The sequence below is a fragment of the Bifidobacterium moukalabense DSM 27321 genome (assembly GCF_000522505.1).
Classification (GTDB): Bacteria; Actinomycetota; Actinomycetes; order Actinomycetales; family Bifidobacteriaceae; genus Bifidobacterium; species Bifidobacterium moukalabense.
The window spans coordinates 115,344-173,014 of the sequence record NZ_AZMV01000001.1 but is presented as its reverse complement, the minus strand read 5'-3'; the positions used below and the strand labels follow the sequence as shown (position 1 = coordinate 173,014).

Sequence of the window (57,671 nt, the reverse complement as noted above, 5' to 3'; positions counted from 1 at the left end):
ATGTGGACCTGATCGTCATGAACACGTGTGCGGTGCGGGAGAACGCCGCCGAACGCATGTACGGCACCATCGGCCTGTGGGCCGAGATGAAGCGCGAACGCCCGAACCTGCAGATTGCCGTCGGTGGGTGCATGGCCCAGCTCGATCGTGAGAAGATCGCCAGGAAGGCCCCGTGGGTCGACGCCGTGTTCGGCACGAAGAACATCGGCTCCCTGCCCCAGCTGCTCGATCAGGCGCGTATCCAAGGGCATGCGCAGGTCAAGGTCGAGGAGGAGCTGAATTACTTCCCGAGCCAGCTGCCTACCGACCGTGCCTCAAAGGTGTCGAGCTGGGTGGCCATCTCCGTGGGCTGCAACAACACGTGCACCTTCTGCATCGTGCCGACTACGCGCGGCAAGGAGCATGATCGCCGTCCGGGCGACATCCTCGCCGAAATCCGCCAGTGCGTCGACGAAGGCGCCAAGGAGGTCACGCTGCTCGGGCAGAACGTGAACTCCTTCGGCTACGGCATCGGCGATCGCTTCGCCTTTTCCAAGCTGTTGCGCGCCTGCGGCGAAATCGAGGGCCTGGAACGTGTGCGCTTCACCTCACCGCACCCGGCGGCCTTTACCGACGATGTGATCGCCGCCATGGCCGAAACGCCCAATGTCATGCATCAGCTGCATTTCCCGTTGCAGTCCGGTTCCGACAGGATCCTGCGCGCGATGCGCCGCTCCTACCGTTCCGCGAAGTTCCTGGATATCCTGCGCAGGATTCGTGAGGCCATGCCGGACGCGCAGATCTCCACCGACATCATCGTCGGATTTCCCGGCGAGACGGAGGAGGATTTCCAGGAGACCCTGCGTGTGGTCGAAGAGGCGCGGTTCTCGTCCGCGTTCACGTTCATCTACTCACCGCGTCCCGGTACGCCGGCCGCCGAGATGGAACAGGTTCCGCATGATGTGGTTCAGGATCGTTTCGAGCGTCTTGTCGCGCTGCAGGAGCGTATCACCGAAGAGGACCTCAAGACCTTCGAAGGCCGTGATGTCGAGGTGATGGTCACCGGCGTGCCCGGCAGGAAGGATGCCGCCACCCATCGTGTGACCGGCCGTGAGAAGACCGGCGTGCTCGTGCATGTCGGCATTCCGGAAGGCGAGTCGATGCCGCAGGTGGGCGATGTCGTGACCGCCACCGTCACCCATGCGGGTCGGCACAATCTCATTGCCGACCCCGACCCGAAGGCAGGTCAGACCTATGCCGTCCGTCACTGAGGGGAGAGCACGGCGTGTGGTCTCCATCGTGGGGCCCACCGCATCCGGCAAGACGGGACTCGGCATCGCCATCGCCAAGGCGTTGGCGGCCAAGGGCGAAAAGGCCGAAATCGTCAACGCCGACGCCTACCAGATGTACAAGGGCATGGATATCGGCACCGCCAAGGCCAGCGCGGAGGAGCAGGCCCAGGTCAGGCATCATCTCATCGACATCATCGAGCCGGATGATGCCATGTCGGTGGCGCGGTTCCAAGAGTTGGCGCGCAGGAAAATCGCCGAATTGCAGGATAGGGGAGTGCGTCCGATTCTGGTTGGCGGCTCCGGCCTGTACGCACGCGCCGCAATCGACGACATCTCGTTCCCCGGCACCGACCCGAACGTGCGTGAAAGACTGGAGGAACGTGAGCAAACGGAGGGCGCCGGCGTGCTCTTCGATGAGCTTAGGGCCAAGGACCCGGAAGCGGCGGCCCACATGGATCCGCACAATCCGCGCCGCACCATCCGTGCGCTGGAAGTGATCGAAGTGACCGGGCGTCCATATTCGGCAAGCCTGCCACATTACCGATATGTGATTCCCACCGTGCAGATCGGCCTTGACCTGCCGCGCGAGGAATTGGACCGTCGCATCGATATCCGCACCAAGCGGATGCTGGAGGACGGGTTCATCGAGGAGGTGGAGCGGATCCGCCCGCGACTTGGCATCACCGCCGCCAAGGCGCTTGGCTACCAGCAGGTCGTCGACTATCTGGATGGTCTTCGCGATCTGAACGACACGTTCATGGACATCGCGCAGAAAACGAAGCGTCTTGCCCGTAAGCAGATGGGCTGGTTCGGCCGTGATCCACGCATCCATTGGCTTCAGGCGTTGAACCCCGCCGTACTCGACAATGCGATGGCCATCATCGAGCATGCGGACGCCGGCGACTACGACGCCATCGACGCACAGGCCGACGCCTACACCCAGCATCATCTCGGCGATATCGGCTGAGCGGGGCGGTCAGTGCGCCGGGCCCTGATCCCATCCGGCGATCAGAAACACGCGCGTCGGATTCGCCGGCCGTACTATCGCCTCGAACATGCGCGCGAATGCGATGATCTTGCCTTGGTAGGCCTGATGCTTGGCCTCGCGATACGCTTCGCGCGTCACCGGACCCCAATCGAGATCCCATCCGGCGTCATGCGCCAAGCGTGAGGCGAACATGCGCAGCACCATCGCGTTGCCGCCCTTGAACGGATGCAGATAGCCGAGCTCGTCATAGATCTTGGCAAGTCTTCGAATGAACTCGTCACGGTCCAGGCAGGTCAGATTATGCTGTTCCGCCAGCTCGGTGGAGATGTTCATCGCACCCGTCTCGATCAGCGAGGCGGGGAAGAATGCCTCCGGATCCTTGGCGCGGGCCCTGTCGTCACTGCGCTCACGTGTGGTGTTCGAGGTGCGTAGTTTGCCGGCATCGTCGAACACGCCTGTGAACAGACCGTTGTGGATGGCGATCAGTTCGCTCAGATCCCCGGTCGTCTTCCAACCGCGTTCCGCCAGTAGCACGTTCCTTGCGAACAGGCTTGAGGCATGGTCCGCGGCGGTATCGTCCAGGGAGCCATCCGCCAAACGGTAACGGCTGATGTGCGAGCTTGCCTCATCATCGGCGATTTCGATCAGGCGCGCCACATCGATGGAGCCGTGTTCATAGTCGGCCGCGGCCCGCATCGTTGCGGAACCCGGCGTCATTGCTTCCAGTGCGCAGTTCTTCAGAGCAAATGCGACTGCGCTCGCACGTTCTGCGGGAGTCATATTCCCGATGATAGCGCGAACTGCGTGAAGCTTACGCCAGGCATGGCAAAAGCCCTCCATGGAATCATGGAGGGCTTGGGCGGCTCACGCCGTCATGTCGCGTTGAAAGGGTCGCCTAGCGTTGTCCGGCTTCTCCCTTCCGCGTGAGAACGATGAACGCGGTGCAGCCTCCCAGCAGCAGCACGGCCATCGCGGCGACGACGTAGACTATGCCGGAACCTGTGCTCGACAGGTTTTCGGATGCCGTCTTCTTGGCGGCGGATTTCGCCGCATCGGACGTTCTCTTGCCGGACTGCGCGGAGGGGTCGGCCGAAGTGCCGTTGCCGCTTCCGTCGTTGCCGTCGTTGCCGTCGTTGCCGTCGTTGCCGGTGTCTGCGGTATCGGACGGATCGTCGGCGATCGGGCAGGTCGACGGATCCTGATTGGCGATGTCGGCGGAGGTGTCCTTGACGTCGTCCCCTGCTTCGTCCTGCTTCATATCCCCGTCGGTAGCGTCCTTCGTGGCCTCGGTATCGGTGGAGGGGCCGTCTGAGGGGACCACTTGGATGTCGGCGATGGCGAAGTCGATGCCGGTGCTTTCGTCGTTCCACTTGTTGGACGCGAACACCAGCTCCTTGATGGAGGTCAGGTCGTCATCGGTCATGGAGTTGCCCTTGTCGGCGTCGTCGGGCCAGGTCTGGGTCAACGAGCCATTGCCGACCAGCGGAATTTCGATCTGTTTCCAGCCTTCGAAATCGAGCTTGATGTCGTAATGGAAGTACTTGCCCTCCATGGTGCCGATCTGCAGTCCGATGGCGTTGTTGGAGCCGTCGCCGCGGACCTGCAACTTCAGCGTGCCTTCGCCGGACCAGTTCTTGCCTCCCAGATACTGCGCCACGTCATACCAGCCGCCGTTGGCGAAATCATACGTGAATCGCAGTGCCTTGGAGCCGTCGGTCGGGCCGTCGGTCAAAGACAGCACCTCGGTGTGGTTGCGGTTGCCCCATGCGCTCCTGAGCTCCTGGTCATCCGCATACCCGGAGAAATCGTCGATGCTCTGCAGCTCGGCGTCACTCGGCGTGGACGGCGTCTCCTGCGGTGCATAGGCGTCGCGCTCGCCGTCCAGCCTGATGGAGTCGATCACCAGATCGCCGCTCGTCGGTCGGTCTCCGCCATTGCTGTTGATGTACAGCGCGAACGAGCCGACCTTGGACAGCAGTTCCTGCGAGAGCTTGGTGCCGGCATGGGAGGTGTCCCAGGAGGCCGGTGCGAAATCGCCGCCGTTGCCGTCGGCGTCACCGAAGTTCAGCGTCACCTCGTGGGTGTCGGTGGTGTCGATCTTCGGATACGCCTCGAAGGTGACTCCGCCGGCGTTGATCTGCACGACGAACTTGTGGTCGGAGCCGTCGGCCTTGAGCTTCATCGTCAGCTTGGAGAAGCCGGACCAATCCTGCTTCGGGGTGTAGGAGCGCTGGAAGCCGTTGTAGTCGCTGTCGTTGGCGAATACGTAGTGGAAATTGCCGGCCTTGGAACCCTCCAGACCGTCGGTCAGCGTGAGATTGGACTTCTCGGTGTGGTTGGGGGAGTATACGGACTGCAATTCCGCGTCGGAATCGTAGGTGTCGAAGGTCTCCACGTCTCCCACGACCGCTTCCGGCTTGGCGCCGAGTCTGACGGTTACGGAACCGTCGTCTTCCGCGGCGGCGAGCGTCTTGCCGTCCTTGGTCTTGACCTGTGCGGTCAGCGTGAGCTTGGACTGGTCGAGCTTGATGCCGGCCTCGTCGAGATCCAGCGTGCCGGTGAAATAGCCGTTGCAGGAATAGGTGAGTTTCACGCTCTGGCCCCGATCGGTGGTCACGACTGCGGATGCGGTGTCGAGCTGCGAATACCGCACGCCTTCGGTCTTGACGCGAATGGTGAGCTTCGTATCGGTTACGCGGTTGCCATTGACCGGAGTGACGATGCGTGCGCTGCCGGTTTGGGCTGCGGCTGTCGGAGCGTTCGAATAATCGACATTGTCGGCGGAAGCCATGAGGTTCGCGTTGCTGTTGGCGAAGTCCTGGAAGTCCTTCTCTCCGTCGGTGCCCTTCCATGGGGTGTACGACTGGAATCCGCTGCCGGATCCGCCGAAGTTGGCCCATGTCATCATGTAGGCGGTGTTCGGCACTTCCTTGGCCAAGGCGTCGGCGAGCTCGGCGAAGAACTTGGTGTCCTTGTTGTCGGTGCCGGATTCGGTGAACTTGCGGTCTCCGGAACGCCCGAATTCGGTGAATGCCACGATCTTGCCGCGGTTCGTTGCCTCGTTGCCGATCATCTTGAGGTCTTTGACCACGGTATTGATCCAGGCGTTCGAATCGTCCGCGGAGTTATCGGTGTCGTATTCGTCGTAGCCGAGCACGTCCACCCACTGGTCTCCCGGATAGGTTTCGAGATAGCCGTCGGCCTTGCCGTTGAAGGTGCCGCCGGGGGAGTACGCGTACAGCAGGTTGTGCACGCCCTTGACGTCGCGCAGATAGTCGACGATATAGCGGTACAGTTCCTTGTATTCGCTGGCGGAGGCGTGCGTGGCACCCCACCAGAACCAGCTGCCGTTGTTCTCGTGCAACGGGCGGAAGATGATCGGAATCAAGGTGCCGTCGCTGCGCTTGGCCTGCTGCGCGGTGGCTGCGATGGCGTCAAGCTCCTCGTTGAAGGTGCCGGAGTACTTGCCTCCCGGCAACAGCTCGGACGCAACGGCGGTGGTGTCGTTGAAGTCGCCGCCGGTGCCTGGGTTGTACCAGTGTGCGGATAGCGTCACGATGGCACCCTTGGCGTCGGCATCGACGATGTTCTGCGCCAGTACCTCGGCATTGGCTTGCTTGTCGGAACCGGAGCCCGGCTTCTCGGCGCCGCGTAGCGCGAGTCCGGCGTCCCAGCCGAATACGGCTGGATATTTGCCGGTCATCTCATATACATCGCCTTCTGAAGCGGTTGAGCTGATGTGTTCGTCGGTTGCATGCTGCTGGCCGAAGCGCAGGTCGCCCGCCTTGCTGTCGCGAAGCTTGGCGAACAGGGCGCGCGTCTCTGCGGTGGCGTTGACGTCGCTGATGTTCACGGTGTCGCTTGAAGATGTCGGATTGTCTTCTGCGGCAAGGGCTGGGAGGGAGCTCATACCAAGGATGGTAGAGGCCGCCACCACGGTCGCCAGCAGTCTTTTCGTTACTGTTCCCATGGGTTGTTCATCGTCTCCTTTGATCTTGTGGGCACGTACTCTGCATCGAGATAAACGTGCTGTTATCCACGCTAGCGACTGAACCGCTTAAGTGACAGCAGGAGTGTTTCAGTTGGTTTCAGTTGTTTTTTAGGAAAACCCACTTAAAAACACTTAACAATGTTATGTTCACTGAAATGTGATGTTCGGTTGAGTTAGAGATTGTGTTCGAATCGGAAGCAACGACATGATATGGGTGTGCCACTGGGTAAAATCATGACCGTTATGGCACGAACAGCATCTTCCAACGGACAGACAGGCGGTAAGGGATCCGCGCGCAAGGCACGCTCGGGTGATACCAAGGTCATGGATCCCGAGCAATCTCCCGCAGCGGGCATCCTTACCAAATACCGGCGCGACATCGCATGCTTCGTCATGGTGATTCTCGCCGTGCTCTTCTGTGCCTCCGAATGGTTCCGCGTGCAAGGTGTGTTCGGGCGTGCCCTGCATGCGCTGGCATCCGGCGCATTCGGCCTGATGAGCGTGGTATTGCCCGTATTCCTGGCCCTTGTGGTGTTCAGCCTCATGCGCAAATCCGAACGGCGTTCCGAAAATGCGCGCATGGCGCTTGGCTGGTTCATGATTCTCTGGTCGATATGTTCGATTCTCGATGCGGCCATGGCCTCGGATTCGCAAGCGTTCGACATGGCGCTGCTGCAGCGGTCCGGCGGCCTGCTCGGCTACGTATTGGGATGCCCCCTGGCATGGGGGCTTTCCAAAGTGTTCGCCATCATCATCTTCGTGGTGGTCATCCTCTTCTCGCTGTTGCTGATCACCCACACCCGTGTGACCGATATTCCCGATGGCCTGCGCATGATGGTCGACAGACTCGGCATCGGCTCGGGCAAGACGCATGCGAACGATGAGACCGAACAGTTCCCGAATGAGGTCCGTGTGGGTGACGCCACGCTCGCATTCGCGGAAGGCGTGCCCGCTCATGACGGCACCGATGCCGACGATGCCGATCAGGCGGCGCATGGCCTGTTCTCCAGAATGTCGCAGTGGTTCTCCTCACGTAGGCGAGGCAAGGGCGAACAGGGCGGGCTCGACCACTATGCCGGTGACGAAGCCTTCCTCAACGCCGCCTCCAGCCATGGCGAGGCCGCCGAAACCATGGTGCAGGATCCGTACCAGCCGGTCGGCGGTGCACGCACCATCTCCTCGATGGCGGGTCCTGCGGCTTCCTCCGCCGATGACGCCTCCGGCAATACCACGGCCATGACGCCATCGATGGCGGGCCGTTCCTTCCCATCCGAGCCGGTCGGCATGGCGGGTGGCGCCATGCCGACCGTAGCCGTGTCTGCGGACGGGGTCAAGCCGGTCGGCGCCGCTGCCGACGACCCGTGGGCCAGCATCGCCGAAGACGGCACGGCCAATGGCGATGCCGTGATGGTCGATGCCGCGACCGGCGAAATCGTGGACGACGTGGCCGGCTCGTATGGCGACGATGAAACGGAAACCGACGTTCCGGACGCCCCATACCATCTGCCTGATCTTGCCATGCTCAAAAAGGGCGTGCCGCATGCCGTGCACACGCCGGAGAACGACCGTGTGATCCGCGCCCTGACCGGCACCTTCCAACAGTTCAACGTGGACGCCAAGGTCATCGGCTTCCTGCGAGGCCCCTCCGTAACCATGTACGAGGTGGAGCTCGGCCCCGGCGTCAAAGTCGAGAAGGTCACCAACCTGCAGAAGAACATCGCCTATGCGGTGGCCAGCTCCGATGTGCGTATCCTGTCCGTGATCGAAGGCAAGTCGGCCATCGGCATCGAGATTCCGAACACCGACCGTGAAACCGTGGTGCTTGGCGACGTGCTACGCTCCGACAAGGCCATGAACGATCCGAACCCGATGCTCACCGGTGTCGGCAAGGACGTGGAGGGCCATTTCGTGACCGCCGATCTGACCAAGATGCCGCATCTGTTGGTGGCGGGCGCCACCGGTTCGGGTAAGTCGAGTTTCATCAACTCCATGCTCACTTCCGTGATCATGCGTTCCACGCCCGATCAGGTGCGTATGATCATGGTCGACCCCAAACGCGTGGAATTGTCAGCATATGCGGGAATCCCGCACCTGCTCACGCCGATCATCACCGATCCGAAGAAGGCCGCGCAGGCGCTCGAATGGGTGGTCAAGGAGATGGATGCCCGATACAGCGACCTCGAGTTCTTCGGGTTCCGCCATATCAAGGACTTCAATGCCGCCGTTCGCGCCGGCAAGGTACATGCGCCTGCCGGTTCCAAGCGCAAGGTGGCTCCATATCCGTATATTCTTGTGGTCGTCGACGAGATGGCCGACCTCATGATGGTCGCCAAGAACGACGTGGAAAGTTCCATCCAGCGCATCACCCAGCTGGCTCGAGCCGCGGGCGTGCACCTGGTGCTTGCCACCCAGCGCCCGTCCGTCGACGTGGTCACCGGTTTGATTAAGGCGAACATCCCGTCCCGGTTGGCCTTTGCGACCTCATCCGCCACCGATTCGCGAGTCATTCTCGATTCCACCGGTGCCGAGACGTTGATCGGCCAAGGTGACGCGCTGTTCCTGCCGATGGGTCAGGCCAAGCCGTTGCGCGTGCAGGGCGCATGGGTCGACGAATCCGAAATCCGCAGGGCCGTGGAATTCGTGCGCACCCAGCGCAAGCCCCACTATCGCGAGGACATCGAGGAGATGGCCAAGGAGGCCGAGAAGAAGGCCATCGAACCGGATGAGGACATCGGCGGCGACATGGACGTGCTCCTGCAGGCTGCGGAACTTGTGGTCACCACGCAATTCGGCTCCACCTCCATGCTGCAGCGCAAGTTGCGCGTCGGCTTCGCCAAGGCCGGCAGGCTTATGGACCTGCTCGAGTCACGTGGAGTGGTCGGTCCCTCCGAAGGTTCCAAGGCCCGGGAGGTGCTGGTGCAGCCGCAGGATCTGCCGTCCGTGCTCGCTTTCATCAGGGGAGAGACCTCATCCCTCACGGCGGGTGCGTCCCAGAAGGGCGAAGTCGACGGCATGTAGATGGTCGCAAGGTAGAAGTCTCGGGGTAACGTGAACGGTATGGAAAAGCAAGAAGAACATAAGTCATCACTGCTCGACGGTTGGAACGCGCCACCGAACCTCGTCACCTTCTCCAGAATCATCCTTGTGATCGTGTTTTTGGTGCTCTACGTCAAGGCCGGGGCCTGGGGCGCCGATAATATCGCCATGCGTTGGGCGGCGGCCGTCATCTTCATCATCGCCGCCGGCACCGATAAGCTCGATGGATGGATGGCGCGCAAGTACAATCAGGTCACCGAACTGGGCAAGCTCATGGACCCGATCGCCGACAAGCTGCTCACCTGCGGCACGTTGATCGTGGCGGCGGCGTTCAACGAATTCGGCAATCCGATTCTCGGTTGGGTGGTCACCGCCTTGTTCCTCATTCGCGAAATCGGCATCACCGTCATGCGTTTCTTCGTGATCGACACCGGCGGCAAGGTGATCGCGGCCTCACAAGCCGGCAAATACAAGACGTTGACGCAGTGCATCGGCCTGGCCATGCTCATGATGCCGATGTGGAAGCTGGCCGGCGACAGTCTCCAGCCGACCCCACTATGGATGACCGTCTACTACACCATCACCTACGCACTGATCTACCTGGCGCTTATTCTGTGTCTGTATTCCGGCGGCGAATACCTGGTGAACACCTTCGGTGGACGCAAGAGGGAATCCGAGTAACGGCCATGACCGCAAACGAACCGATGACGGCTGCGAGCCAGCACGCACGATGCGATGAGCTGGCCGCGGCCGTTCTTGCATATTGCGAGGATCATCATTTCGTGATCGCCGCAGCCGAATCGCTGACCGGAGGATTGCTGGCGGATGCCTTCGTACGCATCCCCGGCGCGTCGAAGGTGTTTCTCGGTTCCGTGGTGACTTACGACATTCGTGCCAAGTCGTCGATACTTGGCGTCGACGCCGGCCTGCTTGCCCGCGAGGGGGCGGTGCACCCCGAGGTCGCACGTCGGATGGCCGAGGCGGCTGCGGGTTTGTATGCGCAGCCGGAAGATGGCGATCGTGTCGTGGGATTGTCCACTACTGGCGTGGCCGGTCCCGGTCCGGATGGGGACAAGCCCGCAGGGCTCGTGTATATCGGTTTTTCCGTGCCCGACGGATTCGGTGGCGTTCGCTCTCGGCGTACAAATGTGTTTGAGTTGCGATTGCAAGGAACTCGTGAACAGGTAAGAATGGCTGTCGTGCAACGTGTTTTGCAAAAACTGAGCTCACTCTCAGCTATTTCACAGGAATAATTCCCGATGATGGGTGTTATCCACAGTGGACGTTTGAAAGCAACGAAAGGGGCAGGTGAAATGGAAGCGATGACACTCACCAAGGAACAGGCGGAACTCAAGAAGATGATCTCCGTTGCACAGCCTGGCACCGCTCGCATGAGGGAGCTCACCCCGGCCCAGCGTCGTGCGGTGATGTTCGCGCAGCAGCAGGTGATTCGCGCTCGTGCGGCCAAGAGGGCCAAGGATGAACGTCAGGCGGCATTGACCCGCATGTGGCAGGAAGAGGATACCGACCGAGTGCGCGTGCACGCCGTACCGCATGTGATGGAGGTCTCCGCGGAGGCCAAGGAGGTCTCCCTGCGTGAGGCGATTGGGCATGTGCTGCGCGATCTGCGCACCCGTGACCATAAGACGTTGCGTGAGGTCAGCGAAAAGGCCGGCGTCTCGCTCGGATATCTGTCCGAAGTCGAGCGCGGGCAGAAGGAGGCCAGCTCGGAGCTGCTCACCTCCATTGCGCAATCGCTTGGCTTGAACAGCTCGCAGATGCTGCGCATGGTCGCTGACTATCTCACTCCGTCGAGGCGTAAGGGTCCTTTGCCTTTCCCTCCGGCATGGAGGGAATCTACGCATATTCAGGTGTTCGGTGATGCCGGACACCTTTTTTTGTATGTGGTCCGGACTGTGTACACTGGGGCGCGTGCAGGAACGCGAATTTTGGCAGTTGCTTGAAGAGGTGCTCGGACGAAGCTATGGTCGGGCACTGGCCCATGACCAGAGTCTGACCGAGTTGCGCGGTATGACGGTGGTCGAGGCTCTGGACGCGGGGGGAGGAGCCTCGCGTGATCTGGAATGTGCTGTGCGATCAGATGAACATTCCGGATTCTGAACGGTGGGGCAGGGGTCACAATGCGCCTCCCATGCCCGTTCGTTGAGCGACGGCATGCGAAAACGCCAATTCGAACAGATGTTCGTATGGTGGGGTATAGTTATCCACAGATGTTCGACGGGACCTGGCCGGAGCACAAAGCGCAGATGCGGTGAAAACCATGCCGCGGCAATGTTCTTGGGCTGTCGTCGTGTCGGGGCATATGTCCTTCGACCACCATGGTCGTTCGGGCTTGCGCAGAGGAATCGTCGGGCTTTACGGTGAACGGAAAGATTCGCCATTGTTCTTGGAAGAAGGAGTGTAGCCATGGCACAGACGAATGCGGCGGCGAAAGGTGCCGCACAGAACCAAGCCGCCAACGGCATCGATCCCCGTCGCCAGGCCGCGCTGGAAACGGCGTTGGCGCAGGTCGAGAAAAGCTTCGGCAAGGGTTCGGCCATGCGTCTGGGGGATCGCCCGGAGCAGGACGTCGAAGTCATTCCGACCGGTTCGCTGGCTCTTGATATGGCATTGGGCATCGGAGGCCTGCCGAAGGGGCGCATAGTCGAAATCTACGGTCCGGAATCCTCCGGCAAGACCACGCTTGCGCTGCATGTCGTGGCCAATGCGCAGAAAAAGGGCGGTGTGGCCGCGTTCATCGACGCCGAACACGCGCTCGACCCGGTGTATGCCCGCAAACTGGGCGTTGACACCGACTCGCTGATCGTATCCCAACCCGATAACGGCGAGCAGGCGTTGGAGATCGCCGATATGCTGATTCGTTCCGGGGCGCTTGACGTCATCGTCATCGATTCCGTGGCCGCATTGGTGCCGAAGGCCGAAATCGAAGGCGAAATGGGTGACAGCCATGTTGGTCTGCAGGCAAGACTCATGAGCCAGGCCCTGCGCAAGATGACCGGCGCGTTGGCCCAGGCAGGCACCACGGCCATCTTCATCAACCAGCTGCGCGAGAAGATCGGTGTGTTCTTCGGCAATCCGGAGACCACCACCGGTGGCAAGGCGCTGAAGTTCTACGCCTCGGTGCGTATGGACATCCGACGCATACAGACCATCAAGAACGGTGACGAGGCCGTGGGCAACCGCACCAGGGTCAAAGTCGTAAAGAACAAGATGGCTCCGCCATTCAAATCCGCCGAATTCGACGTGCTCTACGGAGAGGGCATCTCCAAGGAGGGCTCCGTGCTCGACATGGCCTTGCAGGTCAACGTCGTCAAGAAATCCGGATCCTGGTTCACCTACGACGGTGACCAGCTTGGTCAGGGACGTGAGAACGTACGTCAATTCCTTAAGGACAATCCTGAGGTCACCGAAGAGATCGAAAACCGGGTGAAGGCCGCGTTCGGACTGATTGAACCGACCGATCAGTTCGCCGAGGACGGCGATGGGGGCGAGATCCCGGCGGGCGAAAACACCAAGGGTGAATCGGCGAAGACGGCAAAAGGTTCCAAGACAGCATCGGCCAAGGCTTGATGCATGATTAGCGCCGAACTATTCCTGAAGGGGCGGGGTCTTCAGCCGGCCCAGGCCACGCATGAGGATTCCTCCTCGGGTCGAGAGCCGAAGGCTGTCGGACACGGTCGCTTTCGGAATCGATGCGACGCGCCGACGACATCCATGCGCGTGTCGCGTCGGCATGTCGCGGGCGAGCGGTCCGACACGCGTCAGGATCCCTCTGATCTTGGCGCGTGTCGCGAGGCCGCGTTGCGTTTGCTGGATGCGGCTCCTCGATCGTCAGGGGCTCTGCGGGAGCGTCTTCTGGGCAAGGGCTATATGCCCGATGTGATTGATGACGTCATCGAGCGTCTGACCCAAGTGCAGCTTCTCGATGATGACGCCTACGCGCGGTCCGCGGTGCGCTATTGCGCCGCCCGGCTTATGGGGCGCAGGGGAGCGGTGGCGGAGCTTACCCGTAAAGGCGTGGACCGTACATTGGCGCAACGGGTGTGTGCTGAAGCTGATTCCCAGGGCGTATTCGATGACGCCGCGTGGGAGTTGGGTCGGCGTACCGCGCGCAAGACCGTCGGCATGGATCCCGCGGTACGAAGGCGCCGGTTCTGGAGCGCCGGGGGAAGGAAGGGGCATAACCCTGCAATTCTGAGGGAAATCGCGCAGGAACTGTTCGCGGAAGAAAGGGATTGAGACCTCTTATACCCCGGGTTCTGTCGTGCCATAAGGCACGGATGGCCATCCATCTCGACCTGACGTTGCCGTCAGGCTCCAGCAGCCTACCCGAAGGCATCGGGCGAGCAGCCCTCAAACGCCTTCTGCTTGGCCTTGCTCCCGATGAGGCTTGCCATGCGACCGACTGTTACCAGCGGCCCGGTGGTCTCTTACGCCACCGTTTCACCCTTACCGGTCCGAAAACCGGCGGTCTGTTCTCTGTTGCGCTATCTCTCAGGTCACCCTGGGCGGACGTTATCCGCCATCGTGCTCTGTGGAGCCCGGAAGTTCCTCAATCATCTACATGATCGCGGCCATCAAGAGGTCTCAAACGCACCATAATAGCAACAGGCATGACGAAAAGGAAATCAGAAAAATATCGCTTTTCTTATAGTGGTATTCCGTGAAATCCGCATGATTGCGGCTACAATAAAACTACCCGAGCGGCGGAGAAGCCGTTTGGTCCACATATAGCGGGTGACACCGCTTGAGTCTAGGGAGGTCCACATGGAAATCGTCGTTACCGGACGTCATACGCAGATCAAGCAAAGGTTCCGTGACGTTGTCGAAAGCAAGATGAATCGTGTGACCGCTATCGCTCCGGATGCGCAGCGCGTGCAGATCGTACTGTCGCACGAAGGCAACCCACGTCAGGCCGATACCGCCAAGCGCGTGGAAATCACCGTCATCGCAGGCCGTACCGTAGTGCGTGCCGAGGCTTCCAGCGCCGACGAGTTCAGCGCACTGGACATGGCCCTCGACAAGCTGACCCTGCGTCTGCGTCGCACCCGCGATCGCCGTAAGGATCACCGTCGTGGCTACACCAACCCGGTCCCGGTCGACATGGGTGTGGTTGAGCCGGAGCCGGCTGTGGAGCCGGCTGAGGAGCCGAACAACAGCCCGGCCGATGCCGTGGCCACGGATCTTGGTCCTGGCGAATCCGTTGAGGTCCAGGTTGGCGATACTCCTATCGTCATCCGCCGCAAGCTGCATGTCGCCGAGCCGATGACCATCGACGAGGCTCTGTACGAGATGGAACTGATCGGGCACGACTTCTTCCTGTTCGTGAACAAGGAGACCGGTCGCCCGTCCGTCGTCTACCACCGTCACGGCTGGAGCTACGGCGTCTTCGAGATCGACACCCCGGAGAATGTCAAGAAGTGATGTTCAACATTCGGTGAAGGCGATCGCCGAATCCGAGTATTGATAGGGATCCGCACCTCATCGTGCGGATCCTTTTTTCATGCCGAAACGTCATGTGCAGAAATGCCGTAAAATGGATGATGTTTTTCCAAAAAACGGTGCGATACGACTAATCTCACCTAAGGAAGCACGCATACACCAAGGGAGTGATTGTGGTAGATATCGTTGACAAAGCCCTGCGCATGGGCGAAGGCCGACAGATCAAGAAGCTCGAGAACGTTGCCAAGGCGACCAACGCGCTGGAAGACGAGATCGCGGCCCTCAATGACGAGGAACTCAAGGACCAGACCGCCAAGTTCAAGGAACGCATCGACAACGGCGAATCCCTCGACAAGATCATGCCGGAAGCCTTCGCCACCGTGCGTGAGGCCTCCAAGCGCACGCTCGGACTGCGCCATTTCGATGTGCAGCTGATGGGCGGCGCCGCCCTGCATTGGGGCAACATCGCCGAAATGAAGACCGGCGAAGGCAAGACCCTTGTCGCCACGCTGCCGGCATATCTGAACGCCTTGGAAGGCAAGGGCGTCCATGTCGTCACCGTCAATGATTATCTGGCCAGCTACCAGGCCGAACTGATGGGTCGCGTCTATCGATTCCTCGGCATGAGCACCGGCTGCATCATCACCGATCAGAAGCCGCCGGAACGTCGCAAGCAGTACAACGCCGACATCACCTACGGCACCAACAACGAATTCGGTTTCGACTACCTGCGTGACAACATGTCCTGGGAGAAGTCCGATCTGGTGCAGCGCGGCCATCACTTCGCCATCGTCGACGAGGTCGACTCCATCCTCATCGACGAGGCCCGTACCCCGCTGATCATCTCCGGCCCGGCCGAAGGCGACGTGACCCGTTGGTACCGCCAGTTCGCGCGTCTGGTCCCCAAGCTCACCCGCGACGAGGACTACGAGGTCGACGAGAAGAAGAAGGTCGTCGGCATCCTCGATCCAGGCATCACCAAGGTCGAGGACTATCTCGGCATCGACAACCTGTATGAGCCGAACAACACCGCCCTGATCGGCTACCTGAACAATGCCATCAAGGCCAAGGAGCTCTTCCTGCGTGACCGTGACTACGTCGTCACCGGCGGCGAGGTGCTCATCGTCGACGAACACACCGGTCGTATCCTGCCGGGCCGTCGCTACAACGAGGGACTGCACCAGGCCATCGAGGCCAAGGAAGGCGTGGAGGTCAAGGCGGAGAACCAGACCTTCGCCACCATCACCCTGCAGAACTACTTCCGTATGTACGACAAGCTGTCGGGCATGACCGGCACCGCGGAGACCGAAGCCGCCGAATTCATGGGCACCTATAAGCTTGGCGTGCTTCCGATCCCGACCAACAAGCCGATGATCCGCGAGGATCAGGACGATCTGATTTTCCGCACCAAGAAGGAAAAGCTCGCCGCCATCGTGCGCGATGTCGCCAAGCGCCATAAGCAGGGACAGCCGGTCCTGCTGGGCACCGCATCCGTGGAATCCTCCGAAATCGTCTCTTCGCTGCTTGACGTGGCCAAGATCCCGCATCAGGTTCTGAACGCGAAGCAGCACGACAAGGAAGCCGCCGTCGTGGCCGTCGCCGGCCGCAAGGGCGCCGTCACCGTGGCCACCAACATGGCCGGCCGTGGTACCGACATCATGCTCGGCGGCAACGTTGAGTTCCTCGCCGACGCCAAACTCAAGTCCGAAGGCTACTCGCCGGACGACACCCCGGAAGAGTACGAGAAGCGCTGGCCGGGCACCTTGGCCGAAATCAAGGAGCAGGTCAAGGACGAACATGAAGAGGTCGTCGACCTCGGCGGTCTGTATGTGCTGGGCACCGAACGCCACGAATCCCGCCGAATCGACAACCAGCTGCGTGGCCGTTCCGGCCGTCAGGGCGATCCGGGCGAATCCCGCTTCTACCTGTCGCTCGAAGACGATCTGATGCGCCTGTTCAACACCCAGCTGGTGGCCCGCGTCATGGCCAAGGGCATGCCGGAAGGCGAGCCGATCGAAGCCAAGAGCGTCTCCAAGGGCGTGCGCACCGCGCAGAAGGCCGTGGAATCACGTAACTTCGAAATCCGCAAGAACGTGCTCAAGTACGACGACGTGATGAACAAGCAGCGTACCGTGATCTACGCCGAACGTCAGGCGGTGCTCAAGGGCGAGGATATCCACGACGATATCCTGCGCTTCATCGACGATACCGTGACGAGCTACATCAAGGGCGCCAACAAGGGTTCCGACAAGCCGAAGGATTGGGATTGGGAAGGCCTGTTCAAGGCGCTCGCCTCCGTGTACCCGATTGCGGTGGAACAGGAAACCGCCAAGGATGCCGTCTCCAAACTCAAGGGTGACAAGGCCGCCAAGGCGCTCAGTGATCTCATCGTCGCCGATGCCAAGGACCAGTATCTCGACATCGAGGAGAGGGTCGGCGAAGAAGGCCTGCGCCAGCTTGAACGTCGTGTGGTGCTTGCCGTGCTCGACCGCAAGTGGCGCGAGCACCTCTACGAAATGGACTATCTCAAGGACGGCATCGGCCTGCGCGGCATGGGCCAGCGTGACCCCCTGGTCGAATACCAGCGCGAAGGCTACCAGATGTACAACTCCATGATCGAGGCCATCAAGGAGGAGTCCATCCAGCTGCTGTTCCACGTGGACATCGAACGCGTGGCCACCACTGAGGACACCGAAACCGAATCCGACGAGGACGAGGCCGTAAACGCGGCGGAAGCCGTGATGGGTCTTGAAGGCGAGGCTGAGCCTACCGGTCAGTCCGCTCCCGCCGAACCGGAGACCGATGACGAATCCGAAAAGGCCATCATCGACGAGCTCGCCGAAGAGAAGAAGGCCGAACCGGGCATCGTCGGCATGCAGCCGATCAGCCATGCCGAGGGCAAGGTCCCGGCCAACAAGCGCCCGAAGAGCGAGGAGCTGCACTCCCCGTGGGCCGATGGCCGTACCTTCCCCGGAACCGGCAAGAACGCCCAGTGCCCGTGCGGTTCCGGTCGCAAATACAAGATGTGCCACGGCCAGAACGAGAAGTGACTGATGGCGGGCGCATCCTGAACGGATGTGCGAGGCCTTGAGCCGGGGAATCCCACTGGTCTAATGGAGCTCCCGCTGGTGCGGGCCGTCGGATATGCAGCCGACGGCCCGCACCAGCGGGAGTTTTTTGCACCGCTTTGTTCGTGATATGGACGAGGGGCGGTACGGAAATCCGGAATCGATAGAATTGGCGGCGTTACGTACACCACATACGGCGTGCCGAAACGCCAGGGAGGGCATCATGGCCGAAATCACATGGAAGTCGATCCTCACCAAGCTGGTCGGAGGGGACCATCTGAGCGCGGAGGAGTCCGAGTGGTTCGTTGATGACCTGATGAACGGCAACGCCGATCCGGCCGCCGTGGGTGCCGTTTTGGCCACCCAGCAGCAACTGGGCCTGACCACGGACGAGGTGCGCGGCGCGGCCAAGGCCATGGTCAATCATGCCATTGCGCTGGATATCGATGGTGAGACCACCGACATCGTCGGTACCGGCGGTGACGGTGCCGCCACCGTGAATCTGTCCTCCATGGGTGCAGTGGTGGCTGCGGCCGCCGGCGTGAAGGTCGTCAAGCATGGCAATCGTGCAGCCTCCTCGAAATGCGGTACGGCCGACTGCTTCGAAGCGTTGGGTCTGCCGCTTGACCTGACTCCCGAACAGGTCGCCGAAGTCGGCAACGAATGCGGCATCGCGTTCGCGTTCGCTCGTACCTTCCACCCGGCCATGCGCTTTGTGGGGCCTGTGCGTGCCGCTTTGGGCGTGCCTTGCGTATTCAACGTGCTCGGCCCGCTGACCAATCCGGCGTCTCCGAAGCATATGGCCGTTGGTTGCGCCAATCGTGCGATGAGCCCGGTCATGGCCGCCGTCTATGCGGCCAACGGGCAGACCGGCATGGTCTACACCTCCAGTGAGGGGCTTGACGAGATGGCTCCGACCGGCCCGGTGTCCGTTTGGGAATTCAAGGACGGCAAGGTCACCGAAACCGAATTCGATCCGACCGTGGAGCTCGGACTCGCCAAGGTGAGCGTCGAAGACCTCAAGGGCGGCGAACCGGAGCTGAATGCCCGTCTCGCCCGTGACTTCTTCGCAGGCAAGGATGTGCCGTTCCGCACCACCGCCCTGCTGAACGCGGCATCCGCCATCGTGGCCGATGGCCATCTGGTACCGGCCGATGCCAGCCTGACCGAACGCTTCAAGGTGGCTTATGACATCGCCGAGAAGACGGTCGATTCCGGCAAGGCCGAGGCTCTGCTCGACAAGTGGATCGCCGTCGCCCGTTCCAAGAAGGCCTGAACCGCCCTCCTGAACCATCTATACGCGCGCACCGTCATCAAAAGGGTCGGTGCGCGTCTGCGCATGCCCCTTGTGCTGGGCGATCAGGCCAGCGGCGCCGACCAGCGCGCACACGCCGAAGATCGAGCCCAGAACCGTGGCCAATGCGGGCATGAACACCGAGCCGATGATGCCCGCCACACCGGCGACCAGCAGCACCCAGAACACCAGCTTTGATGGTTTGACATGACCGATCTTCGGGTTCGGCGGCACGAAATCGTCGCCATAGCGATCCATGACGTCATCCGTGTCAAGCCAGCTGGAGCCGGCGAAATCGCGTGGGCCTCGGCCTCGCGGGACGTCGTCGGTGAACGTGCCCTGGTCAAGATCGTTGATGGACAGCAGCGCCTCCTTCTCGCGGCGCCGTGCGTGCTTCTCGAAGCGTTTGGCGCTGCGCGACTGTTCCACGGCCTTCAGATCGTCGGCATGGGATTGGGTGAATTCGGCCCAAGCGGCGTCAAGGTCGTCGGCGCCATCATTCGACGTGGCGTTTGGGCGTTCTTCGTCGGCATTGCTATTGTTGAGGTCAGTCATACCTATAACTTTAATCAAGCGGAGGCCAATCCGCTGGGAGGATCGTGAAGAATGCTCTACTGGTTTTTTGTGAAAGGCCTGGGACCGATCGCCATCCATCGTCTGGGGCCGACCGCCAAGGGGCTTGAGCATATTCCGCACGAAGGTGGCGCCATCATCGCAGCCAACCATCTTGCCGTCATCGATGACGCGCTCCTGCCATTGACCAGTCCACGCATGATTCACTTCATGGGCAAGGCCGAGTATTTCGAAGGCAAAGGCATCAAAGGCAGATTCAAGAAGTGGTGGTTCACTTCCGTCGGCGTGTTCCCCGTGGACCGTTCCGGCGGTTCCAAGTCGCTCGGCGCGTTGAACCATGCACGCGAGATTCTTGAGGACGGCCACCTGTTCGGCATCCATATCGAAGGCACGCGCAGCCCGGACGGTCGCCTGTACAAGGGGCACACCGGCGCCGCACGCCTGGCATACGAGACCGGCTGCCCTATCGTTCCGACCGCCATCATCGGCTCACGCGAGTTGCAGGTGCCCGGTCAGGTCATTCCAGGCAAAGGCAAGACCACGGTGATTTACGGTAAGCCGATCGAGGTGGAAAGGAAGCCTGCCGACCAGATCACCCATGACGATCTGCGTTCGCTGACCGACCGCGTGACCATGGAAATCCAGAGGATGAGCGGGCAGGAATACGTGGACGAGTATGCGCAGAAGGTCAAGGAGCAGCTCAAAGCCACGGCCAAGGAAGAGGACTGATTCCTTTCGGGTTCCCGCTTGAGGGAACCCGAAAGACGACTCTAGAACAGCGATGAGTACATTTTCAAGGTGACGGTGGTCGGAGTGCCGTCCTCCTGGCGCAGGCGGACCTCGGTGCCGCCGACCGGATCCTGCGAGGCCACTTTCTTGTCCTGATCGGAATCCAAGGTCAACTGTGAACTGATCTTCACGCTGAAGCCCAGCTTTTCCAACGCGCTCTTCGCCTCGGACGCCTTCTGGCCCACATAGTTCGGCAGGGTCATCGTTTCCGGGCCCTTCGAAACGACCACATCCACCTTGTCTCCCCAGTGCAGGGCGTCTCCGGACTTGGCGGAGGCCGAAATCACCTGCCCCTGCGGGATCTTGTCATCGAACTGCTCGGTCCAGTTCACGGTGAGTTTGAGCTCACCCAGCGCCTGTTGCGCCTCATCCTGCGTCTTGCCGACGATATCCGGCATGGTCACCGGCTTCGGGCCCTGCGACAGGGTGACGGTGATCTTCGTGTTATGCGGCAACGTCGTGCCCGGGTCAACGCTGATGCTCAGCAATGCGCCCTGCGGCACATCCAGCGAATAATCATCATCGGAGGCGGCGGTCTGTTCGATGTCGTCGAAACCGGCCTTTTTCAGCGCATTGATCGGATCCTTGCCATCCGCGCTGGTCGCATCGAGAATGTCGGCGGGAACGGTCGCCTGCCGCACTCCTTTGGAAATGACGACCTTCACCTTCTGACCGTTTCTTTTGCTGACATGATCGAGTACGTTCGCCGGATCGGTGGAGATGATGTTGCCTTCGCCGATGGTGTCGCTGTAGGCCTTGCTGGTCGAATACGGGATGTTGGCGACTTTCAGCAGCCGCTCGTATTCGCTCCACGAGGTATCGGTGATGCGGCATGTCTGCCCGGTCGCGCATTGGGTCCCCGCAGGAGTCGGCATGGTCCAGTAGCTGCCGGGGCCGCGGTAATACCACCATGCCCAACCGCCGCCGATGCCGCCGATCACCAGCAGCGCCGCGACGGTGGCTGCGATGAGAGGCTTGCGCGATCTGTTGCGACGTGCTTCGGCTCCGCCTTGGTCGCCATCGTTACCTGACACAGGCATCCCGACGAATGCCTGTGTGGGACCGCCGCTGTTTGCGCCCGTTCCGATCACCTGCGTGGCGTCGGATCCGGTTCCTTGCCGCGGAGCGCCATCCTGCAGGAACGCCAGCGACGGCGGCAGTTGCGTGGTGGCATCCGCCGACATGACGGTGGTCTTCGTCGGAGGCGCAGGCGGCCCGGGAATCGGCGAGACCATGGGCGCAGTGGCATCATCGGAACTGGGCGCATCGGTGGAGGACGGCAGACGGTACTGCCAATCCTCGATCGAAAGTTCGGACTGCAGCCGCTGCAACTCCTGCAGGGCGACGGTGGCGTCGGCGGGTCGCGCGTCGACGGCGCGGGCGGTGATATGCGTTATGAACGCGGCCACAGCCGCGTTGATGCCAGGGCATTTCGTGGCCACGGACGGTACATCCTCGTGCACGTGCTTGAACACAAGCGTCACCGGATTATCCGCGGTGAATGGTACCTCGCCGGTAAGCATCTCCCAGGCCATGATGCCGACGGAATACGGGTCGCCTTGCGCGGTGGCCTGGTTGTTCTCGATCATCTCCGGTGCAAGATAGGCCGCTGTGCCGAGCAGCATGCCGGTCGAAGACAGCGTTGCCTGCGAGGCGGCCTTCGCCAGGCCGAAATCGGTGATCTGTACGTGGCCACGGTCATTGAGCAGAATATTCTCCGGTTTGATGTCGCGATGCACCACGCCGGCACGATGGGCCGCGGCAAGGCCATCGAGCGTCTCGCCCACGATACGCAATGTCTCACGCACGCTGAACGTGCCTTGTTGGTTCATCTCGTACCGCAGGTTCACGCCATGCACGTACTCCATGACGAGATAATCCAGACCATTGAATTCACCCGTGTCATACACCTGCACGATATGGGGGTTCGCAATGGCGGCCGCCGACTTGGCCTCGCGGCGGAATCGCTGTACGAACTGATCGCGATGGGGGCCCTGCGCCAACTGGGTGTGCATGATCTTGATGGCGACGGTGCGCTCCAGACGCTCGTCCATGGCCTGATACACCGTGGCCATGCCGCCTTCGGCGATTTTGCTGACGACCCGATAGCGGCCTTCGATGATCTGCCCTTCGGGTGCGTGTGAAGCTTCACTCATGGTTGATCCGTATGGTTCCTTCTGAAAATCTCACGACAAGCGATATCCTCACCTCAGTCTACAAGCAGGTTTTCGCGTATTCTGCAACGAGAGCATGGGGGGAGTGTTGCCAGCCGCGGCTAGGCGACGATCGGTACGAACCGTGCGCAGGCCATGGCCAGCAGTTCCTTGCGGTCATCCGACACGTCCAATGTGTCGATGACGCTCTTCGAGGCATTCCACAAATCATGGATCCGATCATGGGAACGTTCGATGGCGCCTGTCGATGCGAACAGCGTGATGGCCTGCCTCACCTGCTCCTCGGAGCGCGATGGCGCCTCCCATATGTCGATGAGCTCCGCGCGTTCCGTCGCATTGGCGCCGCTGAGGGCGTCGGCCAGCAGTACGGTGCGTTTGCCTTCGCGAATGTCGCCGCCGACCGGCTTGCCGGTGTTGTGGCTCGAGCCGACCACGTCCAGCAGATCGTCCGCAAGCTGGAACGCCAGGCCCAACGGCAGGCCGATCGCCATGGCATGGTCGCGGGCGGTTGCGGCATCCGACCCCGCCGCGAGCATACCGAACTCCAATGGGGCGATGGTGGTGTAGCTGGCGGTCTTCCAACGAAACACGTTCAAGGAGGCGTCGACCAGCCCCTCGGGGTCGTTCAGCGGATTCAACTCCACGGCGAGATCCAGCACCTGCCCGATCTCCACCTCGCGATGCATGGTCAGGAACGCGCCGACCACGTCATCGCAATGGGACAGGCGACGTGCCGCACGGTTGGCGATATCCACGCTGGACGTCGCGAGCATATCACCCAACATGATGCCCAGGCCGTGTCCGATCGCGTCGCTATGCGTGCCGCAGGCCAATGCCCGGTGCGCGGAAGGCTTGCCACGACGAAGATCCGAATCATCGATGATGTCATCATGCACCAGGGCGCCGGTCTGAAACACCTCGACCGCACAAGCCAAATCCAGCACCGCATCAAAATCGGCCGCCACGGCGGCATCGTCGGCGAACGTGCGGAAGGAATCCAATGTCAGCAGCGCGCGCAGCCTTTTGCCACCCTCACTGGAAACGACCGCCTGGCGGGCCACCGCATCGGCGACGCCTTTGCAGGAGGGCGCCACCGCATCATCGGCATGCGGTGTGACGAAATCCTTCACCAATTCGACAATGCGGGACTCGATCTGTTCCAAATCCGTGGAGCTACTCATACCTCTCAGTTATCCACAGCCTTTCGACAAGAGCGAATCTTAGTATTCGCAACGTTTGTCGCACATAAAACACGTTACGAAACGCCGAAGGGCCCATCCTCCGACCACAGGGGAGGGAAAGGACGGATGGAAGCCACGCAATGCGGCATAGTGCCTTCCATGGGCCTGCCAAAGCCCGAATCCGGAACGACCGAGGAGGTTCATGACATGGGTGGCATATGCAATGGCGATGATGGAGGGAAGTGCAAAGGTGGCTATGAATATGACCTGCGCTCGCGAATACAGGAGCCGCGATCGTCGGAAGCGGGCGTCGGCGAACGCCTCATGTCGTTTTCCGAACGGGAGTTGGACGACACCGGCCGTCTGCTCCGTGAGCGCTGCCGAGAAGGGGGTATGTGCGACGCCATACGCGCATATCTGCAGAATCCGCTCGACCACTGGATGGATGCGTTGCGGTGTGGGGAAGGTCTTGGCCGGACGGATATGGCCGCGTTTGCGGTCGGCATGAACCGGACCCTGGCCATTCGTGATGCCCTGTTGATTTCAATCATCCTCGATGAGGAACGCTGCCCGCGGGAGTTCCTGCTTGATTTCGCCTCGCGACCCATGCTGCCGCGCAATGCTCGACGTCTGGAGAAATTGCTCAGCGAATCGTTCCATGACGCCGCCGCCCATCCTGATATGAAGCGTTGCAGCCGCGGCATCGGCACGCTGTTCGACATCATCGAGGCGGTGCCGGAGTCCTATCACGTGCAGCCGCTGGCGGTAATCGGTTACGTTCTGTGGTGGCTGGGCGACGATCGCGCCATGTTGTGTGCGATGCGCGCGCTCGCGATCGACGAGGGATGTTCGCTGGCAGCGATAGTCTGTTCGGCCGTGCACCGGCATGTCGGACCGGCGTGGATCGGCGAAACCACAGGCGACACACCGTAAGTCGGATGATTGGCGCGTGAGGACTTCGCCGATTGGGGAATAATCGTCCTTGGAGGATGGTTTACTCACATAGTTGACGATTTGCCCTTGCCAGAAGTGGGCCCATATGGTATGTGCTTCCGGCAGGATCATGCAGGAGGATAAGTTTGGCCACTAAGGAAACGATGGCAAGCACTGAACAGGCTGATCTGACCGATAAGACCACCTCCACGAAGAAAGCCGCCTCGCGCAAGGCCTCCACCAAGAAGACCGCCGCCAAGAAGGCCACGGCTACGAAGACCCCACGTAAGACCACCGCGAAGAAGAAGGCCCCCGCCAAGAAACAGGAGGAGCCGATCGAGGACGAGGACACCCTTGGCGACGAGGATGATCAGGTCGATGAGTCCGATCTCGACGATTTCGACGAGGACCTTGACGACGTCGATGCGGACGACGATGAGTCCGATCTCGACGAGGATGGGGAATCCGAACCGGAGGACGACGAGGATGAGGACGAAGAGGAACGCAAGAAGCCTGAGGAGCCCAAGGAAAAGGGCGCTTTTGTCGTACGGGATGATGATGACGACGACAATCTGACGCCGTCCGGCAACCCGAAGCGTCGTGTGGTGGCTGCCGGCGCCACCGCCGATCCGGTCAAGGACTATCTGAAGCAGATCGGTCGCGTAAGCCTGCTGAACGCGGAACAGGAAGTCGACCTGTCCGAACGTATCGAGGCAGGCCTGTACGCCCAGCACCTGTTGGATACCGAGGCAGGTCAGATGGACTTCAAGCGCAGGCGCGAGCTCAAGTGGGCGGCGAACGACGGCAAGAAGGCCAAGGACCATCTGCTGGAGGCCAACCTTCGACTGGTGGTGTCGCTCGCCAAGCGTTACACCGGCCGCGGCATGCTGTTCCTCGATTTGATTCAGGAAGGCAATCTGGGTCTAATCCGCGCCGTCGAGAAGTTCGATTGGAAGAAGGGCTTCAAGTTCTCCACCTACGCGACGTGGTGGATTCGTCAGGCCATCACCCGAGCCATGGCCGATCAGGCCCGTACCATCCGTGTGCCTGTGCACATGGTCGAGGTCATCAACAAGCTGTCCCGCGTGCAACGTCAGATGCTGCAGGATCTGGGCCGTGAACCTACGCCGGACGAACTGGCGCGTGAACTCGATATGCCTGTCGAGAAGGTGCAGGAAGTCCAGAAGTACGGTCGTGAACCGATTTCGCTGCATACCCCGCTGGGCGAGGACGGCGATTCCGAGTTCGGCGATCTGATCGAGGATACCGATGCCATCGCGCCGTCCGATGCGGTCGCCTTCTCGTTGCTACAGGAACAGTTCAAGCAGGTGCTTGAGACCCTGTCCCCGCGTGAGGCCGGCGTCATCAAGATGCGCTACGGCTTGGAGGACGGCCAGCCGAAGACCCTGGACGATATCGGTCGTGTATACGGCGTGACCCGTGAACGTATTCGTCAGATCGAATCCAAGACCATGTCGAAGCTGCGCCACCCGTCCCGTTCGCAGACGCTGCGCGACTTCCTGGATCAGTGACGAACGGAAAAACGTATGAACGAAGTCGAGAGATCCGCCACGAAGGCGAATTTCTCGACTTCTCTCGTGTGGCCGACACAACGGCGGAATGAGGAACATGGCCAAGGAAAATTACGGTGCAGGCAGCCTAACCGTGCTGGAAGGTCTGGACGCGGTACGCAAGCGTCCGGGCATGTACATCGGCACGACCGACAGTCAGGGTCTGATGCACTGTCTGTGGGAGATCATCGACAATTCCGTCGATGAGGCCCTTGCCGGCGCCTGCGACCATATCGTCGTGACGTTGCATTCCGATGGCTCCATCGAAGTCGCCGACAACGGCCGAGGCATTCCCGTCGACGTGGAGCCGAAGACCAAGCTTACCGGTGTGGAGGTGGTGCTCACCAAGCTTCACGCCGGCGCGAAGTTCGGTAATTCCTCCTACGGCGCCTCCGGCGGTTTGCATGGCGTGGGTTCCTCGGTGGTCAATGCCCTGAGCTCCCGACTCGACGTCGAAGTGGATCGTGACGGCAAAACGCACCACATGTCGTTCCATCAGGGACATCCCGGTGTGTACACTGACGCGGATCCGGAACATCCGTCTCCCGATGCACCATTCAAGCGCACCCGTAAGAACCGTCCGACCGAACTGGAGATCATCGGCAAGGTCAGCCCGAAGACCACTGGCACCCGTATCCGCTACTGGGCCGATCCGGAAATCTTCAACGACACCGCCGAATTCAGCTACGAGCAGCTCATCGACCGTGTACGCCAGACCAGCTTTCTGGTGCCGGGACTGAAGATCACCGTCATCGACGAGAACATTCCCGAAACCGGCGACGAATCCGTCGATGCAATGGTGGAAGTCGATGCACCGGCTGACGAAACCACGCAGGCCGACGGCAACACGGGCGACGCGCAACCGGCACAACCGCGCTACAGCCATGCGCGTGTCGAGGAATTCCTCCATAACGGTGGCGTGAAGGATTTCGTCGACTTCCTCTCCAAAGGCGAGTCGGTCTCCGACATCTGGCGCATCACCGGCGAAGACACCTACGTCGAGGAGACCCAAGCCGTGGGCGAGGGCGGCGAACTGCACGCGCAGAAGGTCACCCGCGACTGCGCTGTCGATATCGCCATGCGTTGGACCAATGGATACGACACCACCCTGCGCAGCTTCGTGAACGTGGTCGAGACCCCCGGCGGCGGCATGCATGTGGACGGCTTCCTGCAAGGCATCACCAAGCAGATTCGTAAGGCCGTGGAAGACAACGCGCGCAAGCTCAAGGTGAATCTCAAGGATTCCAACATGAAGGTCGAGCGTGACGACATCATGGCCGGTCTTGTGGCCGTGGTGACCGTGCGCATCGCCGAACCCCAGTTCCAGGGCCAGACCAAGGACGTGCTGGGCACTGCGCAGGTCAAGCCGATCGTCACCCGTATGACCGACAGGCAGTTCGGCGAGATGATCACCGGCTCCAAACGTGGCTACAAGGAGCAGTCCGGCCGCGTACTCGAAAAGATCGTCGGTGAGATGCACGCCCGCATTCAGGCACGTAAGACCAAGGAGGTCACCCGCCGTAAGAACGCACTCGAATCCGCTTCGATGCCGCCGAAACTGTCCGATTGCCAACCGGGCAACGATGATGTGGCCGAACTGTTCATCGTCGAGGGCGATTCCGCATTGGGCACCGCCAAAGCCGCCCGAAACTCCGGTTTCCAGGCGTTGCTGCCGATTCGAGGCAAGATCCTCAACGTGCAGAAGGCCTCGTTGGCGCAGATGCTGTCGAACAAGGAATGCGCGGCCATCATCCAGGTGGTCGGCGCGGGTTCCGGGGCCAGTTTCGATATCGAGCAGGCGCGTTACGACAAAATCATCATGATGACCGATGCCGATGTCGACGGCGCGCACATCCGTATTCTGCTGCTCACGCTGTTCTATCGGTACATGCGTCCGCTTATAGAGCACGGTCACGTGTACGCGGCGGTGCCGCCACTGCACCGCATCGCCCTGACCGGTTCGCATAAGGGCGAATTCATCTACACCTATTCCGATGACGAGCTGGCCGGCAAGCTTGCCGAACTTGACGGTAGGCACATCGGCTACAACGATGACATTCAGCGTTACAAGGGCCTGGGTGAGATGGATGCCGACCAGCTTGCCGACACCACCATGGACCCGCGTACGCGCATGCTGCGCCGTATCCGCATGGAGGACGCCGAGCAGGCCAGCGAGATCTTCAGTCTGCTTATGGGCGATGACGTGCCGCCACGCAAGGCGTTCATCGTTGAGAACGCCGACGATTTCGACCGTTCCAAGATCGATACCTGATCGTCATTGTCTGGCTCCACCGCATCGTGTGCGCCGGTGGAAACTGAAATTTCCGCGAACGATAATGAAACCCGCTGGTTACCGATTGGTAGATAGATGTGTCTAGAATACTGGGTGAGAAAACACATCGTAACCATATGCGCCAAAGGAGACGGGATTGGTCAACCTCCTGCTTGCCGTGATCTACGTGGCCTTCATCAGCCTTGGCCTTCCTGATGCCGTACTTGGTGCCGCATGGCCCACCATGAGCGCCGATCTGGGTGCTCCCGTGTCATGGGCCGGCGGCATCTCCATGGTCATTTCGGCCGGCACCATCGTCTCCGCATTGATGTCGGACCGTATGACCTTGCGTTTCGGTGCCGGCAAGGTCACCGCCGTGTCGGTGGCGTTGACCGCATTCGCCCTGTTCGGATTCTCCATCGCACCAAGCTACTGGGTGCTGATCCTGTTCGCCATTCCGTACGGCCTCGGTGCCGGCGGCGTGGACGCGGCCCTGAACAACTACGTGGCCATCCACTACGAGAGCCATCATATGAGCTGGCTGCACGCCATGTGGGGCATCGGTGCGCTGACGGGCCCATACATCATGGGCTATGCGTTGAGCGCGGGCCAAGGCTGGGCATGGGGGTACCGTTACATCTCCATCCTGCAGATCATCCTGACCGCCATACTGATCTTCAGCCTGCCACTGTGGAAAAAACGAGTTTCTCAGCCGCAAACCATGGAAACGGAATCCTCGGCAGGCGTTCCCGAGCGATCCGCCGCCGAAGGGCCTGCCCAGGAGCCGTCCCGCAAGCCGCTCGGCGTTCGAGGCGTACTCGCCATCCGCGGCGCTCGTGAGATTCTCATCATGTTCTTCTGCTATTGCGCGCTCGAACAGACCGCCATGCTGTGGGCCAGCAGCTACATGGCTCTTGGCAAGGGCATCGACAAGACCACGGCGGCCATGTGGGCCAGTCTGTTTTGCATTGGCATCACCGTCGGCCGTCTGCTGAGCGGCTTCGTCACCATGAAATTCGACGATCCGACCATGATCCGCATGGGGCAGGCCCTGGTATTGCTCGGCATTGTGGTCATGCTTCTGCCGTTGCCGCAGAACCTCGGCACCATTGTCGGCCTGATGGTCGTCGGGCTCGGCTGCGCGCCGATCTATCCATGCGTCATTCACTCCACGCCGACGTACTTCGGGGAAGACAAGTCACAGGCCATCGTCGGCATGCAGATGGCCTGCGCCTATGTCGGGTCGATGTGCATGCCACCGGTGTTCGGCCTGATCGCGCAGCATGTCACCATCTCCCTGTTCCCATGGTATCTGGCCGTTTTCCTCGTACTCATGGTCATCATGCACGAATCCCTGCGTAGGAAGTGCGGCGGTCAGGGGATCTGAACCGATGAGGCCGCGTCGAAGCCATGGAACGCGTTGAAGGTCTCGCATACCCAGCCTGGATTGCTGAAGCCGAGCGCCACGTACCAGACGATGAACAGCACGACGAGCGTTGCGACCAACGGAAGACGATTCGCCTTCAGGCGGGCCAGGCACAACAGGATCGCGATCGCCAGCAGCGCGATGAACGTCATCGAGACATAGCGCAGCCAGGTCAGCCCGTATGCGTCGATATACAGTCCCAGACGAAGCGCCGCCGAAGCGAGCATGATGGCGGTCGCCGTCAGCAGTGCGATCAGCGATGCCGACAGCGGGCGTGTGCGCGGTGTGAACGTAAGCGCGACACCGAATATGGTCAGATTGATCGCCGTAACCGCCAGTAGTTGGAAGAAACCGCCGCGCGCGTATTCACTGTAGGTCAGGCCGTCGGGCAATGCGATCGAGCCGTCGGCGAACAATCCCGCGAACAGAAAACGGAACTGCACCGCGCAGAACAACGCGTATACGAGCAGCGTCGTCAGCAGCACCACGATGGTCGTGGTCGTGCTCAATGCGACGCGGCGCTCCGGAAGCGTGGACGCTGGCTTGCCGTCAAGTCCGATGAGCAGTGAGCTCAGGAACGGCCATGGCAGAAGAACGATCGCCGCGTGAAGGATGAATTCCGTCGGATCGATGATGTGTCCGAAGGTGCTCACCAGCTCGTATCGGAACACCTGGTCGGCACCGGTCAGCAGCGGAACGATCGCCAGCAGCAGGGGAATCGAAACAAGCAGGGCCACGCCGATTTCGCGGGCCTTCGAACGCTTTCCCGAGGCTGTGGCGAACCGGGCGAACATGATGGAAAACGGTTCGGAGAAACATTTCAGCTTCATGAACGGTTGCATGAACCAGCCGGTGAACCAGTTCCATGCGACTTGGAACGGATGCCGTACGTCATATCGGCCGTTGGCCAATTGGCAATGCAGCATCAGCAGGGCGGGCTGGGCCAATGCCGTGGTCATTGCGTACTCCAGATTGTCTGAGTATGCCCATGTCGTTGAGAACAGCATCTCCCATATGCCGAGGGCGATGACGCTTCCCGAGACCAGCCAGGCAAGCGGGCGTCTGCAGGCGGTCCGCCAATGCAGCGCGCTGATCGTGGCGGTGCATATCATCCAGAACGCCGGCATCGCGTAGCCCGACAGCCACGCCGGGGTGATGCTGCAGACCAGCCTGTCGAAGGCGAATGTGATCATCAACGCCGCGCATATGGTCATGATCGTGCGTTGGGCGATCGGACGGCCCGCCATCTCCTGCCGTCTGATCGCATGGTCCACCGCCGGCCTGCCATTCTGCGGGCCGGGTGCCGCCGGTCGGGAATCGGCCGTCGGTTGCGTCTGGGATTGGGATTCCGTCATGAGTGGCCTTTCGATGATGTTGCGTAGGATATCGTCACCATAACATATCGAAAAAACGATAGAAATATATCGATAGACTTACTTTCACAGGATTTGCATATCGACTCTCGATAGATTATTATCGATATTCAGAAATCTTGGGATAAGGAGATCCGCCATGTCGGACCGTTTGACATGCCATTATGGGGTGATCGGCGCGCTGCGTGTGCTGATCGTAATGTTCGCCGTATGCTGCCTGGGCCTGCAGGTGGGTCTGTTCGTGGTCGCGGACGACGTCGCGACCGCCTACCCCCCACGCCGATGCGTCGCATTGGATGTATGTGATTGGCGGCGTGCTGATGGTCGCATGTTTCGAGATCGCGCTGATCCCGTTATGGCGATTGCTGACTCTCGCCAGGCGGCGCGATGTGTTTTCCGGAGAGGCGGTGCGCTGGACGAACGGCATTCTTGCGTGCGCCGGGGCCGAGGCCGTGTTGGTGATCCTGCTGATGCTGGCCCAGATCTGGATGTCGCCTTCGATGCTTGTGGTCGAAGCGTTGGGCGTTGAACGGGATTCGGTGCGGTTCGTCATCTTGGGTGCATGCCTGGTCGCCTTGCTGCTGATCGCCGCGTTCGAGCTGTTGATGCTGGTGATGCGCTCGCTGCTGATGCAGGCCATCGAACAGCGTGATGAGTTGGCGGCGGTGATCTGATATGGCGATCCGTGTGAATCTCGATGTGATGCTCGCCAAACGCAAGGTGAGCGTTAACGAGCTGGCCGAAGCGATAGGCATCACGCCGGTCAACGTCTCGGTGTTGAAGAACGGACGCGCCAAGGCGATTCGGTTTTCCACGCTCGATGCCATCTGCGAGACGTTGGATTGTCAGCCCGGCGACGTGCTCGAGTGGGTTGACGACGATGAGGGCCGACGTCTGCGACCGATGCCATAATCGAACGTATGTACGAATGTCTGAACTTGTTCTCGGAGCCCACCAGGGCATGGTTCGAGCGTACGTTCGCATGCCCGACCGACGCTCAAAGGCAGGCGTGGCCGGCCATCCACTCCGGCGGGAACGTGCTGGTGATCGCTCCCACCGGCTCCGGCAAAACCCTATGCGCATTCCTCTCGGCGATCGACAGTCTGATGGGGGGAGACGACCGCATGCGCCGCCGACGATGGCGGGGGCCGGTCGGGAAAGGCTGCGCGTGGCGTCAGGGTGCTATACATCTCGCCGCTGAAAGCCTTGGGCGTCGATGTGGCGAAGAATCTCGAAACGCCGTTGCATGGCATAGCCGATCAGTGCAAGGCCTTGGGACTGCCCGCGCCGAAGATTCGGGTCTCCATGCGCAGTGGCGACACCACACCGAAGGAACGACGCCGTATGGTCAGCCATCCGCCGGATATTCTCGTCACCACTCCGGAATCACTGTTCCTGATGCTCACTTCCAAGGCCCGGCGCATCCTCTCGACCGTCGAGACGGTGATCATCGATGAAGTGCATGCCGTCGCAGGTTCCAAGCGCGGCGCGCACCTTGCGCTGAGCCTCGAACGGTTGGACGGGCTCGTCGGCCGTCCGGTACAGCGCATCGGCCTATCCGCAACGGTGAATCCGCCCGAGGAGGCCGCGCGGTTCCTCGGCGGCGTGCAAGCGGTGCGGATCGTCGATCCCGGAACGCGGCCCGCAATGGATGCGAGGGTCGTGGAACCCCTCGATGTCATGCATGAGCGCAGATCCTCCGACGCCAAATATCGGGCTGGTGGTGCGGATCGTTCGAATTCCCCCGTCCCGCATATCTCCGGAGTGACTCCGGCCATGGAATCGTTGGCCGAACGCAGGGGCATCGTTCGGAACGCGACGTCCGGGGACCATGCCTCGCCTGGCCCGACGGGTGGTTCGGCATGGCCGGCCATAGAACGTAGCGTGCTTGATGAGGTGCTGAAGCACCACACCACGCTCGTATTCGTCAACTCACGAGGACTGGCCGAAAGACTCACCGCGCGTCTCAACGACATGTATGCCGATGCCTCCCATGCCGAGCCACACGACACCGGCTCGCCGAGATCCGCCGGACACTACGATTCCGTAATCGGACCGACCACCATGCTGGTCGGGTCGCATGCGGACGGCGATGCAATCGCCATGGCACATCATGGATCCGTGTCGAAAGACAGGCGCAAGCAGATTGAGGAGCGGCTCAAACGTGGCCGGTTGCGATGCGTGGTGGCCACTTCCAGCCTTGAGCTCGGCATCGATATGGGATCGGTGGATCTGGTGATCCAGATAGCACCGCCGTTATCGGTCTCTTCGGGATTGCAGCGGGTGGGACGCGCCGACCATCGGGTCGGCGGGGTCTCGCATGCACTGTTCTACCCGATCACGCGTGAGCAGATCATCGGTACGGCCGCCTGCATCGAATGCATGCAGACCGGCGATATCGAACCGTTGGCGATCCCAGGCAACCCATTGGATGTTCTTGCCCAGCAGACCGTGGCGGCGGCGGCCATGGGCGATCTCGATCCCGACGAGTGGTATGGAAGGGTGCGCAGGGCGGCACCATTCACGGATCTGGACCGGTCGATCTTCGATGCGGTGATGGCCATGATGACCGGTGCCTATAACAGCGAGGACTTTTCCGCGTTCCGGCCGCCACTGCAATGCAACGAGGAATCCGGACTCATCTCCGCACGCCCCGGAGCGCAACGTCTGGCCGTGACCAGCGGCGGGACCATCCCCGACCGAGGCATGTACACCGTGGTGCTTCCCGAAGCGGCTTCCGGGCCCGGCCCACGTAGGGTGGGCGAGCTCGACGAGGAGATGGTCTATGAGTCCCGCGTGGGCGACGTAATCACCCTCGGCACCTCCACATGGCGGATTGAGGAGATCACACGTGATCGGGTGGTGGTGGTTCCCGCTCCCGGACGTACCGCGCGACTGCCGTTCTGGCATGGCGAAGGCGACGGGCGCGACTATGGTCTCGGACTCGCCCAGGGCCGGTTCCTCCGTGAGGTCGCCCAAGGACTGCATGCGCGCACTTCGGAGGATTCCGGACATGCGAAGGATGGCTGCATCGGTGCCGAAGCACGCTTCGACGCGCGAATCGTCACAAGGCTGCGCCATGACGGACTTGACGACAACGCCATCGGGAATCTGGCCGATCTGCTTGAAGAGCAACGTGCCGCCACCGGCGCGATCCCGAATGACCGCGAATTGGTCATCGAGCGCTGTCGGGACGAGGAGGGCGACTGGCGCGTCATCATCCATTCACCATACGGAAGACGCGTGCACGAACCATGGGCCATGGCCATCACCACACGCATCAGACAGCATTATGGATTCGACGGGCAGGTATATGCGGCCGATGATGGCATCATCATCCATCTGCCGGACGGTGACGGCGGCCTGCCGGTCCACGCGCTCATATTGTTCGATATCGACGAACTGCAGCGCATCATCGAAACGCAGGTCGGCGAAAGCGTGCTGTACGCGGCGCGATTCCGCGAATGTGCGGCGCGTGCGCTGTTTTTGCCGCGTACCGACCCGGGCAAACGCGTGCCGCTCTGGCAGCAGCGACTGCGTGCCGCCCAGTTGCTTAACGCGGCCCGTACGCGCGGCAACTTCCCGTTACTGCTGGAGACCGCACGTGAATGTCTGCAGGACGTGTATGATCTGCCTGCGCTACGTCATGTCATGACCGGATTGAACTCCGGAACGATCGCATTGGCCGACGTGACCACCGAAACGCCGTCGCCATTTGCGGAAAACATGCTTTTCGGATTCGTGGGTGCGGTCATGTACCAATACGACGTACCGCAGGCCGAGCGCAGCACGCAATTGCTGTCCATGGATCCGGAGGTGCTGGAACGTCTCCTCGGCGACACCGACATGTCCACCGTGCTGGATGCCGACGTAGTCGGGCAGATCGAGGACGAGCTGGCCGAAAAGACCTTCTGGAACGATTTGGACGCGGAAGATGTTACCGGCCGGGTGTCACGCTACGCCAAGACGCATGGCCCATTCATCGCCGACCGGATGATCGCCGAACTGAACATCGATGCCGTCCAGGCCGTGAGAACCCTCGATGAGCTTCATGCCAGGGGAGACCTGCTCAAAGGCCATTTCGTCGATGTTCCGGCACCGGCCGATCCCGACCGGGGGAGACCTCCGCAGCAATGGCTTCACAAAGACATCTTCCGCCGCATCCGTTCCCGTTCCCTCGCCAAGGCGCGCAAAGCCGTCAAACCGGTCAGCCAGCAAACCTACCAGGCATTCCTACTTGACCGCCAAGGAGTCGGCCCGGTCGGCGGCGAACGCTACGAAGGCATCGACGGTCTGATGCGCGTCATCGAACAGCTTGAAGGCGTGTCCTTGGCCGCGCAAGTCTGGGAATCCTCCGTGTTTCCGGCGCGGGTGCGTGGATACCATCCCTCCATGCTCGACGAACTGATCGCCTCCGGTGACGTGATCTGGGTCGGTGACAAGACCGGCGACACGGATGCCAAGGAGGTCGGCAACATCGCCTTTTACCCGGCTGATTCGCCTCTGGCCTCCGAAACGGCCGGCGTCGACGTCGGCGCCGTCGATGGCGATGAGACCTTGACCGTGCCGCAGGCCATCGTCGCCGCACTGCGCGATGGCGGCGCCTTCCATGCGTCTCAGTTGTCGGCGGCCGCCAAGTCGATCTGGGAGCGACATGCCGAAGTGCAGGTGAACGACCTCACGGGTGAAATCACCTTTCCCACATGGGGCGAAAGCCAATTCGAGGAGGCGCTTTGGTCGCTCGTATGGCAGGGCAGGGTGACCAACAGCTCATTTGGCCCCATACGTGCGCGGATGCAGGGGACCGGAAGAACCGTACGCGCGCCCAGAACCGCCTCGCGTAGGCGGGTGCGTGTGCGTACCGCGGTTCCGATGACGCTGAGCGGACTATGGTCCGCAATCGGCGTTTCGGGACCGGTGGGGAACGGGACGGCGGCACCGAACGGCGGTGCGGAGGAACGTGGAATCGCACGAATCGAGTCGTTGCTGGACCGGTACGGCATTATCGCGGCCCCGCTGGTTGACAGGGAGCGGATCGCGGGTGGCTTCTCCGGACTGTACCCCGTTCTGAAACGTATGGAAGAGCACGGTACGCTGGTACGAGGCATGTTTGTCGACGGATTCGGCGCGGCGCAATTCGCCGGCCGCGATACCGTGGACGCGTTGCGCAGCGAAGACCGGTGGCATAGCCAATCCTGCGTGGCGCTCGATGTGACCGATCCCGCGAGTCTGATGGGATCGGCGATCGCATGGCCCGAACGGGAGTCGGCGGCGGTCGGGGCCGCTGGCGGCGGTCGCGGCGCAAAACCGGCGCGCAGGGCGGGGTCGATCATCGTGTTCAAGCAGGGTGGGCCCGTACTGTTCGCCGTACCGAAAAGTCATCGGATCACGGCGTTCGCCAATACCGAGGATACGCTGCGGCCGGCTTGCGCGGAACTTGTCTACGCACTGCAACGCCAGCACAGTGGCAGCATCAGCTTCAACGAGATGAACGGCGAGTCGTTGAAACAGCGCAATGAATACATGCGATTGCTCCATGCCGCGGGCTTTACGGAAAGCCCGCAGGGCATGAAGCTCTATCGTTGACGATCAGCCCGCAACGGCGATGGGGGCGGCCAGATCGGTGCCGGAGCCGTCCCGGCGCATGTCGGGCTTGGGAAGTTCCACCCCGGAGCCGCTCTCCGTGGAGGCATGAATCGGATATGCGCCCACGAAAGCGAAGATCAGGGTATTCTGGCCCTTCAGGAATCGCTGCGAACGTACGCCACCGGTTCCGCGGCCCTTGGTCGGGTACATCTCCAATGGCGTGACCTTCGCCGAGCCGTTCTCCGTGCCCGGCAACGCTTCGGAATCACCGGCGACGGTCAGTACCACGGCGCCGGAAGCGGAGAACAGACCGTTCTCGCCCTCGTCATACGTCCAGGCGACCTTTTCGGCCGGAACCACGGCGAATGCGGCGACCGAGCAGCCGGCGGCCAGACGAATGCCCGCCATGCCACCGGCGGTACGGCCTTGCGGGCGCACGTTCTTCGCCTCGAATGTCAGCAGCGAGGAATCCGTGGACACGAATACCAGACGGTCCTCATCCTTCGCCTCGGCCGCGGCCAGCACCTCATCGTCATCCTTCAGATCGATGACGCTCCAGGAATCCATAGTGGTCGGAGACTCGCGGTTCCAACGCTTGACCACGCCATTGCGCGTACCCAACGCCAACGGGGTCGGTTCGGCGGCATCGCCATCCTTGCCGGCATCATCCACGGAAGGCATCGCGATGGCGGCAATCACGCGTTCGCCACGAATCGGATCGGTATTTTCCGTCATGCCCAGCAGTTCCTCGGCCTTCACGCCGCCGGAAACGCCCAACGGACCATCCGAGGTAACGGTTGGCAATTCAACCACATGCGCCAACACCAAACGACCCGCGGATGTGATCAGACCGTATGAGGAACGCGTGGTCGTACGGAAGATCGAAATGATCTGATCATCCTTGACCCGCGCATCCGAGCCAGAACGATTCTCCCAGCGTTCCATGGCATCCTCATGGGTGCGGGCGATCAGACCGGTGGCGCTCAGCATCACCGTACAGGGCTCATCGTCAATCTGCAGGGCGGCTGCGGTCGCATTATCCTCACCGGCCTTTTTCGCGGCCTTTGCGGCGGCCGCCACATCGGCAGCCGCCGAAGATACGGTCGCGGCGGCACGGGCGGCGGCCAGCGCCGTGGCGGAAACGCCGTCATCGCCATGCGCGGTCACCGGCACCAGTGCGCCATCGGCATCCTCATCCAACAGCACGGTGCGGCGAGGCGTGCCATACTTGGCGACTGCCTCATCCATCTCATCGATCACCACGCCATCCAACGCCTCACGGGAGGCGAGAATACGCTCCAGTTCCTCGATACGCCGCTTCAGATCGTCACGTTCGGCCTCAAGTTCGATACGGCTCATCCTCGTCAGACGGCGCAGACGCAAGTCGAGAATGTACTGCGCCTGGATCTCATCCAGATCGAACACGGCGATCAGTCTGGTCTTCGCGGCCTCGGCATCATCGGAGGAGCGAATCACCTGAATGACCTCGTCGATATCGACCATGGCCAGCAACAGGCCTTCGACCAGATGCAGGCGTTCCAGCGCCTTCTTCCGGCGGAATTCGCTGCGGCGGCGAATCACCACGCGGCGATGGTCCACCCACACCTCGAGCATTTCCTTCAATCCCATGGTGTGCGGGCGGCCGTTGACCAGAGCCACATTGTTGATGGTGAAGTTGTCTTGCAGGGGCGTGTGCTTGAACAGCTGCGCCAGCACGGCGTTCGGGTCGAAACCGGTTTTGATCTCGATGACCAGGCGCGTGCCGTTATGCCGATCCGTCAGGTCGATCGCACCGGAGATGCCCTCCAGCTTACGATTCTTCACGCCCTCGGAAATACGCTCCAGCACACGTTCCGGTCCCACCATGAACGGCAGTTCCGTCACGACGATGGCCTTTTTGCGGGCCGTCACGTTTTCGATATGCGTCACCGAACGTGTGGTCAGCGCGCCGCGTCCGCTCTCGTACGCTTCGCGGATGCCGTTACGACCTACGATCACGCCACCACTCGGCCAATCCGGACCCGGCACGTACCGCATCAGGTCCTCCAGCGTGGCGTCAGGATGCCCCATCAGATGCTTGGCCGCCGCCACGACCTCGCCAAGATTATGCGTGGCCATGTTCGTGGCCATGCCGACGGCGATGCCGGAGCCGCCGTTGACCAGCAGATTCGGAATGGCCGACGGCAGAACGGTTGGTTCCTGAAGCTTGTTGTCATAGTTGGGGGTGAAATCGACGGTATCCTCGGCAATGTCCGCATTCATGCCGAGTGCGGCCTGCGCCATGCGTGCCTCGGTGTATCGGGATGCGGCCGGGCCGTCATCAAGAGAGCCGAAATTGCCATGGCCGTCCACCAACGGCAGACGCATCGCGAACGGCTGCGCAAGGCGCACCATGGCCTCGTAGATCGCGGAATCGCCATGCGGATGAAGCTTGCCCATCACCTCGCCGACCACACGAGCCGATTTCATATACGGCCGGTCGGGGGAGAGGTTCATCTGACCCATCTGGTAGATGATGCGGCGTTGCACGGGCTTGAGGCCATCCCTGGCGTCGGGCAGCGCGCGGGCGTAAATCACCGAATACGCATACTCGAGGAACGACTTGCTCATTTCCTCGTTCAACGGCGTCTCGACGATGTGCTCCTTGACCGTACGTGGGTCAAAGGCGGGTTTTGCCGGTTTGCGGTGCGATACCATGCAGTGATTCTCCCTCACAGTCGTCGGACGGTAATCAACCTGCCCATGTTACCAGCCGGTAGCGCCGAATTCCATGCATTGCAATACATGCGGTCCCATCAAGGCCATGGTGGTTTCGCGTTCGGTGAACGCCGCGGCCATCCGATATGCCGGCTTCTGACGCGACGCGGTGCTTGAATGGAGGCATGAGTGTTGAAGTGCCGCATATGCAGGAGCTGCTTGTCATGACCTCGCCCGCGCAATACGGCGATGGAGGGCCGGAGCTGCGCGAACGTGGGGGAGCGTTGCATCTTTCGGCGGTGCTTCCGGCGATTTCCGCAGCCCTCGGCAGTCCGGTACCCACCGCGATCCACCGGGATCCGCTTGCCCTGCAAGCCGCGTTGGGGCTTCCCGAGGCCCGGTCGGTGGTCATCGTGCTGGTCGATGGCCTTGGCTACTGGAATCTCAACATGAGGCTCGGCCATGCGCCGTACCTCCGTTCGTTGATGAACGATTCCTCCAACCAGCGTCCGATCGCCACCTGCATGCCGAGCACCACGGTGGCCGCCATGGCCTCGTTCGGTACCGGCACCTGCCCCGGATTGACCGGCATGACCGGGTATACGCAGCTTAATCCGAACAATGGCGAGATCTGCCAGCTGATATCGTTCAGCAACGCGATGGCTCCGCTTGATCTGCAACGTCAGCCTACGGTATTCGAGCGTCTCGCCGAACGGGGTGTGCGCGTCACCAGTTCCGGGCTGCCGAAATTCGCATTCTCCGCGCTGACGCAATCCGCGTTGCGCGGCACCGACTACATCTCCAACACGGATCCGCGCAGAAGGATCGCGGCCGCCGCGAAAGCCGCGCAAAAACCGGGATTGACTTACGTCTACCTGCGCGATACCGACAAAGTCGGCCATAACTACGGTTGGGACTCTGACAAGTGGATCGGCACCTTCGAGCGGGTGGACGGTCAGCTTGGCCTGCTCAGGCGCAGCCTTCCCAAAGGCACGCTGATCGTCATCGTGGCGGATCATGGCATGATCACCGCCAATCCCGAACAGCGCATCGACATAGCCGAGGAGCCCCGGCTTTCACAGGGGGTGGCGAATATCGGCGGCGAGCCGCGTTGCGTGATGCTCTATGCCGAACGTGACGAAAACCCCGAAGATATCGCCATGCGCTGGCGTGATTTTCTGGGGGAGCGGGCGCAGGTGCGCACGCGCGCCGAAGCGATCGCGCAAGGCGTGTACGGGCCCGTCGAACCGTATGTGGAACCGATGCTGGGCGACGTCATCGTATCGGCCGCGCAATCCGTGACCATCGTCGATTCGCGGACGCAGGCCGAGAAGGCGACGCATCTGCCCAGCGTGCATGGATCGTTGACCATGCTGGAATCGGACATCCCCTGCCTGATCGACATGGCCTGACGCCACGTCGCGGGAGCGTCAGTCGCCGAACAGAATCTCGTCCCAGCTGGGCACTGCGGAACGTCCGGCACGACGTTTCGCCTTCGTGGCGCTTTGGCCATGCTCATCGGGCGTTGCGGGCGTATGGGATGATGCCCCGCCTTCCGGCTGCGCCTGCGGTGAATCCTGCGTGGGTTGCGTCTGCGCGTCGGGCTCGTTCGAGGATTGCGGCATCGGCACGGCTCCCGCGCCTTCGGGAATCGGAGGTGCCGTTGCGGTCATGCCCGAATCAATGGGAGACAGCGGCACGGAGGGCGCAACCGATGTCGGGCGGGCGGCGGGCATGGTCGGCTCAGGCGTATTCCAAGCGGAGACGGTCTGCTCGATACGGGCGGAGCGTGCGGAATTGCCGGGCAGGTTCAACGACGTCAGAAAATCCTCGTCGACAGTGTGCGACTCGGTGTTTCCCGCCTTCGGCGTGCCCTGCTCCCCGATGAGTTTCTTGGCGGTCGAATTAAGGCATGTCACGGCGTTGTCATGCATATTCCATGTCCACTCGGCACGGATGGTGTGGCCGCTGGACGTGAACTGCGCGGTGATCTTCCAAGGTTCCAGTCCACGGCGCGTGGCCTTCCAGGTCACGTCCTCCAAACGAACGCGGGCCGCCGCGAACGTGCGTTCGATAAGTTCCGAAAGCGTGCGTACGCGGCTTTCCTTTGGTGCGGGTACGGCGAGGAACTGCTCTATGGCGTACTGTTTTTCCGTTTCGACCGCGGCTGAGAAACGCCGGACAAGAGCCTCGCTCAAAGCATATCGTTCCGCGACCCGTGCGGGATCGGCGCCGGCACGGATCAGCGACTGAATCTGCGAGATCGGCAAGGTCGTGGACACATGCGGCTGACGTTCCTGTTGCACCTCGGAACGAATCTGCTTGGCCTCCAAAATGGCTCTCTCAAGCGCATCATCGACTTTCACGGCGAATTTTCCGGCACCTGAAGCAAAGACGAGTTCGCCGGTTTCCCCCACATGGTCGAACCGGGCTTCCTCGAACGGATTTTCAGGCATGAGCACACCACTTTCCTTCTTCGGTCATTACCATTTCCATTGTGCCCCACGTGTCGGATTTTACGAGTATTTCAAATCGTGTATCCTATGCGGGGTAAATGTCATGTATTCTATGGCGCATAAGCACCATAGATGACGAAAGGAATCGCGATGGCACAGGATTATGATTCCCCGCGCAACAAGGACGAGGACGAGGAGTCGCTCCAGGCTCTGGGCAAAAGCTCGCAGAATTCCTCCAACGACATGGACGATGACGAGAACGCCATCGCCGAGGATTATGAGTTGCCCGGTGCCGATCTGAGCAATGAAGACGCCTCGGTGACCGTCATTCCCATGCAGGGAGATGAATTCATCTGTTCCGAATGCTTCCTGGTGAAGCATCGCAGTCAGCTGGCCTACACCACCGCGGACGGACAGCCCGTCTGCCAGGAGTGCGCTGCCTGATGGCGTTCGACGAAGCATATAACGAGCCGGAAAACGTCGAGGTTCTAGTAAAGTCGCTGGATCCCGACCAACCTGCGGAACTGTATTATGCCCATGCCGGAGATGCCGGTGCGGACCTCAAAACGACCGAAGAGGTCGTATTGAAGCCGTTCCAGCGGGCGTTGGTGCCCACCGGCGTGGCCATTGCCCTGCCGGCGGGCTATGTGGCCCTGGTGCATCCCCGTTCCGGTCTTGCCGTCAAACGTGGCGTCACCGTGCTCAATGCTCCGGGCACGATTGATGCCGGTTATCGTGGCGAAATCAAGGTTCCGCTGATCAACCTCGATCCGGAGCGTACCGTGACCTTCCAGCCGGGGGACCGCATCGCACAACTGGTGATCCAGCGCTATGTCGAGGCGAAATTCATTCCGGCGGCGACGCTGCCGGGTTCGGATCGCGCCGAACGCGGCTTCGGCTCGACCGGTGTGGCTTCCTGAAGCGACCGCCACGCATTCATCCGACCGCACAACACGCGGTCGGATACGTCGGTCGTGCCGTGAAGCGCGGGTAGGATAGGGAACATTGCAAGAGGAGGTGGAAGATGGGCGACGATGAGAACGAGGTGCATTCGGCCCACATGTTGGGTTGTGAGATCAGCACGAATCCTCTTGATCCGCTTGAACCGATTCTGAAGATGTGTGAATACCACCATCCCGACGAGGATATGGATATTCTGGCGCGCGCCTACCAGCGTGCCGTCAAGCAGCATTGCACGCAACGGCGCAAATCCGGCGAGCCCTACATCATCCACCCGCTTGCGGTCGCGCAGATTCTCGCCGATTTGGGCATGGGGCCGATTGTTGTGGCGGCGGGTCTGCTGCATGATACGGTCGAAGACACCGACTACACGCTTGAGGAATGCCGTGCCGAGTTCGGCGATACCGTGTCGGGGCTCGTTGATGGCGTGACCAAGCTTTCCAAGATGGAATACGGTGATTCCGCGCAGGCCGAGACCATCCGCAAGATGGTGGTGGCCATGAGCCGTGACGTGCGCGTGCTGGTGGTCAAGCTTGCCGATCGCGTGCACAACGCCCGTACCTGGCGTTACGTCAAGCCCTCGAATGCGCAGAAGAAGGCGCATGAGACGCTTGACGTATATGCGCCGCTGGCGAACAGACTCGGTATGAACGCCATCAAAACCGAGTTGGAAGAGCTCAGCTTCAAGGTGCTCTACCCGAAGATCTATAACGAGATCGTGGTGCTGGTGGCCCGCAGGGCCGGTCAGCGCGACGTGTATCTGAAGCAGATCCTCGCCGAAATCAATGAGGATCTCGACGAGCAGCATATCAAGGCCTATGTGACCGGACGCCCGAAGGACTACTTCTCGATTTATCAGAAGATGATCGTGCGCGGCCATGACTTCGCCAACATCTACGATCTGGTCGGCGTACGCATCATCGTCGACACCATTCAGGATTGTTACGCGGCGCTGGGTGCCGTGCATGCGCGCTGGAGCCCCGTTCCGGGACGCTTCAAGGATTACATCGCCATGCCGAAGCTCAACATGTACCAGAGCCTGCACACCACGGTGGTGGGTCCTGGCGGCAAGCCGGTGGAGATTCAGATCCGAACCTGGGACATGCACCGTCGTGCGGAATTCGGTATTGCGGCGCACTGGAAGTACAAGGAGAACGGGCAGGCGGGCCGTGCCCTGTCGGCGCCGGACAAGTCCGACCGTAAGCGTGGTGAGAATCAGGAGCTTTCCGAAGCCGATAACCTCAAATGGATCCAGCAGCTCGCCGATTGGACGAGCGAGACTCCGGATTCCAACGAATTCCTCGGTTCCTTGAAGGAGGATCTGGGTTCGGCGGAAGTCTATGTGTTCACGCCGAAGGGCAAGATCGTGTCGTTGCCGGCCGAGGCCACGCCGATCGACTTTGCCTACGCCGTACATACCGAAGTGGGCCACCGTACCATGGGCGCCCGTGTGAACGGACGTCTGGTGCCGTTGGATACCAAGCTGGAGAACGGCGACACCGTCGAGATTCTGACCTCCAAATCCGATACCGCAGGCCCGTCCCGTGATTGGCTGAGCTTCGCCAAAAGCCCGAAGGCCCGTAATAAGATCCGTCAATGGTTCAGCAAGGAACGCCGCACCGAAGCCATCGAAGAAGGCCGCGATGAGCTGACGCGAGCCATGCGCAAACGCAATCTGCCGATCACCACGCTGCTGACCCCCGAGGCATTGGTCGGCCTCGCCGATGAACTCAACCTCTCCAATGCGGATGCCGTGTTTGCGGCCATCGGTGACGGCCAGATCTCCACACAGAACGTGATCTCGCATCTGGTGAAGGACGCCGGCAGCGATGAAGTCGACGAAGAGGTGGAGCAGGAGGCGCTGCCGCTCAAGCAGGTCGAGCGTAGCAAGAAGAACACCACCAGCTCGCTGGGCATCTCCGTCAAGGGCGTGGGCGACATCTGGGTCAAACTGGCCCGTTGCTGCATGCCGGTGCCGGGGGATAAGATCATCGGCTTCATCACGCGCAACCAAGGCGTGTCCGTGCATCGTGTGGACTGCCAGAACATGCTGGATCTACAGAAGCGGCAGCCCGAACGTGTGGTCGACGTGCAGTGGACCAGCACCAAGGGCGTGTTCATGGTCAAGATTCAGGTGGAGGCGCTCGACCGTCCTCACCTGTTGAGCGATGTGACGCGTGTACTGTCCGACCATGGCGTGAACATCATCTCCGGCACGATTTCCACCGGTACGGATCGTGTGGCGACCAGCCAGTTCAGCTTTGAGATGGCCGATCCTCAGCACCTGAACACCCTGCTTGCCGCCGTGCGCAGGATTGAAGGGGTGTTCGACGTGTATCGCATTACCGGAGCCAAGGATTCCGCCGAACCCCGTTTGCGAAGGATTTAGCGGCTCCCTCCCTCTGATGGGGGAGTCGGTGCGCGAAGCACGATGGAGCGAGACAAAAAGCCTTTGAAATGGAACGGGTCCCGATTACCGAATCTGAATTCCTTCAGTCCAGCAATCGGGACCCGTTCCATTTCAAAGGCTTTGCTCTCCCGTTTATGCCGATCGCGTCACTTCAGGACTTCAATCGAAGTGATTCCCACAGGCTCAAGCGGAGCGTCGGAACGGTCGGTCGCCACGGCATCGAGCTTGTCGACAACCGCCTTGGACTCATCGTCCGCAACCTCACCGAAGATGGTGTGGTGGCCGTTGAGCCACTCGGTCGGCACGGTGGTGATGAAGAACTGGGAGCCGTTGGTGCCATGGACCTTGCCGTCCATGCCGCGACGCAGGCCTGCGTTCGCCATGGCCAGCAGGTACGGGCGGTCGAAGGTCAGGCCAGGTACGATCTCGTCATCGAAGTTGTAGCCCGGACCACCGGTTCCGGTACCCAGCGGGCAGCCGCCCTGGATCATGAAGTCCTTGATGATGCGATGGAAGGTCAGGCCGTCATAGAACGGTTCATGGCTTGGCTGGCTCGTGAACGGGTCGGTCCATTCCTTCTCACCGGTGGCCAGGCCAAGGAAGTTGGCCACGGTTTCAGGGGTCTTGTCGTCGAACAGGTCGATCTTGATGTCGCCTTCGGTCGTGCGCATGATGATAGTGGTCATGGTTCCCAGTGTCTCATGGGCTTGAGACCGGGGTTTTGATGTAGTGTCCGAAAGTTTGCGCTTTTATGGTCTTGCCCGTCTGTGGTGTGATGATCAGTTCGTTGCCTGTAGGGTGTCATCGAGTCGGGACATATCGAGGTAGCGACGGGCTGATTATTCGTCGGCTGTGACGTAGTGGATACGAGTGCAGACGAGCATGAGGGGCGCTGTTGCCATCCGGAAAACTGTCGATGACGCGGTCACGCCGTCGACAGTTTTCCGGCTCAATCGTTCGTCATGTTGTTCGTGCAGATGCGTCTGCGGCGTTCGTCCGATACTCCGGCAGCAGGTAGGTAGTGGCCTCCCCGATGTCTTCGCGTAAAACAGCTGGCGGTTGCCCCCTCCAATCCGCGTTCGATCATGCCTCTGACGAACTGTCCTCAGCCGGCCTCGTTCTCTTTCGTACCCCTCCGTCACGTCGATCGTCTCGCGGTTGATGCCGATGATGACCAGGATGCTGACGTTCTTCACAGAGCCTGGACATCTCTCCGGGAGGGGACATTTACATGTCCGAAGGAGAAGTTTCGCATCTAGGCGGCAGTCCCGACCTTGTGAATAGGAAGTTCGAGGCCGAGTCGTCGAACCGATTGTATGCCGTCAACATCACCTATGTGCATGGTGGCACGGATGGTCTCGTGCACCACGGTGATCACGGGACGCAGTACATCAGCCTCGTGTACATCGCCAAGGTGATGGAATATGGGATTGCCGTCGACCGGTATGGTCGGCGACTTCTACGACAATGCCATGTTTGAATCCGTCAACGACGTTTGCAAGACTGAGCTGGTATGGCGGTGCAAGCCGTTCCGGGATCCGGCCGACCTGGAGCTGGCGACGTTCCGGTGAGTCTCGTGGTGGAACTCGAAGCGGCTACGCCAGTCATTGGGCTGTAGGACACCGGAACAGGCCGAAACCGAGTATTATGTAGACCAATCGATGTAGGCCGCCTCCTTATAAAGACGGAAAAACATGGCCACTTCGTCTGATGCAAAGGAGCAGAGATGAACGAGATCCTGTCACTGAACGATTTGCTTCATCTTAACGATGAGGAGCTGAAGCACACCAAGATTAGATTCTGCATCGTTCCTGGAGGGAGCAATGATGATCCGATTGAAGTGTTCAAGAGGAATCCGGAAGAAATTCTTGGCTGGTTGTTTCATCGTCGTAAGCAGAACCATTTTAATGTTGGCGAAAATGCAATCTGCCTAGTGAGGTTAAAGAACGATCCTAACCTTTGGCTGTTCGCAACTATGCAGAAAGTCGTCAGAGATTTAGACGTGTGGGACAGTTATGCCTATGAGGGTAAGGAGTTTGCGCAGTACAAGCCGCTGTACGGTCGCGTCATCATCAGATTCCACAAGGGGCGGTACCAGTTCCGGAATGCTGATACAGTCGTGGATGAGTTTGAAGTGGTTCAGGTCTTGCCTGACGTGTTTGATGATAATCCGTTCCCCGGTTATGACCAGATCAGCCTTCCATGGCGTGAAGTTGAGCGCATCATTGTTAGGAATCTTATGGACTGGCGTAATGCTTTGGAACACCAAAAAGGCGTGTATGTGATTACCGATCGTGCGACTGGAAAACTGTATGTCGGGTCGGCTACAAGCGATAAGGGCATGTTGTTGAAGCGTTGGTCGGATTACGTGCAAAACGGTCATGGCGGCGATGTTGAGCTCAGGAAAATAGTAGAAGAAAAGGGCTTCGACTACGTGAAGGACAATTTCACCTACACGCTTCTCGAAAATTGGAATGAACGTACTGACGACAAGCGTATCCTCAAACGCGAATCATGGTGGAAGGAAGCGTTGGACAGTCGCAAGCATGGATATAACAACAACTAAGTCTTTAAGATTCAGTATTCTGGCCGTCTCTACGGTAGAGAGACGGCCATTTATCTATCCAGAAGAAAAACATTTCGCGTCTAGGCGGCAGTCCCGACCTTGTGAACAGGAAGTTCGAGGCCGAGTCGTCGAACCGATTGTATGCCGTCAACATCACCTACGTGCATGGTGGTGCGGATGGTCTCGTTCACCACAGCCATCATGATGCCGTAGTACATCAACACGCTGTACACCACCTTCGGGTGATGGAATATGGCATGCTGTTGTCGACCGGCATGGTCGGCGACTTCTACGCCAATGCCATGTCTGAATCCGTCAACGGCACGTACAAGACCGAGCTTGTCTGGCGGTGCAAGCCATCAAATTAGCGATTAAGCTTTTCAGTGTCTTTGGTGACTTTGCTGGGAGGGAGGATGGCTCGCTCGTCGAAGTAGGCGATGGGGTTCTTGGAGTCGTTGCGTTCGAGGATTTTGCCGATCCAGTTGTCGTAGTCGCCGTGGATCGGCTTGCCGATAAAGCCCATGCGCATATCGTCGCGCTTGATGATGCCGTTGATCTTGGCGACGCATGCCACCACGTTGTCGGGGGTCAGGATGATGCCGAGATCGCAGCGGACCGCCCGGCCGGGTTCGAGCCGCCACCAGCTGTTGCCGGAGCGCCAGATTTCCTCGAAGTCGCCTTCCATCTTGGGATCCCATCCCACCAGATGCCGAGTGCCGCCCTCTGGCAGGTCCTCGACCCAGCCAAGTTCCCTGCGGGGACCAAGTTTCATCGTCACAATTTCAGTCATGCCCTATATCTTACAACCTTGTGATCCTTTCATCCTCTTTCCAAGATGGAAGGATTACAAGGTAGCAATCCTCTGCCGGGGGATCTCCGATGTCCGTCTTCCCATCGTGCCAACGCGGCTGAACGCGCACGAACAGGACTTACCTACCCGGCGTAGGCGTTTCCAGGATCGGGATGGATTACCAAGCGACGCAATGAGCCACTGTTGCCGCGATATCCGGCATGCGGAAATTCGCGCTGGACCGGGATCAACTGGATCTCTTGCCCATGTCCAAAGTTCTTATATAAAAGATAATGTGCATACAAGATAAGATGTAATCGAATGAGGAAAGCACTCGGGTCGAGACGAAAGGACTGGCCATGGTCGCTATGAAGCAGGAAGGAATCGGAACTCGGAATGGTGCCTTCACGGTCCATGACGTGATGGCCCGCGCGATGGATTTGACCGATGTGCGTTCAAGCGTGCGAGGCCAGGGCCGGTATATACCTATGGGATGCGTCGAGTATGACCGGCGGGCCAAAGGACTTGCCTTGGGAAAACTTGCCATTACTGGGAGCAAGGTCGAAGAGGGCCGTGATGTATTATCGCTCGACATGCCGCCGCGGCTGGTGCGTCTTCCTGTTTTTTCTGCCCTGACAAGTCCGCGATCGAAAGAGGCAGACGAATCATGTCGGCAGAGACAGGCGTGCCAATGGAGACTTTGTTTTCCGGTAACGATTTGGATCGCTTCCTGCACGATTGTGGCCAATGAGGTGGCTTCGGCCAGGCCAATATTGGCGGGAGCTCCAATGTTGATCAGCGCCCCGTCGCAGCATGACGGGTCGATGCCTTGTGCGGCGAGCACGTCCGAGAACGCCTTGCTCGGATCATCACCGGCATTGAACCGTATGATGCGTATGGCCGCGGATGCACAGATGGAAATGACATCCGAAAAATCAATGTGAATGTAACCGTTCGAGTCGGTAAGCGATGTGATGATCTCCGCGGTCTGTTTCAGTGCGGTCTCGGCACTGACACCGGGAGACGGGATAAGATGGGCGGCCGGAGTCGCCTCGACGGTGGAAAGGGGAGCTGTGGAAACAGTCAGCTCCGTCTTGTCATCCTCACCGCGAAACGTGACGATTGAGCGGTCGACATCGATGTCGGTGGTAAGCATTGCGGATCCTTTCGATTTTTGTCTATTTTACAGTGTGTATGCAGATGGTGGAATCGATTCTCGATCGAAGTCGTCGTCCGGGGGATTCGCGCATGACGGCCGTGTCGCATAGGCGTGCACGCGTTCATTGAGCCGATCGCAGCCCTGCCCCATGATTTCGAACCACGCGTCGTCCACGATGAAGCCCTCCTCTCCGAACAGCGTCAACCGGTATCCGGGGAAAGATCCCAATGATTCCCGCAACCGCCGCAAGGATCGCTTGGCGGTCAGGAGACGGATCGCCAAATCGGGAGGCGATGGATCTTCATAGGAAGATTCCGGCCGGTGGCAGAGAGAGCGGCAGCGATTGTCGGGGTCGGAATCGTCACCTTTCTTTCCGGTCTCGAAAATCAGCCATAGCAAATCGACGGCTTTCCAGAGCCGCTGATACGCCTCGCACTCGAAGAACTCGGCATCGACCTCGTCGCCACCTTCGTCAAACACTCGCGTTTTTCCGGAATCGGTACGCTCGACGGAAAACCATGAGACCCGAAACCCCTGATCGTCACGTTCCCCACGCTCCGGACGCAGTTCCAGCAGGTCCCGCACGTCAACCGCATTGGAATCGAACGAATCAACGCCAGCCTCCACGCGCCACCCGACCCAAGCCAGATCAGACAGCCAATCACATACAACTTGCGTCAACTTATCGTTCTGGCCATCCAGCCACCTGTCGGACCGAGGAAGATGACCGGGCACGCGATTGCACGGGTCAATGACCAGATGCCTGCAACAGAGCAACAATGTCGCCATCGCTGGTACCTCCTTTTTTTGTATCAAAGTTATCTTGTATATAAGATACCACATAAGCATGTATGCTTGTAACATCGTTTTATGGAAAGGAACCAAGATGAACCACACCGTCACGCAACACAGGGGCGGCAATGCGTCAGCCGACGCACATAGCGGGGAAGGCTCATGTGCCCTGAAGCCGATATATCCGGCGATGCTGCGGGTCATGGAGCTGGTGAGCAAGCAGCGCATCAATCCAGCGGACGGAAACTACGTGCCCAGCGGATTCAAGGAATACGACAAGCGCACCAACGGGTTCGCCCGAGGTACGCTCACGGTCATCTCTGGATGGACATTGGCTGATTCGAGGAACTTGCAGCTGGATATCGTGCGCCACGCAGCCGTGAGTGGACTGCCGTCCGCCATCTTCTGTCCTCGATTGTCCAGCTACGAAATCGCAGTGCGCATCATGTCGGCGGAAACCGACATGCCGATGAAAGCCCTCCTCTCGGACGACAGTCTCGATGAGGACGAAAGGGGGATTATGCGACGCATTCTGCTCGCTTTGCGAGCATATGCCGTTGTATGTCAATTCAGAACGATCCATTACTCTGGATTCCATCATGGATGCCTGCCGCAGACTGAAAAGAACCGTCGACCTGAAACTCATAGCTCTGCATCACATCGACGCAGTTGCCGACAATTCAGGATGCGAATTAGGCAGGGCGCTGGACAGACTCGCATCATTCGCCAACGAGATCGACACCGCCATCATTGTGACATCGGCAATGGAACAGGGGCGGGCACGCATAGACGGCAGAAGACCTCTGCTCCTCCACCTCAAGAATTCGGACACTGTATGCCAGTACGCGGACACCGTGCTCATAGCGCACCGCCCGGGATTATACGACGAAAAGACGGATCCGAACGAAACCGAACTCATCCTCGCTAAACACCTATGGCTCTCGCCGTGCACATTCAATCTCAAACTCAAGCCGGAATACTCAAAATTCACAGACCAATGACAGAGCTGCAAAGACATGGCGTGCCGGAAGAACCGAAGGATCAAGGCCTGCAGCCAGCGGTGGAAATGCATGGTGTGCGCCGTATCCGCCACCGCTCCGAGGGACGACAAACGTCTGGAGTCGCGGTTGGCGGTGTTCCCGGACTATTTTTGGGTGCCTGTGGGGGCCTTGTGGAAAACGAGCGTAACCGGCAGACTTCCCAAGAATGGAAAACTTTGGAATAAAGCCAAAAACAGTTGTCCACGGTTATCATGCGTCGTATGCATGATGATAGTGGTCATGGCTCCAGATTCTCCCATAGGTTCAGGACCTCTCGTAGCGGACGCGTCACCCAGGACGACACTGGGATCGAATGCGAAACTGATGGCGTCGACCAAGGTGCGTTCCGGATTCCTTATATACTTCAGCGTCGCGCCCGCCGAGTGGCGTCGCCCCAGCGCGTGCTCGATTGGCTTCTCTATCACCAGCGCCAGGTAGCGGGTGAGGAAGTGGACCTGACTGCGGCCTCCACGCCGAGGACCTAATACATCACATAACAGCCGAAATACATAAAGTCAGGTATGGAAAATGCCCGGTGACCCGGGCTAAGGGAGGGAGATCGGGCTGGAACAACTGCAAAACCACGGAGGGCTTCTTCAGTGAGCCCGAATCACGTGACTCATCGCATTAGATACGTCTGCGGAGGTATGCGTCTGGTTTTCGCCTAACGTGATCAACGACACAATCTGTCCACGTAATCTTTTGCCTCTTTGAGCCCAAGACCGGTCGCATCCCTGAGCTCTTTGATCGCCTGTATCTTCCTTCCCTCGCGCGCCAATTCCCCTATACGCTGCTTCGTTTCTCCCGGCAGATCCACCCTATCGTCGAAAGACTCTTCTTTTCCCAGCAGGCGGTAGAGCTTATCCAATTGTCTTTGCTGATCTTCTGATATGCGTTTCAGTTTTGACGTTTCCGTATACTGCAAGAACCATAGAACTAAAAGAGCGAGCACCGGAATATAGGGTATTAATTCTTTCATGGTTGCGTTTCCTTTCATTCGCAGGGGCAATCGTTGCCTTCCTGAAGGAAAAAGCCATTCAGATCATGCATTTCCTGCTACTTGCCATGATAGCAAACTCACGGAGTGAAAGGACGGACGGTCCATAGGACGAATGAGTGGAAGGGTCATGGCGGGCAGAACCACTACTGGAACGAGTATGGGCTTGAAGGCGATATGGCTGTGAAGTACGAGTGCGGGGCGGCGCAGCCCACTCCGCGTCGTCCTTGTATGGATGCGGTCATCAATGGTGGGCTCGTCCGAACCCCGTGGCCAGTGAAATGGTGGTCGGAGGATGGAAACCGTATGTGGATCGCCTTGGCAGGAGCGGAAGGAGACGGATGAGCATTCCCGGCGGCATCGTCGTTGAGGAGTACCGTGATATCGAGACCTGCGGCATCGAACGGCATCCTGATGCGATGCATGCACGATTTCGATTCGCGGGGTCGCCTTCGAATCGTGCACGAGGCACCCAGCCAAAACACCCCATAATACCGGAATTCCCAACCTTAGATGAGGGAAAAAGAGGTTTCTATCTACTTTTCCAACGCACGATCGGCTGAAAACGAGCTGATTGCGAATCGTGCGCACGAACACATGCGAGCAAAGCAAGCACAAGGTCCGCTCATGTCGAATCATGAACGGACCGGAGCGTCAGCGCTCGTGGTGGTCGATGCGGTTCGACACCGCATCACCGATGGTCTGCACAATCTGCACGAGGATGACGCACAGGATCACGGCAACGGTCATCACGTCGTACTGGTAGCGCTGGTAGCCATAGCGAATGGCGATGTCGCCCAGTCCGCCCGCGCCGACGGTGCCGGCCATGGCGGAGAAGCCGAACAGGGTGATGAACGTCAATGCGGCACCGCGGATCAGCGACGGAAGGCTTTCGAACAGCAGTACCTTGAACACGATCTGCAGGTTGCTGGCGCCGAAGCTTTGCGCGGCCTCCACCAGACTGCCGTCCACTTCGGCGAGCGATTGCTCCACCACACGGGCCACGAACGGCGCCGCGGTGACGACCAGTGGCACGATGGCTCCCGGAACGCCGAGCGAGGTACCAACAATGAGACGGGTCAGCGGAATCAACGCCACCAGCAGGATGATGAACGGCACGGAACGCACGATGTTCACGATCCAGCCAAGTACGGTGTTGAGCCCCGCATTCGGACGGATGCCCTTCTTTGTGGAGGTGATGAGCAATACGCCGATTGGCAGGCCGATCATATAGGCCAGCAGCGTCGCGACCGCGGTCATGATGATGGTGTCGCGCACGCCCTCGATCAGCAGTTCGCCATAATCGGCGATGAATTGCGAAACTATCTGCCCCATCTCACTTCACCTCTTCCTTGGTCTGCGCATTCTCATGCTCGTCGGTTACCTCCGAAGCATGCGTATGGCGATGGTTCGTCACCTTCGCATCGGCGATCAGCGTCTTGAGGATATCGCTCTGCGGATTGGCGAACAGCGCTTCCGTATCACCCATCTCCACGATGCTGCCGCCGTCGATCATGGCTACGCGGTCGCAGATGTTGCGCGCCACGGACAGTGAATGCGTGATGACGACCAACGTTACGTTGAGCTCGCGGTTGATGCGGCGCAACAGATCGAGGATCTGCGCCGTGGTGGTGGAGTCGAGCGCGCTGGTCGCCTCGTCGCACAGCATGATGGACGGATTGTTGGCCAAGGCTCGCGCGATGGCCACGCGCTGTTGCTGCCCGCCGGAAAGCTGGCTGGGATAGCGGTCGGCGAGGTCGGCAAGCCCTACCAGGTCGAGCAGGTACCGGGCGCGCTCCTCGCGCTTGGCCTTTGGCGTGTGGTTGAGTTCGAGCGGGAACGCCACGTTGCGCAGCACCGTACGCTGCTGGAACAGGCTGAAGTTCTGGAAGATCATGCCGATCCCGGCACGCACGTCCGCCAGTTGCCTGCCCTTCGCGTCGGTGACGTCCCTGCCGTCGATAAGCACCTTGCCGGACGTGGGGCGTTCCAGCAGGTTGATGCAACGCACCAGCGTGGACTTGCCCGCGCCGGAGGAGCCGAGAATGCCGAAGACCTCACCTGATTCGATGGTCAAGTTGATGTCGTGCAGCACTTCATGCGCTTCGGCGCCGCTGCCGTAGCTTTTGTGCAGATGATCGATTTGAATCATGTTGTCCTGTTCCTCAATCGTTACGCCATCAGCCATGTGCGAAGCCGGTGGCGGCCATGCCATAGCGGCAGGAATGCCGCAGGACATACTATCCTGCGGCATTGAGTTTATGGCAGTGCCGTATGTTAAGGCCTTAGAAGACCGGCACCACGGCACCCTTGTAGTTCTTGTTGATGTAATCGCGAACCTCGTCGGACTTCAGGGCCTTCTTGAGTTCCTTGGTCTTGGCGGTGTTCTCGTTGCCTTCCTTCACCACGAGGATGTTCTGGTAGGTCTTTGCGGCCAGACCGCCGGCCTTTTCGGTAGCCAGGGTGTCCTTGGTCGGGTCGAATCCGGCCTGGATGGCGTAGTTGCCGTTCAGGGCCGCGATGTCGACGTCCTTGATGACGGTCGGCACGACGGCTGCCTCAAGCTCCTTGAACTGCAGGTTCTTCGGATTGGAGGTGATGTCCTTCGGAGTGGCGTTGATGTCCTTCGGATCCTTCAGTTCGATCAGGCCCGCGTCCTGCAGCAGCAGGAGCGCGCGTGCCTCATTGGTGGCATCGTTCGGCACCGCCACGGTGGCGCCGTCCTGAAGATCCTTCAGACTCTTGGTCTTGCCCGGGTACAGGCCGAACGGCTCGAAGTGGATGCCCTCCACGGACACCAGATGGGTGCCTTTCTCCTTGTTGAAGTTATCGAGGTACGGCTTGTGCTGGAAGTAGTTGGCGTCGACCTCGCCCTCTTCGGTGGCGGTGTTCGGCTGCACGTAGTCGGTGAATTCCTTGACGACCAGCGTATAGCCGTCCTTTTCCACGATCGATTTGACGGCGTTGTTCAGAATCTCCGCGTGCGGGGTCGGAGAGGCGGCGATGGTGATGGTCTTGTCGTCCTCTTTGGAAGCGCCGGAGGCATTGGCATTGCCGCATCCGGACAGTCCGAAGGATGCGACGGCGGTGATGGCGAGTAGTGCGCCGAGAATCTTCTTGTTGCGCATGATTGGGTTCCTCTCTCGTTTCGTTCATGCCCACGGCCTGCTTTCCGTGTGCCGGCGAAGAAACAATATAGAGGATTCGTTGTCCTAAACGCGTCGGTTCCTTATCGGAATTACTTATGGATGGTATGAAATCCGCAATATGTCGCGGATTTCATACCACTACAAAATCTCGAAATGATGCAGGGCGTTGGCTATCCCCGCATCATCCACATTGTCGGTGATGTAGTCGGCCACGGCCTTCGGCTCTTCGGTGGCGTTGCCCATGGCCACTCCGATTCCCGCATACTTCAGCATGTCCACATCATTGCCGCCGTCGCCGAAGGCAATCGCATTCATGCGGTTCCATCCGTAATGCTCAAGCATGACCTGCATGCCCTTCGCCTTGCCCCCATCGGCGGGAATCAGATCGGTGAAGTCCGGATGCCAACGCACGCCGCGCACGTTGTCGCAGATTCCGGTGATTTCGGCTTCGACGGTCTTGTCGACGTAAGGACTGATCTGGAAGGTGGGATGGTCCGCGATTCGGGTATGCGGATCGCAGATATCGACCTTCGGCGCGGTTTTGCCCAGACTTCTCCAGGTCTGCCGCATCGCCTCGTCGACGCGGTTGAAATACCCGTGGTCGCTTTCCGCATAGTTGGCGATGACGTTCGTGTGCTCGTCCAGCCACATGGTGATCCTTTCCACATCGGTCTGATCGAGCGGATGACGATAGGAAAGTCCGGTGTTATCCACGCAGTATTGGCCGTTCAGCCCCACAATGCCATCGAAGGTGACGGGAATCGTGTCGAGCACCACACCCATGTACGAGGGGGCACGACCCGAGCAGATGAAGATTTTCACCCCCTTGTCTTGCAGGGCATGGAGCGCGTCGATGGTGGATTGTGGCACGACATGCGTCACAAAACTGGTCAACGTGCCGTCAATGTCGAAAAAACGCCGCCTTGATGTCCGCAACAGCCATGCCAAACCCTTTCCGCGTCAGACGCAATTCCGAACCACATACCAGCTTACGAAACCATGGTGGGCGTTCCGCGACCGACACGTCAGAATCAGACACGAAAATACGCAAATCATACAAATACGCCTACAATCTCAATCATGAGAGAACATATCGAGATCACGCCGGAAATCATCGAGATCCGTCACTGGCTGCACGCGCATCCCGAGCGTAGCTTCAAGGAATACGAAACAAGCGCCTACATCGAACGGCAGCTGCGTGCCCACGATATTGAGATTCTCAACAATCCGCTCGAAACCGGTGTGGTTGGTCTGATCAGAGGCAATGAGCCGGGGCCACGTATCGCCCTGCGCGCCGATATCGACGGTTTGCCGATTCAGGAGGATACCGGCCTGCCGTTCGCGTCCGTGAATGACGGTGTGATGCACGGTTGTGGCCACGACCTGCATATGTCGTATCTTCTTGGAGCCGCATTCTGGCTCGCCAAACACCGCAAGCAGATCAGGGGTTCCATCAAACTGCTGTTCCAACCCTCCGAAGAGACGGGACTCGGCGCGAAGGCAATGGTCGATGCGGGACTGTTGGCCGACGTCTCGGCGGCCGTCGGCGCGCACAACAACCCCAACTACGCGCCGGGACAAATCGCCATCGGCCCCGAACCGATGATGGCCGGATGCGTGAAGTTCCATGTGACCCTGCACGCCACCGGCACACATGCCGGCTACC

At 60.1% G+C, this 57,671-nt stretch carries 43 protein-coding genes, 1 other RNA gene and 4 pseudogenes (2 of these 48 cut by a window edge); 30 read left to right on the top strand and 18 right to left on the bottom strand.

Annotated elements, in window-relative coordinates; all coding sequences use genetic code 11:
- On the top strand, window positions 1-1,250 hold the 3' portion of the coding sequence (gene miaB, locus BMOU_RS00710; RefSeq protein WP_034873807.1) for a tRNA (N6-isopentenyl adenosine(37)-C2)-methylthiotransferase MiaB. The gene continues 205 nt to the left of window position 1, outside the view; only the last 1,250 of its 1,455 coding nucleotides appear in the window; its start codon lies off the left edge, out of view; it ends in the stop codon at window positions 1,248-1,250.
- Window positions 1,234-2,238, top strand: coding sequence for a tRNA (adenosine(37)-N6)-dimethylallyltransferase MiaA (miaA, locus tag BMOU_RS00705; RefSeq protein WP_034873806.1), 1,005 nt, complete (start codon window positions 1,234-1,236; stop codon window positions 2,236-2,238). The genes miaB and miaA overlap by 17 nt, the downstream gene beginning before the upstream one ends.
- Before the next feature lie 9 nt (window positions 2,239-2,247).
- Here the strand turns inward: miaA and BMOU_RS00700 are convergent, their stop codons facing one another.
- Window positions 2,248-3,039: a Fic/DOC family protein gene (locus tag BMOU_RS00700; RefSeq protein ID WP_034873805.1), complete on the bottom strand. Its 792-nt coding sequence runs from the start codon at window positions 3,037-3,039 to the stop codon at window positions 2,248-2,250.
- 115 nt (window positions 3,040-3,154) lie between these two features.
- Window positions 3,155-6,229 (bottom strand): glycosyl hydrolase, encoded by a 3,075-nt coding sequence (locus BMOU_RS00695; protein ID WP_034873804.1) that lies wholly within the window; start codon window positions 6,227-6,229, stop codon window positions 3,155-3,157.
- A gap of 264 nt (window positions 6,230-6,493) precedes the next feature.
- Here BMOU_RS00695 and BMOU_RS00690 point away from each other — a divergent pair, with 264 nt between their 5' ends.
- From BMOU_RS00690 to BMOU_RS00665, 7 genes and pseudogenes are all read left to right on the top strand, one after another.
- On the top strand, window positions 6,494-9,268 hold the full coding sequence (locus BMOU_RS00690; protein WP_034874406.1) for an FtsK/SpoIIIE family DNA translocase: 2,775 nt from the start codon (window positions 6,494-6,496) through the stop codon (window positions 9,266-9,268).
- A gap of 39 nt (window positions 9,269-9,307) precedes the next feature.
- Complete coding sequence (gene pgsA / locus BMOU_RS00685; protein ID WP_034873803.1) at window positions 9,308-9,967, top strand: CDP-diacylglycerol--glycerol-3-phosphate 3-phosphatidyltransferase; 660 nt, start codon at window positions 9,308-9,310, stop codon at window positions 9,965-9,967.
- Window positions 9,968-9,972: 5 nt separating this feature from the next.
- Entirely contained in the window at window positions 9,973-10,539 is a 567-nt protein-coding gene (locus tag BMOU_RS00680; RefSeq protein WP_034873802.1) for a CinA family protein, read from the top strand.
- 60 nt (window positions 10,540-10,599) lie between these two features.
- Window positions 10,600-11,091 (top strand): annotated as a pseudogene (locus BMOU_RS00675) (helix-turn-helix domain-containing protein); the annotation flags it as partial.
- A gap of 127 nt (window positions 11,092-11,218) precedes the next feature.
- Window positions 11,219-11,453: pseudogene (locus BMOU_RS10810) on the top strand (DUF3046 domain-containing protein).
- 260 nt (window positions 11,454-11,713) lie between these two features.
- The gene (gene recA, locus BMOU_RS00670) at window positions 11,714-12,877 is read left to right on the top strand and encodes a recombinase RecA (protein ID WP_034873801.1); all 1,164 of its coding nucleotides are present in this window, start codon (window positions 11,714-11,716) and stop codon (window positions 12,875-12,877) included.
- 3 nt (window positions 12,878-12,880) lie between these two features.
- Entirely contained in the window at window positions 12,881-13,546 is a 666-nt protein-coding gene (locus BMOU_RS00665; protein ID WP_034873800.1) for a regulatory protein RecX, read from the top strand.
- On the opposite strand, the gene rnpB is transcribed toward BMOU_RS00665, so the two are convergent.
- Window positions 13,540-13,897: RNase P RNA component class A (rnpB, locus tag BMOU_RS10655), an RNA gene on the bottom strand. The genes BMOU_RS00665 and rnpB overlap by 7 nt on opposite strands.
- A gap of 177 nt (window positions 13,898-14,074) precedes the next feature.
- Between rnpB and hpf the strand changes: the two genes are divergently transcribed.
- The 3 genes from hpf to trpD all read left to right on the top strand — a co-directional run bounded on the left by hpf (window position 14,075) and on the right by trpD (window position 19,093).
- Window positions 14,075-14,731, top strand: coding sequence for a ribosome hibernation-promoting factor, HPF/YfiA family (gene hpf, locus BMOU_RS00660; protein WP_034873799.1), 657 nt, complete (start codon window positions 14,075-14,077; stop codon window positions 14,729-14,731).
- 191 nt (window positions 14,732-14,922) lie between these two features.
- Window positions 14,923-17,799 carry a preprotein translocase subunit SecA gene (gene secA / locus BMOU_RS00655; protein WP_034874402.1) on the top strand — a complete coding sequence of 959 codons (2,877 nt, stop codon included), beginning with the start codon at window positions 14,923-14,925 and terminating at the stop codon, window positions 17,797-17,799.
- A 241-nt stretch (window positions 17,800-18,040) separates the two neighbouring features.
- Entirely contained in the window at window positions 18,041-19,093 is a 1,053-nt protein-coding gene (gene trpD / locus BMOU_RS00650) for an anthranilate phosphoribosyltransferase (RefSeq protein WP_034873798.1), read from the top strand.
- 18 nt (window positions 19,094-19,111) lie between these two features.
- Here trpD and BMOU_RS00645 read toward each other — a convergent pair whose 3' ends face one another.
- Window positions 19,112-19,666, bottom strand: a complete 555-nt coding sequence (locus tag BMOU_RS00645) for a hypothetical protein (RefSeq protein WP_034873797.1) — start codon at window positions 19,664-19,666, stop codon at window positions 19,112-19,114.
- 51 nt (window positions 19,667-19,717) lie between these two features.
- Here BMOU_RS00645 and BMOU_RS00640 point away from each other — a divergent pair, with 51 nt between their 5' ends.
- Window positions 19,718-20,413, top strand: coding sequence for a lysophospholipid acyltransferase family protein (locus tag BMOU_RS00640; RefSeq protein WP_034873796.1), 696 nt, complete (start codon window positions 19,718-19,720; stop codon window positions 20,411-20,413).
- 41 nt (window positions 20,414-20,454) lie between these two features.
- Here BMOU_RS00640 and BMOU_RS00635 read toward each other — a convergent pair whose 3' ends face one another.
- A complete protein-coding gene (locus tag BMOU_RS00635; RefSeq protein WP_034873793.1) occupies window positions 20,455-22,629 on the bottom strand; it encodes a Stk1 family PASTA domain-containing Ser/Thr kinase in 2,175 nt (724 codons plus the stop codon).
- Window positions 22,630-22,748: 119 nt separating this feature from the next.
- Window positions 22,749-23,828 (bottom strand): polyprenyl synthetase family protein, encoded by a 1,080-nt coding sequence (locus BMOU_RS00630; RefSeq protein WP_034873791.1) that lies wholly within the window; start codon window positions 23,826-23,828, stop codon window positions 22,749-22,751.
- A gap of 393 nt (window positions 23,829-24,221) precedes the next feature.
- On the opposite strand from BMOU_RS00630, the gene BMOU_RS00625 reads away from it, so the two are divergent.
- The 4 genes from BMOU_RS00625 (at window position 24,222) to BMOU_RS00610 (ending at window position 29,991) form a co-directional block, all read left to right on the top strand.
- Window positions 24,222-24,761 carry a DUF4192 domain-containing protein gene (locus BMOU_RS00625; protein ID WP_235143625.1) on the top strand — a complete coding sequence of 180 codons (540 nt, stop codon included), beginning with the start codon at window positions 24,222-24,224 and terminating at the stop codon, window positions 24,759-24,761.
- A 146-nt stretch (window positions 24,762-24,907) separates the two neighbouring features.
- On the top strand, window positions 24,908-26,293 hold the full coding sequence (locus BMOU_RS00620) for an RNA polymerase sigma factor (RefSeq protein ID WP_034873790.1): 1,386 nt from the start codon (window positions 24,908-24,910) through the stop codon (window positions 26,291-26,293).
- Window positions 26,294-26,390: 97 nt separating this feature from the next.
- Complete coding sequence (locus tag BMOU_RS00615) at window positions 26,391-28,604, top strand: DNA gyrase/topoisomerase IV subunit B (protein ID WP_034873789.1); 2,214 nt, start codon at window positions 26,391-26,393, stop codon at window positions 28,602-28,604.
- A gap of 157 nt (window positions 28,605-28,761) precedes the next feature.
- Complete coding sequence (locus BMOU_RS00610) at window positions 28,762-29,991, top strand: MFS transporter (protein ID WP_034873788.1); 1,230 nt, start codon at window positions 28,762-28,764, stop codon at window positions 29,989-29,991.
- Here the strand turns inward: BMOU_RS00610 and BMOU_RS00605 are convergent.
- Window positions 29,979-31,385 (bottom strand): DUF4153 domain-containing protein, encoded by a 1,407-nt coding sequence (locus BMOU_RS00605; protein ID WP_051428838.1) that lies wholly within the window; start codon window positions 31,383-31,385, stop codon window positions 29,979-29,981. The genes BMOU_RS00610 and BMOU_RS00605 overlap by 13 nt on opposite strands.
- A 314-nt stretch (window positions 31,386-31,699) precedes the next feature.
- Between BMOU_RS00605 and BMOU_RS00600 the strand changes: the two genes are divergently transcribed.
- From BMOU_RS00600 to BMOU_RS00590, 3 genes and pseudogenes are all read left to right on the top strand, one after another.
- The gene (locus BMOU_RS00600; RefSeq protein ID WP_235143624.1) at window positions 31,700-32,077 is read left to right on the top strand and encodes a DUF2975 domain-containing protein; all 378 of its coding nucleotides are present in this window, start codon (window positions 31,700-31,702) and stop codon (window positions 32,075-32,077) included.
- A 1-nt stretch (window position 32,078) separates the two neighbouring features.
- Window positions 32,079-32,315: a helix-turn-helix domain-containing protein gene (locus tag BMOU_RS00595; RefSeq protein ID WP_034873785.1), complete on the top strand. Its 237-nt coding sequence runs from the start codon at window positions 32,079-32,081 to the stop codon at window positions 32,313-32,315.
- Between the two features lie 8 nt (window positions 32,316-32,323).
- Window positions 32,324-36,989: pseudogene (locus BMOU_RS00590) on the top strand (DEAD/DEAH box helicase).
- A gap of 3 nt (window positions 36,990-36,992) precedes the next feature.
- Here BMOU_RS00590 and BMOU_RS00585 read toward each other — a convergent pair.
- On the bottom strand, window positions 36,993-39,686 hold the full coding sequence (locus BMOU_RS00585) for a DNA gyrase/topoisomerase IV subunit A (protein ID WP_034873784.1): 2,694 nt from the start codon (window positions 39,684-39,686) through the stop codon (window positions 36,993-36,995).
- Between the two features lie 185 nt (window positions 39,687-39,871).
- Here BMOU_RS00585 and BMOU_RS00580 point away from each other — a divergent pair, with 185 nt between their 5' ends.
- Window positions 39,872-41,098: an alkaline phosphatase family protein gene (locus tag BMOU_RS00580; RefSeq protein ID WP_034873783.1), complete on the top strand. Its 1,227-nt coding sequence runs from the start codon at window positions 39,872-39,874 to the stop codon at window positions 41,096-41,098.
- Window positions 41,099-41,116: 18 nt separating this feature from the next.
- Here BMOU_RS00580 and sepH read toward each other — a convergent pair whose 3' ends face one another.
- A complete protein-coding gene (gene sepH, locus BMOU_RS00575; RefSeq protein WP_034874398.1) occupies window positions 41,117-42,142 on the bottom strand; it encodes a septation protein SepH in 1,026 nt (341 codons plus the stop codon).
- Between the two features lie 150 nt (window positions 42,143-42,292).
- On the opposite strand from sepH, the gene BMOU_RS00570 reads away from it, so the two are divergent.
- The 3 genes from BMOU_RS00570 to BMOU_RS00560 all read left to right on the top strand — a co-directional run bounded on the left by BMOU_RS00570 (window position 42,293) and on the right by BMOU_RS00560 (window position 45,491).
- Complete coding sequence (locus tag BMOU_RS00570) at window positions 42,293-42,586, top strand: DUF4193 domain-containing protein (protein ID WP_034873781.1); 294 nt, start codon at window positions 42,293-42,295, stop codon at window positions 42,584-42,586.
- Window positions 42,586-43,062 (top strand): dUTP diphosphatase, encoded by a 477-nt coding sequence (gene dut, locus BMOU_RS00565; protein WP_034873778.1) that lies wholly within the window; start codon window positions 42,586-42,588, stop codon window positions 43,060-43,062. The genes BMOU_RS00570 and dut overlap by 1 nt, the downstream gene beginning before the upstream one ends.
- A 104-nt stretch (window positions 43,063-43,166) precedes the next feature.
- The gene (locus tag BMOU_RS00560; protein ID WP_034873776.1) at window positions 43,167-45,491 is read left to right on the top strand and encodes a RelA/SpoT family protein; all 2,325 of its coding nucleotides are present in this window, start codon (window positions 43,167-43,169) and stop codon (window positions 45,489-45,491) included.
- 167 nt (window positions 45,492-45,658) lie between these two features.
- Here BMOU_RS00560 and BMOU_RS00555 read toward each other — a convergent pair whose 3' ends face one another.
- A complete protein-coding gene (locus BMOU_RS00555) occupies window positions 45,659-46,198 on the bottom strand; it encodes a peptidylprolyl isomerase (RefSeq protein WP_034873775.1) in 540 nt (179 codons plus the stop codon).
- A gap of 572 nt (window positions 46,199-46,770) precedes the next feature.
- On the opposite strand from BMOU_RS00555, the pseudogene BMOU_RS11455 reads away from it, so the two are divergent.
- Together BMOU_RS11455 and BMOU_RS00545 are read left to right on the top strand one after the other, a co-directional pair.
- Window positions 46,771-47,223: pseudogene (locus BMOU_RS11455) on the top strand (IS3-like element ISBlo10 family transposase); the annotation flags it as partial.
- Window positions 47,224-47,238: 15 nt separating this feature from the next.
- Complete coding sequence (locus BMOU_RS00545) at window positions 47,239-48,078, top strand: GIY-YIG nuclease family protein (RefSeq protein ID WP_034873773.1); 840 nt, start codon at window positions 47,239-47,241, stop codon at window positions 48,076-48,078.
- Window positions 48,079-48,442: 364 nt separating this feature from the next.
- On the opposite strand, the gene BMOU_RS00535 is transcribed toward BMOU_RS00545, so the two are convergent.
- The 3 genes from BMOU_RS00535 to BMOU_RS00525 form a co-directional block, all read right to left on the bottom strand.
- Window positions 48,443-48,868 carry a hypothetical protein gene (locus BMOU_RS00535; RefSeq protein ID WP_003839681.1) on the bottom strand — a complete coding sequence of 142 codons (426 nt, stop codon included), beginning with the start codon at window positions 48,866-48,868 and terminating at the stop codon, window positions 48,443-48,445.
- Window positions 48,869-49,115: 247 nt separating this feature from the next.
- Complete coding sequence (locus BMOU_RS11445) at window positions 49,116-50,024, bottom strand: FtsZ/tubulin family protein (protein WP_034873769.1); 909 nt, start codon at window positions 50,022-50,024, stop codon at window positions 49,116-49,118.
- Window positions 50,025-50,051: 27 nt separating this feature from the next.
- On the bottom strand, window positions 50,052-50,816 hold the full coding sequence (locus BMOU_RS00525; RefSeq protein WP_034873768.1) for a hypothetical protein: 765 nt from the start codon (window positions 50,814-50,816) through the stop codon (window positions 50,052-50,054).
- A gap of 503 nt (window positions 50,817-51,319) precedes the next feature.
- On the opposite strand from BMOU_RS00525, the gene BMOU_RS11640 reads away from it, so the two are divergent.
- Together BMOU_RS11640 and BMOU_RS11270 are read left to right on the top strand one after the other, a co-directional pair.
- Window positions 51,320-51,820 (top strand): DnaB-like helicase C-terminal domain-containing protein, encoded by a 501-nt coding sequence (locus BMOU_RS11640; RefSeq protein WP_412093556.1) that lies wholly within the window; start codon window positions 51,320-51,322, stop codon window positions 51,818-51,820.
- Complete coding sequence (locus BMOU_RS11270) at window positions 51,817-52,044, top strand: hypothetical protein (RefSeq protein WP_160118308.1); 228 nt, start codon at window positions 51,817-51,819, stop codon at window positions 52,042-52,044. Before BMOU_RS11640 ends, BMOU_RS11270 begins: the two co-directional genes overlap by 4 nt.
- A 488-nt stretch (window positions 52,045-52,532) precedes the next feature.
- Here the strand turns inward: BMOU_RS11270 and BMOU_RS00510 are convergent, their stop codons facing one another.
- Entirely contained in the window at window positions 52,533-52,838 is a 306-nt protein-coding gene (locus BMOU_RS00510; RefSeq protein ID WP_034873763.1) for a ribosomal protein L7/L12, read from the bottom strand.
- A gap of 359 nt (window positions 52,839-53,197) precedes the next feature.
- On the opposite strand from BMOU_RS00510, the gene BMOU_RS00505 reads away from it, so the two are divergent.
- A complete protein-coding gene (locus BMOU_RS00505) occupies window positions 53,198-53,419 on the top strand; it encodes a hypothetical protein (RefSeq protein ID WP_034873761.1) in 222 nt (73 codons plus the stop codon).
- A 91-nt stretch (window positions 53,420-53,510) separates the two neighbouring features.
- Here the strand turns inward: BMOU_RS00505 and BMOU_RS00500 are convergent, their stop codons facing one another.
- The 4 genes from BMOU_RS00500 to BMOU_RS00485 form a co-directional block, all read right to left on the bottom strand.
- Window positions 53,511-54,191, bottom strand: coding sequence for a methionine ABC transporter permease (locus tag BMOU_RS00500; protein WP_034873759.1), 681 nt, complete (start codon window positions 54,189-54,191; stop codon window positions 53,511-53,513).
- Between the two features lies 1 nt (window position 54,192).
- Window positions 54,193-55,008: a methionine ABC transporter ATP-binding protein gene (locus tag BMOU_RS00495; RefSeq protein WP_034874392.1), complete on the bottom strand. Its 816-nt coding sequence runs from the start codon at window positions 55,006-55,008 to the stop codon at window positions 54,193-54,195.
- A gap of 133 nt (window positions 55,009-55,141) precedes the next feature.
- The gene (locus BMOU_RS00490) at window positions 55,142-55,984 is read right to left on the bottom strand and encodes a MetQ/NlpA family ABC transporter substrate-binding protein (protein ID WP_034873757.1); all 843 of its coding nucleotides are present in this window, start codon (window positions 55,982-55,984) and stop codon (window positions 55,142-55,144) included.
- 159 nt (window positions 55,985-56,143) lie between these two features.
- A complete protein-coding gene (locus BMOU_RS00485) occupies window positions 56,144-56,899 on the bottom strand; it encodes a Cof-type HAD-IIB family hydrolase (protein ID WP_412093555.1) in 756 nt (251 codons plus the stop codon).
- A 186-nt stretch (window positions 56,900-57,085) separates the two neighbouring features.
- Between BMOU_RS00485 and BMOU_RS00480 the strand changes: the two genes are divergently transcribed.
- Window positions 57,086-57,671, top strand: partial view of a M20 metallopeptidase family protein gene (locus BMOU_RS00480; RefSeq protein WP_034873755.1) — the 5' portion only. 563 nt of this gene lie beyond the right edge of the window; only the first 586 of its 1,149 coding nucleotides appear in the window; the start codon lies at window positions 57,086-57,088; the stop codon falls past the right edge of the window.

Coding starts and splice junctions, on each gene's coding strand:
- miaA (WP_034873806.1), top strand. CDS start 1,234: ATGCCGTCCGTCACTGAGGGGAGAGCACGGCGTGTGGTCTCCATCGTG.
- BMOU_RS00700 (WP_034873805.1), bottom strand. CDS start 3,039: ATGACTCCCGCAGAACGTGCGAGCGCAGTCGCATTTGCTCTGAAGAAC.
- BMOU_RS00695 (WP_034873804.1), bottom strand. CDS start 6,229: ATGGGAACAGTAACGAAAAGACTGCTGGCGACCGTGGTGGCGGCCTCT.
- BMOU_RS00690 (WP_034874406.1), top strand. CDS start 6,494: ATGGCACGAACAGCATCTTCCAACGGACAGACAGGCGGTAAGGGATCC.
- pgsA (WP_034873803.1), top strand. CDS start 9,308: ATGGAAAAGCAAGAAGAACATAAGTCATCACTGCTCGACGGTTGGAAC.
- BMOU_RS00680 (WP_034873802.1), top strand. CDS start 9,973: ATGACCGCAAACGAACCGATGACGGCTGCGAGCCAGCACGCACGATGC.
- recA (WP_034873801.1), top strand. CDS start 11,714: ATGGCACAGACGAATGCGGCGGCGAAAGGTGCCGCACAGAACCAAGCC.
- BMOU_RS00665 (WP_034873800.1), top strand. CDS start 12,881: ATGATTAGCGCCGAACTATTCCTGAAGGGGCGGGGTCTTCAGCCGGCC.
- hpf (WP_034873799.1), top strand. CDS start 14,075: ATGGAAATCGTCGTTACCGGACGTCATACGCAGATCAAGCAAAGGTTC.
- trpD (WP_034873798.1), top strand. CDS start 18,041: ATGGCCGAAATCACATGGAAGTCGATCCTCACCAAGCTGGTCGGAGGG.
- BMOU_RS00645 (WP_034873797.1), bottom strand. CDS start 19,666: ATGACTGACCTCAACAATAGCAATGCCGACGAAGAACGCCCAAACGCC.
- BMOU_RS00640 (WP_034873796.1), top strand. CDS start 19,718: ATGCTCTACTGGTTTTTTGTGAAAGGCCTGGGACCGATCGCCATCCAT.
- BMOU_RS00635 (WP_034873793.1), bottom strand. CDS start 22,629: ATGAGTGAAGCTTCACACGCACCCGAAGGGCAGATCATCGAAGGCCGC.
- BMOU_RS00630 (WP_034873791.1), bottom strand. CDS start 23,828: ATGAGTAGCTCCACGGATTTGGAACAGATCGAGTCCCGCATTGTCGAA.
- BMOU_RS00625 (WP_235143625.1), top strand. CDS start 24,222: ATGTGCGACGCCATACGCGCATATCTGCAGAATCCGCTCGACCACTGG.
- BMOU_RS00615 (WP_034873789.1), top strand. CDS start 26,391: ATGGCCAAGGAAAATTACGGTGCAGGCAGCCTAACCGTGCTGGAAGGT.
- BMOU_RS00605 (WP_051428838.1), bottom strand. CDS start 31,385: ATGACGGAATCCCAATCCCAGACGCAACCGACGGCCGATTCCCGACCG.
- BMOU_RS00600 (WP_235143624.1), top strand. CDS start 31,700: ATGTATGTGATTGGCGGCGTGCTGATGGTCGCATGTTTCGAGATCGCG.
- BMOU_RS00595 (WP_034873785.1), top strand. CDS start 32,079: ATGGCGATCCGTGTGAATCTCGATGTGATGCTCGCCAAACGCAAGGTG.
- BMOU_RS00585 (WP_034873784.1), bottom strand. CDS start 39,686: ATGGTATCGCACCGCAAACCGGCAAAACCCGCCTTTGACCCACGTACG.
- BMOU_RS00580 (WP_034873783.1), top strand. CDS start 39,872: ATGAGTGTTGAAGTGCCGCATATGCAGGAGCTGCTTGTCATGACCTCG.
- sepH (WP_034874398.1), bottom strand. CDS start 42,142: ATGCCTGAAAATCCGTTCGAGGAAGCCCGGTTCGACCATGTGGGGGAA.
- BMOU_RS00570 (WP_034873781.1), top strand. CDS start 42,293: ATGGCACAGGATTATGATTCCCCGCGCAACAAGGACGAGGACGAGGAG.
- dut (WP_034873778.1), top strand. CDS start 42,586: ATGGCGTTCGACGAAGCATATAACGAGCCGGAAAACGTCGAGGTTCTA.
- BMOU_RS00560 (WP_034873776.1), top strand. CDS start 43,167: ATGGGCGACGATGAGAACGAGGTGCATTCGGCCCACATGTTGGGTTGT.
- BMOU_RS00555 (WP_034873775.1), bottom strand. CDS start 46,198: ATGACCACTATCATCATGCGCACGACCGAAGGCGACATCAAGATCGAC.
- BMOU_RS00545 (WP_034873773.1), top strand. CDS start 47,239: ATGAACGAGATCCTGTCACTGAACGATTTGCTTCATCTTAACGATGAG.
- BMOU_RS00535 (WP_003839681.1), bottom strand. CDS start 48,868: ATGACTGAAATTGTGACGATGAAACTTGGTCCCCGCAGGGAACTTGGC.
- BMOU_RS11445 (WP_034873769.1), bottom strand. CDS start 50,024: ATGCTTACCACCGACATCGATGTCGACCGCTCAATCGTCACGTTTCGC.
- BMOU_RS00525 (WP_034873768.1), bottom strand. CDS start 50,816: ATGGCGACATTGTTGCTCTGTTGCAGGCATCTGGTCATTGACCCGTGC.
- BMOU_RS11640 (WP_412093556.1), top strand. CDS start 51,320: ATGAGGACGAAAGGGGGATTATGCGACGCATTCTGCTCGCTTTGCGAG.
- BMOU_RS11270 (WP_160118308.1), top strand. CDS start 51,817: ATGACAGAGCTGCAAAGACATGGCGTGCCGGAAGAACCGAAGGATCAA.
- BMOU_RS00510 (WP_034873763.1), bottom strand. CDS start 52,838: ATGAAAGAATTAATACCCTATATTCCGGTGCTCGCTCTTTTAGTTCTA.
- BMOU_RS00505 (WP_034873761.1), top strand. CDS start 53,198: ATGAGCATTCCCGGCGGCATCGTCGTTGAGGAGTACCGTGATATCGAG.
- BMOU_RS00500 (WP_034873759.1), bottom strand. CDS start 54,191: ATGGGGCAGATAGTTTCGCAATTCATCGCCGATTATGGCGAACTGCTG.
- BMOU_RS00495 (WP_034874392.1), bottom strand. CDS start 55,008: ATGATTCAAATCGATCATCTGCACAAAAGCTACGGCAGCGGCGCCGAA.
- BMOU_RS00490 (WP_034873757.1), bottom strand. CDS start 55,984: ATGCGCAACAAGAAGATTCTCGGCGCACTACTCGCCATCACCGCCGTC.